The organism is Aeromonas sp. 25-248 (assembly GCF_053005425.1).
In genome coordinates, this window is record NZ_JBRKTB010000022.1 from 1 (window position 1) to 41,757 (window position 41,757).

Annotated in this window: 41 protein-coding genes; 21 read left to right on the plus strand and 20 right to left on the minus strand. The window is 61.3% G+C overall.

The window, feature by feature from the left end:
* Nucleotides 1-221 precede the first annotated feature (221 nt).
* On the plus strand, nucleotides 222-1,058 hold the full coding sequence (gene tcdA / locus ACVDHI_RS19930; protein WP_447212449.1) for a tRNA cyclic N6-threonylcarbamoyladenosine(37) synthase TcdA: 837 nt from the start codon (nucleotides 222-224) through the stop codon (nucleotides 1,056-1,058).
* 21 nt (nucleotides 1,059-1,079) lie between these two features.
* On the opposite strand, the gene ACVDHI_RS19935 is transcribed toward tcdA, so the two are convergent.
* A complete protein-coding gene (locus ACVDHI_RS19935) occupies nucleotides 1,080-1,514 on the minus strand; it encodes a SufE family protein (protein WP_041214128.1) in 435 nt (144 codons plus the stop codon).
* A gap of 13 nt (nucleotides 1,515-1,527) precedes the next feature.
* Entirely contained in the window at nucleotides 1,528-2,748 is a 1,221-nt protein-coding gene (locus ACVDHI_RS19940) for an aminotransferase class V-fold PLP-dependent enzyme (RefSeq protein WP_447212450.1), read from the minus strand.
* Nucleotides 2,749-2,900: 152 nt separating this feature from the next.
* Here ACVDHI_RS19940 and rep point away from each other — a divergent pair, with 152 nt between their 5' ends.
* On the plus strand, nucleotides 2,901-4,913 hold the full coding sequence (rep, locus tag ACVDHI_RS19945; protein ID WP_043155654.1) for a DNA helicase Rep: 2,013 nt from the start codon (nucleotides 2,901-2,903) through the stop codon (nucleotides 4,911-4,913).
* Here the strand turns inward: rep and ACVDHI_RS19950 are convergent.
* From ACVDHI_RS19950 to ACVDHI_RS19970, 5 genes are all read right to left on the minus strand, one after another.
* Nucleotides 4,900-7,203: a putative bifunctional diguanylate cyclase/phosphodiesterase gene (locus ACVDHI_RS19950; RefSeq protein WP_050498260.1), complete on the minus strand. Its 2,304-nt coding sequence runs from the start codon at nucleotides 7,201-7,203 to the stop codon at nucleotides 4,900-4,902. The two genes, rep and ACVDHI_RS19950, sit on opposite strands and share 14 nt — an antisense overlap.
* 84 nt (nucleotides 7,204-7,287) lie before the next feature.
* The gene (locus ACVDHI_RS19955) at nucleotides 7,288-7,740 is read right to left on the minus strand and encodes a c-type cytochrome (protein WP_039041132.1); all 453 of its coding nucleotides are present in this window, start codon (nucleotides 7,738-7,740) and stop codon (nucleotides 7,288-7,290) included.
* A gap of 219 nt (nucleotides 7,741-7,959) precedes the next feature.
* Nucleotides 7,960-8,985 (minus strand): L-threonine 3-dehydrogenase, encoded by a 1,026-nt coding sequence (tdh, locus tag ACVDHI_RS19960; RefSeq protein ID WP_010672427.1) that lies wholly within the window; start codon nucleotides 8,983-8,985, stop codon nucleotides 7,960-7,962.
* Between the two features lie 89 nt (nucleotides 8,986-9,074).
* A complete protein-coding gene (locus ACVDHI_RS19965; protein ID WP_039041133.1) occupies nucleotides 9,075-10,265 on the minus strand; it encodes a glycine C-acetyltransferase in 1,191 nt (396 codons plus the stop codon).
* Between the two features lie 183 nt (nucleotides 10,266-10,448).
* Nucleotides 10,449-11,093, minus strand: coding sequence for a TetR/AcrR family transcriptional regulator (locus ACVDHI_RS19970; protein WP_052815559.1), 645 nt, complete (start codon nucleotides 11,091-11,093; stop codon nucleotides 10,449-10,451).
* 154 nt (nucleotides 11,094-11,247) lie between these two features.
* Between ACVDHI_RS19970 and rfaD the strand changes: the two genes are divergently transcribed.
* From rfaD to ACVDHI_RS19995, 5 genes are read left to right on the plus strand one after another with little or no spacing between them, the layout of a single operon-like run.
* On the plus strand, nucleotides 11,248-12,207 hold the full coding sequence (gene rfaD, locus ACVDHI_RS19975) for an ADP-glyceromanno-heptose 6-epimerase (RefSeq protein WP_039041134.1): 960 nt from the start codon (nucleotides 11,248-11,250) through the stop codon (nucleotides 12,205-12,207).
* A 49-nt stretch (nucleotides 12,208-12,256) separates the two neighbouring features.
* Nucleotides 12,257-14,020, plus strand: coding sequence for a polysaccharide deacetylase family protein (locus ACVDHI_RS19980; protein WP_143238262.1), 1,764 nt, complete (start codon nucleotides 12,257-12,259; stop codon nucleotides 14,018-14,020).
* 22 nt (nucleotides 14,021-14,042) lie between these two features.
* The gene (locus ACVDHI_RS19985; RefSeq protein ID WP_323942744.1) at nucleotides 14,043-15,359 is read left to right on the plus strand and encodes an O-antigen ligase family protein; all 1,317 of its coding nucleotides are present in this window, start codon (nucleotides 14,043-14,045) and stop codon (nucleotides 15,357-15,359) included.
* Nucleotides 15,340-16,071 (plus strand): glycosyltransferase family 25 protein, encoded by a 732-nt coding sequence (locus ACVDHI_RS19990; RefSeq protein ID WP_042864640.1) that lies wholly within the window; start codon nucleotides 15,340-15,342, stop codon nucleotides 16,069-16,071. Before ACVDHI_RS19985 ends, ACVDHI_RS19990 begins: the two co-directional genes overlap by 20 nt.
* Nucleotides 16,068-16,763, plus strand: a complete 696-nt coding sequence (locus ACVDHI_RS19995; protein WP_039041138.1) for a glycosyltransferase family 32 protein — start codon at nucleotides 16,068-16,070, stop codon at nucleotides 16,761-16,763. The genes ACVDHI_RS19990 and ACVDHI_RS19995 overlap by 4 nt, the downstream gene beginning before the upstream one ends.
* A 21-nt stretch (nucleotides 16,764-16,784) precedes the next feature.
* Here the strand turns inward: ACVDHI_RS19995 and ACVDHI_RS20000 are convergent, their stop codons facing one another.
* The 4 genes from ACVDHI_RS20000 to ACVDHI_RS20015 all read right to left on the minus strand — a co-directional run bounded on the left by ACVDHI_RS20000 (nucleotide 16,785) and on the right by ACVDHI_RS20015 (nucleotide 20,130).
* Nucleotides 16,785-17,834 (minus strand): glycosyltransferase family 9 protein, encoded by a 1,050-nt coding sequence (locus tag ACVDHI_RS20000; protein ID WP_447212451.1) that lies wholly within the window; start codon nucleotides 17,832-17,834, stop codon nucleotides 16,785-16,787.
* 215 nt (nucleotides 17,835-18,049) lie between these two features.
* Nucleotides 18,050-19,306, minus strand: a complete 1,257-nt coding sequence (locus ACVDHI_RS20005; RefSeq protein ID WP_011704190.1) for a PTS ascorbate transporter subunit IIC — start codon at nucleotides 19,304-19,306, stop codon at nucleotides 18,050-18,052.
* A 60-nt stretch (nucleotides 19,307-19,366) separates the two neighbouring features.
* Nucleotides 19,367-19,654, minus strand: a complete 288-nt coding sequence (locus ACVDHI_RS20010) for a PTS sugar transporter subunit IIB (protein WP_026142047.1) — start codon at nucleotides 19,652-19,654, stop codon at nucleotides 19,367-19,369.
* Nucleotides 19,655-19,686: 32 nt separating this feature from the next.
* Nucleotides 19,687-20,130 (minus strand): PTS sugar transporter subunit IIA, encoded by a 444-nt coding sequence (locus tag ACVDHI_RS20015; protein WP_005307534.1) that lies wholly within the window; start codon nucleotides 20,128-20,130, stop codon nucleotides 19,687-19,689.
* A gap of 252 nt (nucleotides 20,131-20,382) precedes the next feature.
* Between ACVDHI_RS20015 and ACVDHI_RS20020 the strand changes: the two genes are divergently transcribed.
* The 3 genes from ACVDHI_RS20020 to ACVDHI_RS20030 all read left to right on the plus strand — a co-directional run bounded on the left by ACVDHI_RS20020 (nucleotide 20,383) and on the right by ACVDHI_RS20030 (nucleotide 22,300).
* A complete protein-coding gene (locus ACVDHI_RS20020) occupies nucleotides 20,383-21,405 on the plus strand; it encodes a LacI family DNA-binding transcriptional regulator (protein WP_041212112.1) in 1,023 nt (340 codons plus the stop codon).
* 265 nt (nucleotides 21,406-21,670) lie between these two features.
* Nucleotides 21,671-21,793 carry a hypothetical protein gene (locus tag ACVDHI_RS20025; protein ID WP_010672437.1) on the plus strand — a complete coding sequence of 41 codons (123 nt, stop codon included), beginning with the start codon at nucleotides 21,671-21,673 and terminating at the stop codon, nucleotides 21,791-21,793.
* Between the two features lie 162 nt (nucleotides 21,794-21,955).
* Nucleotides 21,956-22,300 (plus strand): DUF2799 domain-containing protein, encoded by a 345-nt coding sequence (locus tag ACVDHI_RS20030; protein ID WP_080560357.1) that lies wholly within the window; start codon nucleotides 21,956-21,958, stop codon nucleotides 22,298-22,300.
* A gap of 57 nt (nucleotides 22,301-22,357) precedes the next feature.
* On the opposite strand, the gene ACVDHI_RS20035 is transcribed toward ACVDHI_RS20030, so the two are convergent.
* Together ACVDHI_RS20035 and ACVDHI_RS20040 are read right to left on the minus strand one after the other, a co-directional pair.
* A complete protein-coding gene (locus ACVDHI_RS20035; RefSeq protein ID WP_010672439.1) occupies nucleotides 22,358-22,528 on the minus strand; it encodes a hypothetical protein in 171 nt (56 codons plus the stop codon).
* A 56-nt stretch (nucleotides 22,529-22,584) separates the two neighbouring features.
* Nucleotides 22,585-23,016, minus strand: a complete 432-nt coding sequence (locus tag ACVDHI_RS20040) for a flagellar basal body-associated FliL family protein (RefSeq protein ID WP_010672440.1) — start codon at nucleotides 23,014-23,016, stop codon at nucleotides 22,585-22,587.
* Nucleotides 23,017-23,161: 145 nt separating this feature from the next.
* On the opposite strand from ACVDHI_RS20040, the gene ACVDHI_RS20045 reads away from it, so the two are divergent.
* Together ACVDHI_RS20045 and ubiA are read left to right on the plus strand one after the other, a co-directional pair.
* The gene (locus ACVDHI_RS20045; protein ID WP_324063560.1) at nucleotides 23,162-23,713 is read left to right on the plus strand and encodes a chorismate--pyruvate lyase family protein; all 552 of its coding nucleotides are present in this window, start codon (nucleotides 23,162-23,164) and stop codon (nucleotides 23,711-23,713) included.
* Nucleotides 23,710-24,573 carry a 4-hydroxybenzoate octaprenyltransferase gene (gene ubiA / locus ACVDHI_RS20050; protein WP_010672442.1) on the plus strand — a complete coding sequence of 288 codons (864 nt, stop codon included), beginning with the start codon at nucleotides 23,710-23,712 and terminating at the stop codon, nucleotides 24,571-24,573. The genes ACVDHI_RS20045 and ubiA overlap by 4 nt, the downstream gene beginning before the upstream one ends.
* A 63-nt stretch (nucleotides 24,574-24,636) precedes the next feature.
* Here ubiA and plsB read toward each other — a convergent pair whose 3' ends face one another.
* Entirely contained in the window at nucleotides 24,637-27,060 is a 2,424-nt protein-coding gene (gene plsB / locus ACVDHI_RS20055) for a glycerol-3-phosphate 1-O-acyltransferase PlsB (RefSeq protein ID WP_010672443.1), read from the minus strand.
* A 204-nt stretch (nucleotides 27,061-27,264) separates the two neighbouring features.
* Between plsB and lexA the strand changes: the two genes are divergently transcribed.
* From lexA to ACVDHI_RS20075, 4 genes are all read left to right on the plus strand, one after another.
* Nucleotides 27,265-27,891, plus strand: a complete 627-nt coding sequence (gene lexA, locus ACVDHI_RS20060; protein WP_010672444.1) for a transcriptional repressor LexA — start codon at nucleotides 27,265-27,267, stop codon at nucleotides 27,889-27,891.
* A gap of 431 nt (nucleotides 27,892-28,322) precedes the next feature.
* Nucleotides 28,323-28,532, plus strand: a complete 210-nt coding sequence (locus ACVDHI_RS20065) for a hypothetical protein (RefSeq protein ID WP_080560358.1) — start codon at nucleotides 28,323-28,325, stop codon at nucleotides 28,530-28,532.
* A 189-nt stretch (nucleotides 28,533-28,721) separates the two neighbouring features.
* Nucleotides 28,722-29,348, plus strand: coding sequence for an SCO family protein (locus ACVDHI_RS20070; RefSeq protein ID WP_045522510.1), 627 nt, complete (start codon nucleotides 28,722-28,724; stop codon nucleotides 29,346-29,348).
* Nucleotides 29,349-29,362: 14 nt separating this feature from the next.
* Nucleotides 29,363-30,733 carry an MATE family efflux transporter gene (locus ACVDHI_RS20075; protein WP_447212452.1) on the plus strand — a complete coding sequence of 457 codons (1,371 nt, stop codon included), beginning with the start codon at nucleotides 29,363-29,365 and terminating at the stop codon, nucleotides 30,731-30,733.
* A 46-nt stretch (nucleotides 30,734-30,779) separates the two neighbouring features.
* Here the strand turns inward: ACVDHI_RS20075 and trmL are convergent, their stop codons facing one another.
* The 3 genes from trmL to ACVDHI_RS20090 all read right to left on the minus strand — a co-directional run bounded on the left by trmL (nucleotide 30,780) and on the right by ACVDHI_RS20090 (nucleotide 33,362).
* Nucleotides 30,780-31,244 carry a tRNA (uridine(34)/cytosine(34)/5-carboxymethylaminomethyluridine(34)-2'-O)-methyltransferase TrmL gene (gene trmL, locus ACVDHI_RS20080; RefSeq protein WP_039041146.1) on the minus strand — a complete coding sequence of 155 codons (465 nt, stop codon included), beginning with the start codon at nucleotides 31,242-31,244 and terminating at the stop codon, nucleotides 30,780-30,782.
* Nucleotides 31,245-31,314: 70 nt separating this feature from the next.
* Nucleotides 31,315-32,670, minus strand: coding sequence for an ATP-binding protein (locus ACVDHI_RS20085; RefSeq protein WP_039041147.1), 1,356 nt, complete (start codon nucleotides 32,668-32,670; stop codon nucleotides 31,315-31,317).
* Nucleotides 32,667-33,362: a response regulator gene (locus ACVDHI_RS20090; protein ID WP_010672450.1), complete on the minus strand. Its 696-nt coding sequence runs from the start codon at nucleotides 33,360-33,362 to the stop codon at nucleotides 32,667-32,669. Before ACVDHI_RS20090 ends, ACVDHI_RS20085 begins: the two co-directional genes overlap by 4 nt.
* An 87-nt stretch (nucleotides 33,363-33,449) precedes the next feature.
* On the opposite strand from ACVDHI_RS20090, the gene fieF reads away from it, so the two are divergent.
* From fieF to ACVDHI_RS20110, 4 genes are all read left to right on the plus strand, one after another.
* The gene (gene fieF, locus ACVDHI_RS20095) at nucleotides 33,450-34,361 is read left to right on the plus strand and encodes a cation efflux pump FieF (protein WP_043155671.1); all 912 of its coding nucleotides are present in this window, start codon (nucleotides 33,450-33,452) and stop codon (nucleotides 34,359-34,361) included.
* Between the two features lie 8 nt (nucleotides 34,362-34,369).
* On the plus strand, nucleotides 34,370-35,149 hold the full coding sequence (cysE, locus tag ACVDHI_RS20100; protein ID WP_010672452.1) for a serine O-acetyltransferase: 780 nt from the start codon (nucleotides 34,370-34,372) through the stop codon (nucleotides 35,147-35,149).
* A gap of 21 nt (nucleotides 35,150-35,170) precedes the next feature.
* Entirely contained in the window at nucleotides 35,171-36,451 is a 1,281-nt protein-coding gene (locus ACVDHI_RS20105) for a hypothetical protein (protein ID WP_010672453.1), read from the plus strand.
* Between the two features lie 221 nt (nucleotides 36,452-36,672).
* Nucleotides 36,673-36,882 carry a cell division protein ZapB gene (locus ACVDHI_RS20110; protein WP_010672454.1) on the plus strand — a complete coding sequence of 70 codons (210 nt, stop codon included), beginning with the start codon at nucleotides 36,673-36,675 and terminating at the stop codon, nucleotides 36,880-36,882.
* 72 nt (nucleotides 36,883-36,954) lie between these two features.
* Here the strand turns inward: ACVDHI_RS20110 and elbB are convergent, their stop codons facing one another.
* Nucleotides 36,955-37,605 carry an isoprenoid biosynthesis glyoxalase ElbB gene (gene elbB / locus ACVDHI_RS20115; protein ID WP_324063563.1) on the minus strand — a complete coding sequence of 217 codons (651 nt, stop codon included), beginning with the start codon at nucleotides 37,603-37,605 and terminating at the stop codon, nucleotides 36,955-36,957.
* Between the two features lie 401 nt (nucleotides 37,606-38,006).
* Here elbB and polA point away from each other — a divergent pair, with 401 nt between their 5' ends.
* Nucleotides 38,007-40,757, plus strand: a complete 2,751-nt coding sequence (polA, locus tag ACVDHI_RS20120; protein WP_324063566.1) for a DNA polymerase I — start codon at nucleotides 38,007-38,009, stop codon at nucleotides 40,755-40,757.
* Between the two features lie 91 nt (nucleotides 40,758-40,848).
* Here polA and ACVDHI_RS20125 read toward each other — a convergent pair whose 3' ends face one another.
* Both ACVDHI_RS20125 and ACVDHI_RS20130 read right to left on the minus strand, forming a co-directional pair.
* Complete coding sequence (locus tag ACVDHI_RS20125; protein ID WP_010672457.1) at nucleotides 40,849-41,388, minus strand: gamma carbonic anhydrase family protein; 540 nt, start codon at nucleotides 41,386-41,388, stop codon at nucleotides 40,849-40,851.
* A 153-nt stretch (nucleotides 41,389-41,541) separates the two neighbouring features.
* Nucleotides 41,542-41,757, minus strand: a 216-nt coding sequence (locus ACVDHI_RS20130; protein WP_447212453.1) for a hypothetical protein, incomplete at its 5' end; no start/stop codon positions are given.

Below are 41,757 nucleotides of genomic sequence, written 5' to 3' on the forward strand. Positions count from 1 at the left end.
GCGGTAGTTCAGTCGGTTAGAATACCGGCCTGTCACGCCGGGGGTCGCGGGTTCGAGTCCCGTCCGCTCCGCCACTACTTAAAAAGCCCAGTCTAACGACTGGGCTTTTTTTCGTTCCCGAGACCGCACCTATTTCCCCTCACATCAACACCGCCATCATCCGATCATCGCCCCTGAGAGAGGTTGCCGCTATAATGGCCGCCCTCAAGCAAGGTGGTGGTATGAAAGCAGAGTATCTACAGCGATTCGGGGGCATTGCCCGTCTTTATGGCCAGCGTGCCCTTGGCTCCTTCAGCCAGGCGAAAGTCTGCGTGGTCGGGATCGGTGGCGTCGGCTCCTGGGCGGCCGAGGCGCTGGCTCGGGCCGGCATCAACCAGATCACTCTGATCGACATGGATGATATCTGCATCACCAACACCAATCGCCAGATCCATGCCATGCAGGGCACGGTCGGCCGTCTCAAGACGGAGGTGATGGCCGAGCGCATCCGTGCCATCAACCCGGATTGCGAGGTGATCGAGGTGGATGACTTCGTCACCGCCGACAACCTGGGCGAGCATATCAAGCGGGAGTTTGACTATGTGGTGGATGCCATCGACTCGGTCAAGGCCAAGGTGGCGCTGATTGCCTTCTGCAAGCGCAACAAGATCCCGGTGATCGTGGCGGGCGGTGCCGGCGGGCAGATGGACCCGACCCAGATCACCGTGGCCGACCTGGCCAAGACCATTCAGGATCCGCTGGCCGCCAAGGTGCGCTCCGACCTGCGCCGACTGCACAACTTCAGCAAGAATCCGGCGCGCAAGTTCGGGGTGGAGTGTGTCTTCTCAACCGAGCAGCTGAGTTATCCGGATGGCAATGGCGGCACCTGCCAGGCCAAGGCGGCCAGCGACGGCAATATGAAGATGGATTGCGCCTCCGGCTTCGGTGCCGTGACGCCGGTGACGGCCACTTTTGGCTTGGTTGCCGCGTCCCGGGTATTGAAGAAGATTGCCGAGCGCGGGTCCCGTGCCGAGAAAGAGGCTGGAAATGAAGACACAGGGTCGATTGGTGAAGCATGATCGACCACTGAACAAGGTGGATTAGACGGCTTGCTGCCGGATAGCCAAGACGATTGCCCTGAGCCCGTTGCCTCGCGACGGGCTCAGGTGTTTCTCGAGCCCCAATTCACTGAAATAGGCATCCATATCAAAAGCCTGGATAGCGTCGGCACTCTGATGATTGAGTGCCGCCAGTACGATGACAATCAGACCGCGCACGATGCGGGCATCGGAATCGCAAGCAAAGTGCCAGTTACCATCCTCACCTTTCTCCCCTTTCAACCAAGCCTGGCTCTCACACCCCTTGAGGCGAAATGCCTCCTGCTGCCATTCGCCGGGCAGTGCAGGCAGCAGTTTGCCGAGCTGGATGATGAGTCTGTACTGGTTCTCCCAGCCGTTTGCTGCCGCAAACTGCTGACGGATGCTATTTGCATCGGGCTCAACGCCTATCCGGGTATAGGTTGCGAGGCTGTTCATTGGATTGTCTGCCTTAGAAGAAGTCACGGAGTTTGTGCAGGGCGGCCAGCAGGGCGTCGACATCGTCCCGATTGTTGTAGCAGGCCAGCGAGGCGCGCATCGTGCCGCCGACACCAAGCGATTCCATCAGCGGCATGGCGCAGTGATGGCCGACCCGCAGGGCTATGCCCTGCATGTCGAGCAGGGTGGCGGCATCTTGCGGGTGGATGTCGTCCAGCAGGAAAGAGACCGCGCCGGCGCGCTGACCGGGTTCGCCGACCAGACGCAGCCCTGGCACCTGTTGCAGTCCGGCAACCAGATAGTCGGTCAGCGCCGCTTCATGGCTGGCCAATGAATCCTTGTCCTGCTCCATCACAAAGCCGATGGCTGCGGCCAGGCCGATGGCGCCGGCAATATGGGGGGTGCCTGCCTCGAATTTGAAGGGCAGGGTGTTGAAGGTGGTGCCGCTGAAGCTGACCCTGTCTATCATCTCGCCGCCGGCCTGCCAGGGGGGCATCCGCTCCAATAGCTCAGTGCGGCCCCACAGCACGCCGATCCCGGTCGGGCCATAGAGCTTGTGGCCGGAGAAGGCGTAGAAGTCGCAGTCGATAGCCTGCACATCCACTACGAGATGGGCCACTGCCTGGGCGCCGTCTATGAGGCTCAGGGCACCGACCGCCTTGGCCGCTGCCACCATCTCTTTGACTGGATTGACGGTGCCAAGGGCATTGGAGACGTGAGCCACGCTCACCAGTCGGGTACGTGGTCCCAGCATGGCGTGATAGGCAGCCATGTCGAGATCGCCCCGCTCATCGAGGGGGACGACCCGGATCACGGCGCCGGTGCGTTGGGCGACCAGTTGCCACGGGACGATATTGGCGTGGTGCTCCAGGGTGCTGAGCACGACTTCATCCCCCGCCCTCAGCTCGCTCATCCCCCAGCTCTGGGCCACCAGATTGATCGCCTCCGTGGTGCCACGGGTCCATATCACTTCGTGGCTGCGAGGGGCATTGATAAAGCGGGCAGCCGTCTTGCGGGCATCTTCGAAGGCGCGTGTGGCCCGGCCGCTCAGGGCATGGGCGGCGCGGTGCACGTTGGCATTGTCGGCCCGATAGTAGTGATTGATCGCATCCAGCACGGCTTGCGGTTTCTGGGTGGTGGCGGCGTTGTCCAGATAGACCAGAGGGTGGCCGTTCACCTCCTGCGCCAAGGCTGGAAACTGGCCGCGCAGCCGGGCGTGCTGTTGCTGATTCATGCTCCCCTCATATCATCTGGAAAAGTCGGCCATGATCCGGAAAATAGCGGTCAAACACAAGGCGCAGTGGCGGGATATTGCCTGCGGTTTCGGCTGCCTGCGGGATCTCTGTTACAATGCCGCCCCTCATCATAAGCCAAGAGATCCGGCCCATGAAGCTCAACCCCAATCAGAACGAAGCGGTCAAGTATGTCTCCGGCCCTTGCCTGGTGCTGGCGGGTGCCGGATCGGGCAAGACCCGCGTCATCACCAACAAGATTGCCTATCTGGTACAGCAGTGCGGCTACAACGCACGCAACATAGCGGCGGTCACCTTTACCAACAAGGCGGCGCGGGAGATGAAGGAGCGGGTCGGTCAGACCCTGGGTCGCAAGGAGGCGCGGGGGCTGATGGTCTCCACCTTCCACACTCTGGGGCTTGAGATCATCCGCCGCGAGCACAAGAGCCTGAACCTCAAGGCGAACTTCTCCCTGTTTGATGACACCGATCAGCTGGCGCTGCTGAAGGAGCTGACCGAGGCGGAGCTCGACAACGACAAGGACAAGCTCTCGGCCCTCATCAGCCAGATCTCCAACTGGAAGAACGACCTCATCCTGCCTGCCCGGGCCATGCGCATCGCCCGCGGGCCGGAAGAGGTGCTGATGGCTCAGCTCTACGAGCGCTACCACCGCCAGATGGTGGCCTACAACGCGCTTGATTTCGACGACCTCATCGTGATGCCGACCCTGCTGCTCAAGAGCAACCAGGAGGTGCGCGAGCGCTGGCAAAACAAGATCCGCTACCTGCTGGTCGACGAATACCAGGACACCAACACCAGCCAGTACGAGCTGGTGAAGCAGATCGTCGGCGAGCGAGCCCGCTTCACCGTGGTGGGTGACGATGACCAGTCCATCTACTCCTGGCGCGGGGCCAAGCCGCAGAACCTGGTGCTGCTGAACGAAGACTTCCCCAATCTGCGACTCATCAAGCTGGAGCAGAACTACCGCTCCAAGCGGCGCATCCTCAAGTGCGCCAACATCCTGATCGCCAACAACCCCCACGTCTATGACAAGGCGCTCTTCTCCGAACTGGACGAGGGGGTGAAGCTCAAGGTGCTGTTTGCCAAGAACGAGGAGCACGAGGCGGAGCGTATCGCCGCCGAGCTGATGGGCCACAAGTTCATGAACCGCACCCGGTTCAAGGATTACGCCATCCTCTATCGGGGCAACCATCAGTCGCGCATTTTCGAGAAGGCGCTGATGACCAACCGCATACCCTACCGTATCTCGGGCGGTACCTCATTTTTCTCCCGCACCGAGATCAAGGACATCATGGCCTACCTCAAGCTGCTGGTTAACCCGGATGAGGACACCGCCTTCCTGCGGGTGGTCAATCTGCCGCGCCGCGAGATAGGCCCCACCACCCTCGAAAAACTGGGCCAGTACGCCAACCAGCGTGGCAAGAGCCTGTTTGCCGCCAGTTTCGAGCTGGGGCTGGAGCAACACCTCTCCGGACGCGGTTTATCCGCCCTGCAGGCCTTCACCAACTGGCTGGTACGGCTCGGCGATCAGGCGCTGCGCGGCAATCCGGTGGAGGCGGTGCGGGACATGATCAAGGAGATCCACTATGAGGAGTGGCTCTATGAGACCTCCCCCAGTCCGAAGGCGGCGGAGATGCGGATGCAAAACGTCTCCACCCTTTATCGCTGGATCAGCGAGATGCTGGAAGGGGATGAGCTGGAGGAGTCGATGACGCTGGCTCAGGTGGTTACCCGGCTCACCCTGCGGGACATGATGGAGCGCAACGAAGGGGAGGATGAGGCGGATCAGGTGCAGCTGATGACATTGCACGCCTCCAAGGGACTGGAGTTTCCCTATGTCTACATGGTGGGCATGGAGGAGGGGTTACTGCCGCACCAGACCAGCATCGACGAGGACAACGTGGAGGAGGAGCGACGCCTCGCCTACGTGGGGATTACCCGGGCCCAGACCGAGCTGACCTTTACCCTCTGCAAGGAGCGTCGCCAGTTTGGCGAGTCGGTGCGGCCGGAGCCGAGCCGCTTCCTGCTGGAGCTGCCCCAGGATGACCTGGAGTGGGAAAACCAGAAGAAGGTGACGGCAGAGGAACGCCAGCAGAAGGGGCAGGTTGGTGTCGCCAACCTGCGGGCCCTGTTCAAGAAGGATTGAGGCCGGAAGGCTTGGCCTCTCGGGCGGCCTGACCCAGCAGAGGGGGAATATCGGCTCCCGGCAGCGGGGGGGAGATGTGGCGCCCCTGCCCGAGGGCGCAGCCAAGCTCGATGAGCTTTTGCAACTGTTGCTGATTTTCGATCCCCTCGACCACCAGGGTGAAGTCGAGGTCCTGGCAGATGTCCCGCATGGCGCGGATCAGCGCCAGATCCTTGGGTGAGTTCAACATGCGATGGGTGAAGCTGTCGTCCACCTTGATGTAATCCACCGGGAAGTGAAACAGGGCGTTGAGAGAAGAGAAGCCGGTGCCGAAGTCATCCAGGCTGACCTGGATCCCTTTCGCCCTCAGTTCATGCAAGGCTGTGAGGGAGTCGGCACTCTGCCGGGAGAGCTCGCGTTCGTTGAACTCAAAGATGAAACATGCGGGGATGACACCCTCCTCCTCCATGATGGTGAGCAGTTGCATGATCTGCTCGTGGCTGGCCAGGTGCTTGCCGGAGAGGTTGATGGCTATCCTGAAACGACCGACCCCGGAGGCGGGTTGCCAAAGCTTCAGTTGCTGGCAGGTGCGCTTGAGGATCTGGCGGTCCAGATCCTGAATGAGGCCGCACTGTTCCGCCAGAGGAATGAAGTCGAATGCATCCTTGAGCTCCCCTTCCTCCGTTATCCAGCGCGCCATCACCTCCAGTCCGACCAGGCGGCTGTCACACAGCCTGATCACCGGCTGGAAGTAGGGCACAATCCGCCCTTCCCGCAAGGCTCTGAAGAGCCGCTCTTCCGGTGACCCCGCCTGTTCGGTACAGGCCTCCGAATACATGACGATGCGGCTGCGACCGTTGCGCTTGGCCTGGTACATGGCGAGGTCTGCCTGGTGCAGCAGTTCACTGACATCGGCCGTTTGCTCCGTCACGCTGGCGACCCCCAGACTGACGGTGATGGTCAGTTCGTTGCCCTGGAGCCGGAACGGATGGCCGATACGGCCAATCAGGCGATTGAGCACGGGGCTGATGTCCTCTTCCCGCTGGCTGTTGTCCAGATAGATGACGAATTCGTCCCCTCCGAGCCTCGCCACCATGTCATTTTGCCGGATACAGCCTTGCAGCCTGCTGCCCAGCTCCTGCAGCAACTGATCGCCAGCACTGTGGCCCAAGGCGTCATTGACCTGCTTGAAGTGATCCACATCGACGAAGATCAGGGTGAAGCCGGCTGTCTGGTAGCGGCGGTAGCGGGTCATGGCATGATGCAGGTGATTCATCAGCAGCGCCCGGTTTGGCAACTGGGTCAGCGGGTCGTGCAGGGCATTGAACTGGAGCCGCCGCTCCAGCTCCTGATGATGCTTGAGCCGTTTCTGCAACCTCAGGTTGGTTTGGCGCAGCTGTTGGAGGCGCTGGTTGATGGACTCCTCCGAGTTGAGCTCATCGAGTTGCTGTCGCACTCTTTTGAGCTCCAGCAACAGGGTCAGCTGATGGCGCAGGAAATCGAGGAACAGCCTGTCATCGGTTTCCAGAGGCCGGGTCATGTTGAGGATGAGGTGGGCAAAGTATTGCTGCTGCTGGCGCAGGGGCAGGCTGTACCAGTAAAGTCCCTCTTCATGGCGCTCTACGCTGTTGGTGCTGTGGCACATGGCCCGAATGATGTCATCGTCGTATGTCAGGTGTGGTGGATAGAGTCGCTCCAGTCGCTGGTTTTCCAGCCGGATCAGCAACATGTCGCTGACCGAGAGCATCTGGCGCAACACAGCTTCCAACTGGGCAAACAGGGCATGCTGAGGCAGGTTGTGAGCCAGGCGCATGACTCTGCCGATCTTCTCGATTTTCTCCTGCCACTGGGGATCCCGCTGCATGAGAGGGGAGGCCTGCCCCGCCAGCTGGGTACCGGTCTGGGTTTCGTGCAGGCGTTTGGCCAGGCACTCCAACAGCAACCTCAGGGTGGGTGCCTGATCCGGGGTGCTGCGTGCCAGCAACCACTGCACGTCGATATGCTCCACAGGCTGCACACACCAGCCCTGACCTTCATCGAGCCGGGTGAGCTGTTCGGTGAGGCGAGGTTCTTCCCGTCCCAATTGTTGCTTGAACACGTCGGGAAGCTGATAGGTGTAGCGCCAGTTCAGCCCCCCGTCGGCCAGCCCCAGCATGGCGAAATGTTGCAGAGGGCAGAGTGTGTCCAGCAGACCGACCAGTCGGGCGTAATCCTCGGGGGAGGCAATGCCGGGGGCGGGAAAATCCATGATGGAGGAGACGACCGCCAGCAAGGAGTGCGAGTCTGGCGGTGTGGTGGGCTGAACTGACATGCAACACTCCCGAAAAAACTTACCTTCAAGCGTAGTCGGAAGTGATGGGATTGAAAGGGCTGCAAGAGGAGCCCTTTCAATTACTTAGAGCTTGTCGATCATGTAGTGAATGGCGTTCTCGATCTCTTCGTCACTGCAGGTGGCGCAGGTCCCCCGCGGTGGCATCATGCCAGCCTTGCCGGTGAAGCCTTCGATGGCGTGTTTGCGCAAGGTGTCGAATCCCTGGGCGATGCGTGGCTCCCAGGCGGCCTTGTCACCTCGCTTGGGGGCGCCGGCGGCACCGGTATCATGGCAGGCGAAGCAGGCACCCTTGAACACGGTCTCGCCGTCACGGGGGCCGGAGGAGGCTGCCGCAGGCGCGGCCGCGGCGGTCGCAATACCTTCCAGATCCTTGGCGGTATAAACCTGGCCAACCGGGGCAATACGCTCGGCGATGGCCTCTGTCGACATGTCATCGGCGGCAAGGACGGCGCCGGACAGAGTGGCAGCCGCCATCCCGGCAGCCAGCAAATAGCTCAGTTTTTTCAACACGCTCATGTACTCCCAGCAGGCTCTTATTATCCCCAGAAAACGACGGGATTATAACCGAATAGTTACAGCCATTTAAACGCTTGTGTGTGAAGTGTTAAGCAATCTGCAAACAAAGTGGTAGAGCGGGAAGGGGTGATCCCACATAAAAAAACCCGGCATGCGCCGGGTTTCGTGAGGCTGAACAAAATAGGGCGCGCTGATTGCCCAGGCGCCCCTCGCGTGTCGTCAATCCCAGTTCAGGATCACCTTGCCGGACTTGCCCGAGCCCATGGCTTCGAAGCCCTGCTGGAAGTCGTCGATGTGGAAGTGATGGGTGATGATGGGGCTGAGATCCAGGCCAGACTGGATGAGGCTTGCCATCTTGTACCAGGTTTCGAACATTTCGCGGCCGTAGATCCCCTTGATGAAGAGTCCCTTGAAGATCACCTTGCCCCAGTCGATGGCCATGGTGGAGGGAGGAATGCCGAGCATGGCGATTTTGCCGCCGTGGTTCATCTTGTCGATCATGTCCTGGAAGGCGCTGGGCACCCCGGACATCTCCAGCCCCACATCGAATCCTTCGGTCATGCCGAGATCTTCCATGACATCGGAGAGCTTCTCCTTGGCCACGTTGACGGCACGGGTGGCGCCCATCTTGCGGGCCAGTTCCAGCCGGTATTCGTTGACGTCGGTGATCACCACGTGACGGGCGCCAACGTGACGGCAGACGGCAGCAGCCATGATGCCGATGGGGCCTGCGCCGGTGATGAGCACGTCTTCACCCACCAGGTCGAAGGAGAGGGCGGTGTGCACGGCGTTGCCGAACGGATCGAAGATGGCGGCCAGCTCATCGGGGATGTTGTCCGGCAGCTTGAAGGCGTTGAAGGCCGGGATCACCAGGTATTCGGCGAAGGATCCCGGGCGGTTCACACCCACACCAATGGTGTTGCGGCACAGGTGGGTGCGACCGGCACGGCAGTTGCGGCAGTGGCCGCAGGTGATGTGGCCTTCGCCGGAGACGCGATCGCCGATGGCGAAGCCGCGCACTTCCTGGCCGACGGCGACCACCTCTCCCACATACTCGTGCCCTACCACCATGGGGACGGGAATGGTCTTCTGGGCCCACTCGTCCCAGTTGTAGATGTGCATGTCGGTGCCGCAGATGGCGGTCTTGCGGATCTTGATGAGCAGATCGTTGTGGCCGAGCTCGGGAGCCGGGACATCGGTCATCCAGATGCCGACTTCGGATTTGAGTTTGGAGAGTGCTTTCATGACAGATTCCTCACGGCGCCATGCCGGGTACAGAGGGTAATAAAATGGGGCCCAACCTTGGCCCCCGTTTTAATCAGCCAGCCATGTGATCAAATCACACCGAGCTCGCGACCGATGCGAATGAAGGCATCGATCGCCTTGTCCAGTTGCTCCCGGGTATGGGCGGCGGACATCTGGGTCCGGATGCGCGCCTGACCCTTGGGTACCACGGGGAAGGAGAAGCCCACCACGTAGATACCGGCGGCCAGCATGCGGCTCGCCATCTCGGCGGCCAGTTTGGCATCCCCCAGCATGACCGGAATGATGGCGTGATCGGCGCCGGCCAGGGTAAAGCCGGCGGCGCTCATGCGCTCGCGGAAGTAGGCACTGTTCTCCTTGAGGCGGGCACGCAGGTCGTGACCCTCGGCCAGCATGTCGATCACCTTGATGGTGGCCGAGACGATGGAGGGTGCCAGGGAGTTGGAGAAGAGGTAGGGACGGGAGCGCTGACGCAACCAGTCGATCACCTCTTTCTTGCCGGAGGTGTAGCCACCGGACGCGCCACCCAGCGCCTTGCCCAGGGTGCCGGTGATGATGTCGACCCGTTCCATCACCTCGCAGTATTCGTGGGTACCGCGGCCGTTCTCCCCGATGAAGCCGACGGCGTGGGAGTCATCCACCATCACCAGCGCGTCGTACTTGTCGGCCAGATCGCAGATGGATTTGAGGTCGGCGATGACGCCATCCATGGAGAAGACGCCATCGGTGGCGATCAGTTTGAAGCGGGCGCCGTCGGCATCAGCCTGCTTGAGCTGGGCTTCCAGTTCGGCCATGTCGTTGTTGGCGTAGCGATAGCGCCTGGCCTTGCACAACCGCACCCCATCGATGATGGAGGCATGGTTGAGGGCGTCGGAGATGATGGCGTCTTCGGCACCGAACAGGGTCTCGAACAGACCGCCGTTGGCGTCGAAGCAGGAGGAGTAGAGGATGCTGTCTTCGGTGCCGAGGAAGGCGGACAGCTTCTGCTCCAGTTCCTTGTGCTGGTCCTGGGTACCACAGATGAAGCGCACGGAGGCCATGCCGAAGCCGTGGCTGTCGAGTCCCTGATGGGCGGCGGCAATCAGGTCGGGATGGTTGGCCAGCCCCAGGTAGTTGTTGGCACAGAAGTTCAGTACCTGCTCGCCGCCCACCGCAATCTGGGCCTGCTGGGCCGAGGTGATGATGCGCTCCTGCTTGTATAGCCCTTCCGCCTTGACCTGTTCGAGCTGTTCGGTCAGGTGACGATAGAATCCGTTAGACATCCTCGGTCCTCATTGCTGTATCGACTGTGTTATCAGGATCCCGGGCCGTGCAACCCGCACGGTTCGGCGTCGTCACGGTCGCGACGAAACGCCGACAGACCCTAGAATGGGCAACATTTTACTGTAATCCCTGCGTATAAATTCAAATTTTTATGCTGATAATCAACAATTGTGAAACAGATCTCACCCGGCTGGTTGGGCCAGTTGGAGATAATGTTGCTCCAGTTGATGTATCTGGGGGGCCACTTGTGGCTGCACGTAGGGGCGCAGCAAAAACAGCACCCGCAAGACCCCCTGGTAGAGCAGGGGCTTGGTGATGCGGGTGGCCGGGGCCTGGGCGATCTGGAACGGGATCCAGCAGGTGACGACCATCTTGATGGTCTGACCGAGATCCGGCAGGTCTTCATCGCTGACGGCGATGATACCGCCTTCGCGCAGGCTTCTGAGCAGCGTCTCCACGGTGGCTCGGAGCTGCTCCTGTGCCTTGAGGTATTTCTGCTGCAGCAGCTCGTCGCGACTCAGGATGTCCGGCAGGTTCGCGTAGAAGAAGCGGAACTGCCACATCAAATAGAAGATGGCATCCAGGTAGCCCATCAGATCCTCCAGCCGGATCTCGCTGCTGCGGATCGGGGTGAAGCTGTCGCTCAGGTGGCGGGCGTACTGATCGAAGATGGAGTGGATGATGTCTTCTTTGTTTCTGAAGTGGTAGTAAAGGTTGCCCGGGCTGATGCCAAGGTGTGCGGCAATGTGGTTGGTGGTGATGTTGCGCTCGCCCTGATCGTTGAACAGCTCGGTGGCGCTGTGGATGATCCTGTCTCTGGTCTTCATCGCTGGTCCCTCTGCCGGGCCCGAAGGGGAAAAGTCATCGAGGTCGAATCCCCTTGCGGCCCGTGATAAACTTTTCGGCAATTTCAAATTGGCCCACTATACACAGCTTTAACAGGCAGTCACACGGGGCCACAACGTACGCGAGGCAAACTCCATGATCGTAGTAACTGGCGGTGCTGGCTTTATCGGCAGCAATCTGGTCAAGCAGCTGAACGCTCAAGGACGGACCGATATCGTGGTCATTGATGACCTGACCGACGGCACCAAGTTCGTCAACCTGGTCGACCTCACCATCGCCGACTACATGGACAAGGACGAGTTCCAGGCGCGGATCGTCTCCGGTGACGAATTCGAGGAGTGGGATGACGGCATCGAGGTGATCTTCCACGAAGGCGCCTGCTCCGCGACCACCGAGTGGAACGGCAAGTTCATCATGGAGGTCAACTACGAGTACTCCAAGGATCTGTTCCACTACTGCATCGAGCGGGAAATCCCCTTCATCTATGCCTCTTCCGCCGCGACCTATGGTGGGCGCAACGACAACTTCATCGAAGACCCGAGGTTCGAGCAGCCCCTCAACGTCTACGGCTACTCCAAGCAGCTGTTCGATCAGTACGTGCGTCGCTGGATGCCGGAGATCAACTCCCAGGTGGTGGGTCTCAAGTACTTCAACGTCTATGGTCCCCGCGAGCAGCACAAGGGCTCCATGGCGTCCGTGGCCTTCCACCTCAATACCCAGGTGAAGCAGGGTGACAATCCCAAGCTGTTCGAGGGCTGTGACGGTTTCCCGGATGGCGGCCAGATGCGGGATTTCATCTACGTGGACGACGTCTGCAAGGTGAACCTCTGGTTCTGGCAGAATCCGCAGCACTCCGGCATCTTCAACTGCGGCACCGGCCGGGCTGAGCCGTTCCAGAACGTGGCGGAAGCCGTGATCAGGCATCACCAGAAAGGCGCCATCGAATACATTCCCTTCCCGGATCACCTCAAGGGTCGCTACCAGAGCTTCACCCAGGCGGATCTCACCAAGTTGCGCGGCGTCGGCTATGACGGCGAGTTCAAGACTGTGGCCGAAGGCGTGGCCGATTACATGGCCTGGTTGAACCGGGCTTGATCCCCCTCTGGCGGGTGGCTCTGGCCACCCGTCGATCGGATGCGCTTGCATGAACATATTGATGGCTCTCTCCCAGCTCGAAGTGACGGGCGCGGAGGTCTATGCCACCACGGTCGGCAACGAGCTGACCCGCCGTGGCCACCAGGTTTTCTACGTCTCTGACACCCTGACCAAACCGACTCTGGGGCCGGTCTTTCGGTTGCGCTTCAACAAGCGCAGCATCCTGCGCCGCTTCTGGCACGTCTTCTATCTCATCTATCTGATCCGCAAGCACAGGATCCAGCTTGTGCACGCCCATTCGCGCGCCTCGGGCTGGAGCAGCTACGTCGCCTGCAAGCTGACCGGCACCCCCATGATCACCACGGTGCACGGGCGCCAGCCGGTACACGCCTCTCGCAAGGCATTCCATGCGCTGGGTTATCGGGCGGTGGCGGTGTGCGAGGATATCGCCAGCCAGATCATCGACAACCTGGGGGTGGACCCGGCCATGGTGCAGGTGCTGCGCAACGGTATCGAGACCGACAAGTTCCAGCCCGTGCCGATACCGGACAACGACAAACCGGTGATCGCCATCATTGGTCGGCTGAGCGGTCCCAAGGGGGAGCTCTGCTACCGGTTGCTGGACGAGGTGCTGGATCTGGAAGCCTGCCGGGTGCGCGTCGTCAGCGGCACCCAGGTGCCGGCGCGTTTTGCCCGTTTTCAGGACAAGGTCGACTTCGTCGGCTATGTGGACGATGTGCCCGCCCTGATGGCGGGCTGCGATCTGGTGATCGGTGCCGGTCGGGTGGCGATGGAGGCGCTGCTGTGCGGTCGTCCGGCGTTTGCCATCGGCGAAGCCAGGGCCATCGGTCTGGTGACGGAGCAGAATCTGGACGAGGCCCTCGCCAGCAACTTCGGCGACATCGGCCCCAGGGATCTGGCCATCGACTTTGCCGGGCTGAAGGCGCAGATCCCTTCGGCGCTGGCCTCCAAGGTGGTGCCAGACCCAGTGCGCCAACGGATCCTGCAAGAGTATGATTTGCAAGGCGTCGTGACCGGGCTGGAATCCGTCTATCAGGACGCCGTGGTCGAGACCCTGCGCCGGGAGATGCCGGTCATCATGTATCACCGCTTCATCGAGCACGAGAGCGAAAAGGGAGTGCATGGCACCTGGCTCCCGGTCGCCATGTTCGAGAAGCACCTCAAGCTGATGAAGTGGCTGGGCTACGAGACGCTGACATTTGCCGACCTGGCGGAGAACGGGTTCATCCACCGGCTGCAATACGGCAAGAAGTACCTGATGATCACCGTGGACGACGGCTATCGGGACAACCTCACCCGCATGCTGCCGCTACTGGAAAAGTATGGCTACAAGGCGGTGGTCTATGTGGTGACCGGTGAGGATCACAATCGTTGGGATGTGGAGCACCCGACTCACCCCGATACCCCGGTGACCCTGATGACCCCGGACGAAATCAAGGCGCTGGTGGCCTCCGGTCATGTGGAGATCGGGGGCCATACCCTGACTCACCCCCGCCTGAGCACGCTCCCCCCAGAGGAGCAGGCCCACCAGATCCAGGCCAACAAGGCCTGGCTGGAGCAGTTGCTCGGCCATCCCCTGATCTCGTTTGCCTATCCTTACGGGGATCTGAACGACAGTGCAAAAGCCCAGGCCGTTGCCGCCGGTTATCGCTATGCTGTGGCCACCAACAGCGGCCCCAGAGCCATGCACCGGGATCCGTTCCAGATCCGCCGGATCGCCATCTTCCCCCGCACCGACATGTTTGGTCTGTGGCGCAAGATCCGTGGCAACTATGTCTTCCGAAAAACCTGACAGGGAATACACCTTGCTCCGTATGACAGATCATGACTCATCGACGAGTGACGATTTTCTCCGCATCTTTCACGGCCAGGCGTTCGGCAACTTCATCTTCCTGAATATTCTGGGTTACACCCTGTTCAAGGATTCGATTCAGCTGATCGCCGACGTCTGCCAGACCATCATAGTGTTGGCCACCCTGATGGCCTTCTATGTGGAAAGGGCCTTCTTTACAAGGAACAGGATCTTTCAACTGCTCTGTCTGGCCTTGGTGGTACAGTGCCTGAGCTGGGTCGCATCCAGACAGTTCGTGCCCGAGTATGCCCTCAAATACCCTTCTGTGAAGTCGATGGCATACCTCTTCTTCTTCCTTGGTCTCGCCTACTGGCTGAAGGGGAACCCGCGCCGCATCGTCATCACCCTGCTGACCTTCTGCCTCGGTGTCATTTTCACCTTTGCCTATCACTCCTCCTTCTTCTCCATCGTCGAGACAGGTCTTGATGGGGCCAGGGTAGATTTCAATTACCGCAATGCCCAGCACGGCTCCCTGATCGCGGGTGCCTGCTTCCTGTTTTTTGTGCTCTTGTTGCTTACCTCGAAATTCAGGAAGCTGTCGCTGGGCAATGCCGGGATCCTGCTCGGCATCCTGTTGTTCGGGGTCTTCTCCGTCATTCTGCAGTCTCGTCAGTCCTGGCTGGCGATCTCGGCTTCGCTGGCCATCCTCCCCTTGCTTGGGGGAGGATGGCCAAGGCGCAAGGTGGTGTTGACCTACGCCATCTTGCTGATGACCATGCTGGCGCTGTATCAGGTTTCGTTCATCCGGGAGCGGTTGCTGGCCGGCTTCGTGCATCAGGGGGATGTGCATGCCATCCTGACGGGTAACTGGAACGAGGTACGGGACTTCAGCATCGGGGTGCGATTGAAGACCTGGCTGGAGGCCATCCAGTGGTTCCTGGCTCACCCCTTCTTCGGGACAGGCTATGGCAGCCAGTCGTTGGTGATCACCCTCTCCAAGACGCTGCCTGACTACATTACCCGGGAGTTTCGTCACCTGCACAACTCCAACATGGAAACCCTGGTGTGCTGGGGGGCAGCCGGTTTCCTGGTGTTGTATGGCACACTTTTCTCGGTGCTCCGCCAGGTGCTGTGCTGTCCGGTTTCGTCCCGTTTCATCAAGATGCTGGCCATCTCCTTCATCCTCTATTGGCTCATCATCAACAACTTCGAATCATTCTTCTACATGCGTTCCGGGCAGTGGGTATTCAGCGTCTTCATGGGCGCCATCTACTCGACCGCATTGCATTGGGAACTGAACAGGCTTGGAAAGGAAGGTCATGAAAATTTACGTCATTAGTCTGGACAGGGCCGTCGAGCGGCGCAGTCGTGTCGAGTCTGTGCTCTCTGCCAGAGGCATCCCCTTCGAATTTTTCAGCGCAGTGAACGGTTTTGAGGGGCTGCCCGAGCGGCTGCAGGCCCTGCCGGATGATCAGCACAGGATCCGGTTTCGCAGCAGACCGCTGACGCCCGGGGAAAAGGGGTGCTATGCCAGCCACTATCTGCTGTGGGAGAAGTGTGTCGAGCTCGACGAGCCCATCCTCATCCTGGAAGACGATTTCCTGCCCACCCAGTATTTTGAAGAGGTGGTGGGTACCCTGCCGAAGATCCACGAACAGTACGAGTACGTGAAGGTGGAACCCCAGATCGGCACCGCCACGGCCCTGACTACAGTGGACAACATGCAGCTCATGTTCTGGCACAACAACTCGTGCTGGACCACGGGATACAGCATCTCTCCCCAGGGGGCCCGCCGGTTGCTGGCCCACAGCCAGCGGTGGCTCTGTTCGGTCGACAACTTCATCGGTGAGTCCTATCGCACCGGGCTCATCTGTACCGGCCTGATTCCCTATGCCATCTACAGTCCGCGGGACATGGGCAGCGACATTCAGAATCAGGTCGTGCTGAAGAAAGTTCCGCTGGGATTCAAGTTGACCCGTGAACTCTATCGCTTCTACCGCTTCGTCAGGATGGCCCTGTGGAACATGAAACAGGCGGGGGGCAAGGCATGAGTGCGACCAACAGAACCATTCACGCCATCTGGCTCGGCAGCCGCTTGCCTCCTCTGGCGCACGTGTGCATCGATGACTGGCGCAAGCAGGGTTACGACTACAAGCTCTGGCTGGACACGGATCCGCAGGTCAAACGCTGGATACAGGAGTGCACCTTTGCCCGGGAATGCTACCGGCGAGGCCTGCTGGCCTTCGTGACCGATTACCTGCGGCTCAAGATCCTCGCTCAGGAAGGGGGTCTGTACCTGGATACCGATGTCACCATCAACCAGGATCCCTTCCCGCTCTTCGAGTCCGTGGCCTTTGGCGTCGGCTACGAATCCGATCGGCTGATCGGCACCGCGGTCATCTACGCCAGACAAGATTCGGCCATGCTGTCCGAACTGGTGCGCTTCTATGAACAGGAGATCATGTCCTCTCCCATGTACATGGGGCCGGAGATCATGACACACCTGGTCTCGGAGAAGCTGGCATCATCAGGGGATACCGCCCTGATCGCCCCCGTGCACTATTTCTACAACTACCAGGGGGAGGCGATTCATTTCGAGCCGGCGGCAGAGCGCTACATGACCCACTGGTTCCAGCACAGCTGGAAACGCTCATCCGGTCTTGTGTTCCTGCGTGCCAAGGCCAAAGGCTGGTCAGGGTATCTCTATGAATGGCAGAAGGAGTTCTTCCGCCTGCGCAAATGATGGCGATATGGCATCACCGTGCTAGACAGTGGGCAGGGGAGCCGTGTCTCCATCTGCCTGCTTGCCGGTGACAGGAGTGACTTGACTCCAGAGCTCATCCAGCTGCATCTGTACCTCGCGCACTTCCTGCTGCGGATCCTGACGACCCGTGTCGACGAAGCGATAACGGGGATGAGAGACGGGATTGGCAATGGCGGAGTGTCCGAGGGGAGAGACGATGGTGAGCAGGGGGATATCCAGCGCCTGCGCCATATGGCGCGGGCCTGTGTCGTTGCCAACGAACAGCTGGCAATGGGCGAAGAGCCCCACCAGTTCCCGTACCGAGCGGGTCTGCACATGGTCAAACACGCTGGCCTGCAGCGCTTCTGGCAGCAGCGGCTTCAGCCCCCGGTTGTACTCCTCTTCCCCCGGTCCGCAATAGACCAAGATCTGGGCATTGTGCTCCTCGATGAGCCACTGGGCGACCTTGGCGAAGCAGTCGATGGGCCAGCGCTTGTAATGGCCGAGGGAGTTAACTCCCATGGCGATGAGTGGCCGGGTCGGGTCGACGCCAGCGGCCAGCAGGGTCTCGCGCCCCCGTTGTCTCTCCCTGTCGCTGAGCCAGAGATAGTAGTTGCGATCCTCCCTGGCGAGGCCGAGGGGCTTGAGCAGTGAAAACCGGTCGTCCACCAGGGTGCTGTTGCCCTGATGCTCGGTGTCATGGCGAAAGCGCACGATGCGGTTGTGGCCCAGGCGCCATGGGAAGGAGTCGAAGCCGATCCGCAGGCGGGCGCCGGAGAAGAGACAGGTGAGCAGGCCTATCATCTGGCCCTGGCTGTTGATCACCACATCGTAGCGTTCGCGGCGAATGCCCAGCAGCAAATCCTTCATATAGCGCCACTCGTTGCGGCGCGCCTTCTCGATGACGATCAATCGATCGATGTTGGGGTTTCCCTCTGCCATGCCCGCGCAGTAATCCATGACCAGATAGTGAACTTCCCCGGCAGGGTCGTGCTGCTTGAGGTTGTTGCACAGTGCGGTGGAGATCAGCACATCTCCTATCTGTTTGGTTTGTACTACCAGGTATTTCATGGAAAGGGCCTCGAGCGAGGTCGGGTTGAACGTCAGCGCATCAGCATATCGCACTCCCCTGTCAGATGCTGCCGCTATGGGGTGAAAATCCGATCCAACGCACTGTGTTTGCACATATTTTCGACGTTGTTCGGGCTGGTGGGGCCCGGCTGGCAGTGCGGGAAGATGAGTGGGGGCATGGCACCGCTGGCCATGCCCCCGATGAGCAAGAGTGATCAGCGTACGATGAGGCCGAGCAGGATCCCCACCACACCGAAGTCGGCATCGCTGAAGGTGGTGTTGGCAAAGCCCAGATCTCCCAGTACCGGCAGCAGGAACACCGGCAGGAAGGTGATCAGCAGGCCGTTGGCGAAGGCACCTAGTAGAGCGCCGCGACGGCCGCCGGTGGCATTGCCGAACACCCCGGCTGCCGCGCCGACGAAGAAGTGCGGCACCACGCCCGGAATGATGACGGTGAGCCCCAGCAGGTAGAGCAGCACCATGCCCACCAGACCGGCGGCGAAGCTCGACAGGAAGCCGATCAGCACCGCATTGGGGGCGTAGGGGAAGACGATGGGGCAGTCCAGCGCCGGCTTGGCGTTGGGCACCAGCTTGTCGGAGATCCCCTTGAAGGCCGGCACGATTTCGGCGATGACCATCCGTACCCCCTGCAGGATCACGTAGACCCCGGCGGCGAAGGTGATGGACTGCATCAGGGAGAACATGAACCAGTGCTTGCCCTTGGCGACGCTGGCGACGAACTCGGGCCCGGCGAAGGCGGAGGTGATAAGGAAGATGATGCCCATGGTGAAGGAGATGGCCACCGGGGTATCGCGCAGGAACAGCAGGCTCTTGGGCACCTGCACCTCTTCGCTGCTGTGGGCCTTGTTGCCGAACTTGGCACCGATCCAGCCGGCCAGCACGTAGGAGCAGGTGGAGAAGTGGCCGAGTGCCACATCGTCGGAGCCGGTGATCTGCTTCATGTAAGGGTGGGCGAGGGCCGGGAACAGCACCATGGTCACGCCGACCACCAGGCTGCCCACCGCGATGAGCGGGATGCCGCTCATGCCGCCGGCGGAGAGGATGGCCGCCACCATCATCGACATGAACAGGGTGTGGTGACCGGTCAGGAAGATGAACTTCCACGGGGTGAGCCGGGCGATCAGGATGTTCACCAGCATGGCGAAGAACATGATCATCGCCATCTCTTTGCCGAACGACTGCTGGGCGATGGAGACGATGGCCTCGTTGTTGGGGACCACCCCCTTGATGCCGAAGGCGTGCTGGAAGATGGTGGCGAAGTCGCCCAGCGAGTTCACCACCAGGGTGGCGCCGGCCCCCAGGATGACGAAGCCCATGATGGTCTTGACCGTGCCCTTGATGCACTCGGTCACAGGTTTCTTCTGGGCGATCAGGCCGATGAGGGCGATGAGGCCAACCAGCACGGCCGGCTCCGACAGCACGTCAAACATCAGAAAATTGAAAAATTCCATGGTCAGCTCCAAGCAGATGGAAGCGGCGGCTCACCAGCCGCCCAGACAGTCGCAAAGGGGTTAGAGTGCGCCCAGCTCGCGCAGGGCGATGGCGAGTTTTTCTTTCATGGCGGCCTTGTCGACCATGTTGTCCAGGGATACCAGCCGGCCGTCGACCCCCATGCTGACCAGCTGTTCGGCGATGTCGCGGGTGGCGACAAAGATCTCGGCGCGCTCGCTGCCGGCGGAGGCGAGATCCCGGTGATCCACCTCGGCCGTCACGGCCAGCTCCTTGAGAATGCTCTTGATGCTCATCTCCATCATCAGGCTGGTGCCCAGGCCGTGTCCGCATACAACCAGAATCTTCATGTTCTCTTCCTCTGTCGGGCGCAGGGCGCCACTCAATAACGCGCCAGGATGCGCAAGATGTCGTCTTTGCTGGTGGCTGCCATGATGGCCGCCACGTCTTCTTCATTCATGAACAGCTCGGCCAGCTGGGCGATGGTCTCCACGTGGGAGTTGCTGTCGCTGGCGGCCAGGGTGACCAGCAGCCGCACCGGGTCGTTGCCCTCGGAGCCGAAGTTGACCCCCTCCTTCAGCACGGTCAGCGCCAGTCCCAACCGGTTGACGCCGTCTTCCGGGCGGGCGTGGGGCATGGCCAGGCCCGGTCCCAGCACGTAGTAGGGGCCGAGCTCCTCGTGGGAGCGATAGAGCGCCGCCACATAGGAGGGCTCTATGGTGCCGTTGGCCAGCAGGGGGGCGGTGGCCAGCTCGATGGCGTGGCGCCAGTCGCGGGCGCCCGCTTCGATGGAAATGACCTCCTCGGTCAGCAATTGGGTCAGCATGGTAGTGTCCGGACTGGATAGGATGGCGCCAATCTAGCGATCTTGCCCTTTGATAACTGTGAGCTTGATCCCGAAAGTTAGCGCTACCAGATGGCGCTAACATTGATCTGTGATAGCGCTATCATTTCTCTCATGGAAGGGATTCATCCTGCCCCTTATCGGCCTCAAAGAAGGTAAAATCCGGTTTGAGCAAATAGTCAGTGCCCCGCTTTTGCCTTAAAGTGAATGCCCGTATGCCGAGGAAGGGAAAGGATGTCAGAAGCGAAAAAACGCCGCAGCACGGGTCGGGTGACCCTCAACGACGTGGCCCAGTTGGCTGGGGTGGGAGCCATGACGGTGTCGCGCGCCCTGCGCACCCCCGAGCTGGTGTCCGACAAGATGCGCGAGCGCATCGAGGCGGCGGTGGATGAACTCGGCTATATCCCGAACCGGGCGGCGGGGGCGCTGGCTTCCGCCACTTCCCAGACCATAGTGGTCATCGTCCCCAGCCTGGCGGAGCGCGCCTGCGGTGACATGATTGCCGGGCTGCAGCAGACCCTGCTCGCCGAGGGCTACCAGATCATGCTGGGGGATGCCCAGCACCTGAAGCAGCAGGAGGCCAGCCTGCTCAGCAATTTCCTGCAGCACAATCCGGCCGCTGTGGTGTTGTTTGGGGGGGATCCCGGGGAGGTCATCCGGCAGCGCCTGCAGGCGGCCCGCTTGCCGGTGGTGGAGGTGGGAGCCATGGCGCGCCATCCCATCGACATGAACGTCGGGGTCTCCAACTTCGATGCCGGTTATCAGCTGACCCGCCACCTCATCGAGCGCGGTCATCGCAACATCGGCTTTCTCTGTGCCCGCCAGGAGCAGTGGATGCTGCAGCAGCGCATGCAGGGCTGGCAGAAGGCGCTGCTGGACAACTACCTCTCCCCGGACGCCATCATCAATACCTCTGAGCTGCCGAGTTTTAGCACGGGGGCGGCCATGCTGGGGGAGTTTCTGCTGCGCTGGCCCGAACTGGATGCGCTGATCTGCGTCAACGACGAGCTGGCGGCCGGGGTGCTGTTCGAATGCCAGCGCCGCCATCTGAGCGTGCCGGGCAAGCTCGCCATCGCCGGTTTCGACGATCTGGATGTGGCGCGCGCCTGTCATCCTGCGCTGACTTCGGTCAGGATCCCCTATCACCAGATGGGCAGGGAGGCGGCGGAGCTGATCCTGCGCCAGCTGGCGGGCGAGGAGGTGGCCGGCATGAGCCTCGCCCTGGATTTTCAATTGCAAAAGCGCCAGAGCACCTGACGAGCGATGCCACGACAGGTCGAGGCAAGCATGTTCAAGGCGTTGTGACCGAAGACCCGCTTGGTGCACCGTCGCCCTGCGCGGGAACTGCCAGCGGACGTGTTCGCCCGGTCTGTCACCGGGTTGACGCAGAGCGTGGATGCCACCGGAGCCATGACTCCAGGTGGCTGGCTGCACCCTGGTCAAGCTCTGATCGGAACCACTGGCGAGCCCCATTATTCTGGATAGACTTTGTAGGCCGGTGCACTATCCAAGGAGAATGAGCATGGGTACGCAGACGCCTGATTTCGATCTCGATGATGACTGGGAGCCGGAATCCTGGGAAGACGAGCTGGAGGAGCTGGATGACGAGAGCTGGCAGGACTATGACCCTCTCGACGATCAGTGACTCCCTGTAACGCCTGAGGGCGGGCCTGGTGCCCGCCCGATTTTTTGTGTGGCGAGGGGGGCAGCCCTTGGTGAGAACGGGGCGGGCTGGTTAGAATGAACTGCTCAAATGACGCTGTACAAGGCAGGCAGCGGCTCAACAACGATTCCAACGACGCCAAGGATGAATATGCGCTCACTCGTCATCATGTTTTGTGCCGCCCTGCTCGGGGGCTGTGTTTCCAACTCCGACGACCCTTGCGAGAAGGTGTGGAGCGACGTGGGAGAGGCGGACGGCAAGCTCGGTTTTGCTGGCGATAGGGTGGCTTTTCACCAGACCCAGTGCGGGGAAAAAGTGGACGTTGCCCTTTGGGAGCTGGGTCGCCAGAAGGGGCTGGCCTGGTATTGCCGACCCGAGCATCTCTATCTGGCAGGACGGTCGGGAGAGGAGTATCGTGGCGTCTGTCCCAACGACGTGCAGGCCCGTCGCCTGTTTGAACAGGGTCGCCATGGCTGGACTGATCAATAAATCAGCCTTCCTCTCTCTTCTGAAATCTTGCGTGAATCTCTTCGTGAGAAGAGGGACCTACCCTTCCTTATGTTTCAGCCGCAGCGGCTGGCACAGGTAATCCTTGTCATTGGCGCTGCGGGCACACTTGCCACACACGAATTTGGGTTTGCGCACAATCTTGCGCAGCGTCTTGAGATCGGCGGGGATCTCGTGACGGCGCCACTCACACAGCGTCTTGTGACCCATGACGTCCTCGACAGTGAATGCAACGGGTGAGAGGGGCAGGACCCCTCCCGGTGTGGTTACTGGTACAGGTATTTGGTGAAGATGAGCTCGCGGACCGCCTTCTTGCCCGTCTCCTTGACCAGCAGTTCGTTGACCTTGGCCTCACACTCCTTGCGCAGCTCTTCCCGGTTCACCAGGGACTTGATCTGTGCGCCCGTCTTGCTGCCAATCAGCCGGATGATGGCGTCGCGGATCAGGGGGTCGTGCTGCTCCAGCAACTTGAGGTCGGCAGCGTCCGTGGCCATCAGCTCTACCGTCACCCGTACATAGCCGAGGGTTTTGCCGTCGCCAAGGTAGTTGGTGATGATGTCCGGATCCAGTGCGTGATAGGCGAATCCCGGCTGGACGGCGGAGGAGGCGGGATCGGTGGCCTCTTCCTCATTGGCGAAGGCCTGTGTATTCAAGAGGGTACACCCCAGGGACAGCAGCAGAATTCTGAAGATCTTCATCTGGATGGCTCGGCAGCGACGGATGCCCCATTTTTGATGCTGCCATCGGGGCCGTCAAGCACGGATGTTCTTACAATTCGCCATTGATTTACGGATAATAAACCGGTTTTTAACCTGACAACGGAAATCTCCGGATGGTGAAGCTGTGAAGTCCGAGTTGACTGTTCCCCTCGTCCAGATCGTCCCGTGGCGGGCGCCTGCAGAGTGCGAACCGCCCGAGGCGCTGCGTCCCTGGTTGCTGGAGGCCGATTCCATGACCCGGCGCCTGCGTCGTTACAATCATCACCTCTCGGTGCAACTGCTCGGCAATCGCGCCGTGTCGCTGACGGTGGACGAGCAGGCGCTGGTGGCGGTGTCGGCCCCCGCGGGCATGTGCCGTGAGGTGATCCTGCACGGTGATGGCGGGCCTGCCATCCTGGGTTGGACCCTGTTTGCCGAAGCGGCCTTGCAGGGGGGCGGTTTGCAGGATCTGGGAGAGCAGCCGCTGGGAGAGCGCATTTTCGGTGATGCACCGGCGCGGCGGGATCACCTGCAACTGGCCTGTTTCGAGATAGCGAGCAATCCCTGGTGTCCGGCCGCCACCGTCTGGGGGCGTCGTTCCCGCCTGTTTCTGGGGCAATGGCCACTGCTGGTCCATGAACTTTTCCTGCCCTCGCTATCGTCTCATTCGTTGCCATCGGATAAGGAGCTGGAGTGAAGCTGTTAACCAAGGAGCGGGGACTGGCCTATGCGCAGTTGGCCCGCATCGACAAGCCCATCGGTACCCTGCTGCTGCTGTGGCCGACCCTGTGGGCGCTCTGTCTGGCGGCTGGTGGCCTGCCTGACCCCTGGATCCTGACCGTGTTCGTGGTGGGCGTCTTCCTGATGCGCTCCGCCGGCTGTGTCATCAATGACTATGCGGATCGCAACTTCGACGGTCATGTGAAACGCACCGCTGGACGACCGCTGCCCATGGGGCGGGTCGCCGAGCGGGAAGTGCTGGTGCTGTTCGCCGTGCTGGCGCTTCTCTCGTTCGCCCTGGTGCTGACGTTGAACCCGCTCACCATCAGCCTGTCCTTTGCCGGTCTGCTGTTGGCGGTCTGCTACCCCTTCATGAAGCGCTTCATCCCCATCCCCCAGCTGGTGCTCGGCATGGCCTTCTCCTGGTCCATTCCCATGGCCTACGCGGCCCAGGCCAATGCCCTGCCGCCGGAAGCCTGGCTGTTGTTTCTTGCGAACCTGCTGTGGACCATCGCCTATGACACCGAGTACGCCATGGTGGACAGGGATGACGACCTCAAGCTCGGCCTGAAATCGAGCGCCATCCTGTTCGGCCGCCACGACAAGCGGATCATCGGCGCGCTGCAACTGGCGACCCTGCTGATCCTGCTGGGGGTCGGGCAGCTGATGGGGCTGGGATCCGGTTATTACTGGGGGCTGCTGGGGGCGGCGGCGCTGTTCGTCTACCAGCAGCGACTGATCCGGGAGCGGCAGCGGGAAGCCTGCTTCCAGGCGTTTCTCAACAACAACTACGTGGGGGCGCTGGTGCTGCTCGGGGTGATGGTTCACTACCTCTAACCCGCCCCCTTCCTTGATGAAAAAAGGCCGCATGATGCGGCCTTTTTGTTGGGTGTCGACGCCTCAGAGCCGGTTGCCCGCCTGGATGGTGCGGCGGATCTTGTTGCTGAGCAGCGGCACTATGTTGTCGGCCAATGCCTGGAAGCGGCCGAGATCCGGTTTGCAGCCCGGATCCAGATAACCTTCGCTGCGCAGGGTGTGGATCAGGGTGCTGAACAGCTTCTGGTCGAAGAACTCGGGGGCGTTGATGCCGTGCAGGGTGCCGAGGCGCTCCGCCATCATCAGGCCGTCCGCTTCCAGCTGCTCCGCCTCGATGTGGGGCTGGGCCAGCATGCGGGTCAGCACGATGGCGTAGCGCTGCAGGGTCTCCTGGATGCTTTCGGCCAAGAGCAGCAGGCGCATCTGGTTGCCGGGGTTGACCCAGTAGCCGCCGTCGCGTGCCTCGACCAGTTGCTGGCGCAACAGCTCGGCCAGCAGGGCATCGATCAGTTCAGGCAGCTCGTCCTCTTCATAACGCAGGAAGAGTTCGGTCTTGAGCAGGGGGTAGATGTCGACACAACGGGCGACGATCTCGCTGCGGGAGATCCCCTCGCACCGCTCGATCAGGGCCGCCACCAGGGAGGGCATGGCGAACAGGTGCAGTATGTTGTTGCGGTAGTAGGTGAGCAGGATCGCCTGATAGCGGTCCAGGCTGATGATCTGGCCCAGCTTGTCCTCGCTCACCTCGAACTTGTTGAGCTCCATCGCCTGCTCCAGCAGGGTCCTGGCGTCCTCGTCCGGCATGGTGCTGTGCGGGCTGTAGGGCACCTGCTTGAGCAGGTCCAGATAGGTGTTGAGCTGGGCCTGGAGTTCGTCCCGGGTCAAGGCGTGGCGCTCGGCGGCCAGCAGGGCCAGGGCACTCAGGGTCAGGCCGTTGACGGCGGCGGCATCGTTGATACGGGTCATCAGCAGCTCGGCCAGCTGATTGACGGTGGAGGCCATCCACTCGGGACGCTCCTCCCGGCCGATGCTCTCCTTCCAGGTGGGCACATGTTCGCCGAGGTAGCTGTTGAGGGTCAGCGGCTCACCGAAATTGACGAAGCCACGGCCATAGTTGCGCAGCTTGCGCAGGATGCCGAGCACCTGCAGGAAGCTTTCCTTCTCCTTGCGGCTCCCCTTGAGTTCGTTGTGGTAGGTGTTCACCTCCATCACGTGCTCGTAGCCGAGGTAGACGGGGACCAGGGTCACCGGCCTGTCCAGCCCGCGCATCATGGCCTGCAGGGTCATGGCCAGCATGCCGGTCTTGGGGGGCAGCAGGCGACCCGTACGCGAACGCCCACCCTCGGTGAAGAACTCTACCGAGTAGCCCTTGGCGAACAGCAGGTTGAGGTACTCCCGGAATACCGTGCTGTAGAGCGGATTGCCCTTGAAGGTGCGGCGGATGAAGAAGGCGCCGCCGTGGCGGAAGATGGGGCCTGCCGGCCAGAAGTTGAGGTTGATGCCCGCCGCGATGTGGGGCGGCACCATGCCCTGGTGGTAGATGACGTAGGAGAGCAGCAGGTAATCCATGTGGCTGCGATGGCAGGGGACGTAGACGATCTCGTGCCCTTCCTGGGCCAGCTGACGCACCTGCTCTGCTCCGTTGACCGAGAGGCCGCGATAGAGCTTGTTCCACAGCCAGCCGAGGAAACTCTCCCCGAGGCGGATCAACCGATAGGAGAAATTGGAGGCGATCTCGTCCATGTAGCCGTGGGCACGCTTTTGCGCCTTCTCCAGGCTGATCCCTTCCCGTCTGGCCTCCTCCTCGATGGCCTGCTGGATCACGCTCGAATCCAGCAGTTGCTTGAACAGCAGGTTGCGGTTCGGCAGCTTGGGCCCGGTGGCGGCCAGCTGCTGGCGGCTGAAGTGGGTACGGGCCACCCGCGCCAGCTTGTGGGCGATGGCCTCGTCGGTGCCGTGCTTGTCCGCCATGTAGCGCAGGGAGAGGGGCGGGGAGAAGCGCACCAGGTTCTCGCGCCCTTTCAGGATCACGATCAGCGCCTTCTTCAGGCGGTTTGGCGCCAGGCTGCTGATGATGTTCCAGCCGGAGGCCTCCTCGCCTTCCCGGCCCGGGGCGCGGCCCCAGAACAGGGTGACGGGTACTACCTGGATGTCCAGCGCCGGATCCTGCTTGTGCAGGTCCAGCAGCTGGTGGAACTCCTGCAGGAAGGGGAGTGGCTTGTTGCGCGTGCCGAACAGGGGAGGCGGACGATCCAGACAGACGTAGCGTGGCAGCAGTTGACCGTTCAGCTCCAGCGGCGTGAAGGGGCCGGGCAGGCCGAGATCCTCGCAGCACTGTTGCAGGGTCATCAGGTCGGTGATCGAGCTGGTCTTCAGGGCATAGACGATGGGTCTGGCCGGATCCAGCTTGAGCTCGGTGATGGGATTTTCCGGCAGGCTCTTGTGATTGACCAAGCCGCTGACCGGCCATTGCAGGATGGCTCTGGAAATCTTCTGTCCAAGGGACATGTGCGTCTGCTCTCCAAAAAAATGCGGCGTGAGCATAGCAAATCACCGACAGCTTGTCGCCGAGAGGTACGATGAGTCGGCACTTCAGAGCGGGGGGAGGGACAAATGTGCGTCGGGTCGCGACAAATGCCAGTTGCGCCTTGCCTTGGCCCCAGCACTGTATATACTGCCAGTGTGCTGTATAAAAAGACAGGTGCCCATGCTATGAAACCCCTTACCCCTCGCCAGGCTGAAGTACTCGAGCTCATCAAGGCGAACATGAACGAGACCGGCATGCCGCCGACTCGCGCCGAGATTGCCCAGAAGCTTGGCTTCAAGTCGGCCAACGCGGCCGAAGAACATCTGAAGGCCCTGGCCAAAAAAGGGGTCATCGAGATCATGCCGGGCACGTCCCGCGGCATTCGTCTGCTGCTCGAAGAAGAGGACGTGCAGCCTGAAGAAAACGGCCTGCCACTGATCGGCAAGGTGGCGGCCGGGGAACCCATCCTGGCTCAGGAACACATCGAGAGCCACTACCAGGTGGATCCCGCCCTGTTCCACCCGCGGGCAGACTTCCTGCTGCGGGTGCAGGGCATGAGCATGAAGAACATCGGCATCATGGACGGGGACCTGCTGGCGGTACACAAGACCCAGGAGGTACGCAACGGCCAGGTCGTTGTGGCACGGCTCGACGAGGACGTCACCGTCAAGCGCTTCCAGCGCAAGGGCAGCCAGGTGTGGCTGCTGCCGGAAAACGAAGAGCTCTCCCCCATCGAGGTGGATCTCGCCAGTCAGCACCTCACCATAGAGGGCCTGGCGGTCGGCGTGATCCGCAACGCCGACTGGATGTAAGCATCCGATGCGATGAAGAGGCCTCCTGCGGGAGGCCTCTTCATTTTCATCTGCCGATGGCATCTCCCTCCCCACCTTTTCGCTTCTCCTTCCTGTGCACATAGTCTCGCCGCACGACATGCATTTCGGATATATCCTTTGATAAGGCCCCTGTCATGGTCGGTGATCAGGGAAGGGGGAGTCGCACCGGGCAGTACGCCATGGCAGGGATGCATGATCGCCGGGTCGGTGCGCAGAAGGGAGAGTCACCTCAGACTGGGGACTCGTACAGTCAGTACGCTGCCGTGGTTGGTTCGTCGTTGGGGACAAAGAGACCCGTCAGCGTGACCTGTTGAGCAAGGAGGACAGGTATGGCTTCAAGCTCGCCGTGGGATCCGGTGCCGGCCGCAGCGCCCGCATCTTCCATCACCCGATTCATCAAGGGCAGTCGGATGACATGGTTCTATGCGCTCTGGGTCTATCACAAGGGAGATGGTTGGACCATCTGGCTTGGGTGCCCCAAAGACAAGATTGTCCGCCTGGTTCGTCTGTTTCGCCGTCATCACGACATCGGATTGCCGGATGAGCCCTGGACTGCCCCCGTCATCCCGCTGCGCGTCCCCCTGAGACGTGCCCAGCCGCAGCACAGGCTGCGGCCCTGATCCCTCTCCTGTACAAACAAGAGCCCCGCCAGAGCGGGGCTCTTGTTTTGGCGCCGATGCGGCTTATCCATGGCACAGACGCTTTCCCGCCGGGATGCAAGACTAGCCATCGGCGGGGGCAGGCGGGTTACAATGACCCCTACCGGTTTTGCCCCCTGGGCTTCTAACATAAGCAAGGCTTTGTTTTATATGGTTAAACCACGCTTTTACCTGCTGCTGTTGCTGTTCATCGGCGCCATTGCGGCGGCTTATTACTGGAGTCAGCCCGCGGTGCCGGAACAGGCCGATTACTACCCGGCGGGGCGAGACATCAACCCGTTTACCCTCACGGATGCGGATGCACAGCCCTTTACCCCTGCCAACCTGACGGGACACTGGAGCTTTCTGTTCATCGGCTACACCTACTGCCCGGATGTCTGTCCGACCACGCTGGCGGATCTGCGCAGCGTCTATCCGGCGTTGAAGAAGATAGCCCCCACTAGCCAGGTGGTATTCATCTCGGCGGATCCCCAGCGGGATGACAGCGCCCGCCTGAAAAGCTATACCGCCTTCTTCGAGCCCGAGTTCAAGGCGGCGACAGCACCTCACAGTGCCCTCTTTCCTCTGGTCCGCAATCTGGGGCTGGTCTATTCCATCGTGGAAGGGGATCGCAAGGACTACCTGATCGACCACTCCGCCTCCATCGTGCTGATCAACCCCGAGGGGAAGCTGGTGGCCACCTTCCGACCCAAAGTGGCACCGGGTGAGGTGCCCCACGTGGACATGCAGGCCATGGTGGCCGACTTCGCGCGCATTGTGCGGCTGGCTGGCGAGTGATCCCGGCGCGCACCATGCTGATTCCCGCCTGGCTGAAGGATCCTCGCCGCCACAGAGCCGTCTTCGCCCTGGCCCTGCCCATGGTGTTCTCCAACGTCACCACGCCCTTGCTGGGGTTGGTGGACACCTGGGTGATCGGTCATCTTGGCCAGGCCTGGTTTCTGGGGGGCGTGTCGGTCGGTGCGACCTTCATCAATCTGCTGTTCTGGCTGCTTGGCTTCCTGCGCATGTCCACCACAGGGCTGACTGCCCAGGCTCAGGGTGCAGCCCATGCCGAAGGGCAGCTCGACACCCTGGCGCGGGCCCTGGGCTTGGCGATCGGACTGGGCATGGTGCTGTTGCTCCTGTTGTTGCCGTTCCTGCCTGCCATCATCGCCCTCGGCGGCGGCTCTTCCGAGGTACAGACCTATGCCGGTCAATATGTGTCGGTGCGGGTCTGGAGCGCCCCGGCGGCCTTGTGCAATCTGGTCATCATGGGGTGGTTGCTGGGCATGCAGGATGCACGCAGTCCCATGCTGCTGCTGATCCTGGGCAATCTCGTCAACATGGTGCTGGATGCCTGGTTCGTGCTGGGATTGGGCTGGCAGGTGAAAGGGGTGGCCGCAGCTTCCCTGCTGGCGGATTACAGCACGCTCGGGGTGGGGTTCTGGCTGGTGAGCCGGCATCTGCGCCGACTTGATCCCGGGGGGTGGCACAACGCCTGGCAGCGCTGGCGCCAGTGGCCGGCCCTGCTGCGGCTGCTCGCCCTGAACCGGGATATTTTCATCCGCTCCCTGTGCCTGCAACTCTGCTTCGTGTTCATGACTCTGCAGGGGGCCAGGCTGGGGGATGTGGCGGTGGCCGCCAATGCGGTGCTGCTCAATTTCCTGATGCTGATTTCCTACGGGCTGGATGGATTTGCCTATGCGGTGGAAGCCATGGTAGGGCGCGCCATCGGGAGGCGCGATCGGCTGCTGCTGCGAGAGGCCATCGTCCTCAATCTGGGCTGGGCGCTGCTGATCGCCCTGGCATTCACCCTCTCGTTTGCCCTGGGGGGCCACTGGCTCATCAGCCACATTACCGACATACCGGCGGTGATCGCCGAGGCGCAACGTCAGCTCCCCTGGCTGGTGGCCATGCCGCTGCTGGCGGTCTGGTGCTTCCTGCTGGACGGGGTCTTTATCGGCGCCACCCGGGCCCGGGAGATGCGCAACAGCATGTTGGTGGCGGTGTTTGCCGGCTTCTTTCCCATCTGGTGGTTCTGCCAGGGATGGGGTGTGGCGGCCCTGTGGGCCGCCATGAGTGCCCTGATGGCCGGTCGTGGCCTGACGCTGGGCTGGCTCTGCTGGCGACTGGAGCGGGGTGGACGGCTGCTGGCGGGGCAGGGGACGGCGCAGTCAGTCTGAATCCTGGCCGCCTTGCCAATATCGTCAGCGGTCAGAGCGAGCCTGATCAGAGCGAGCCTGAATAGTCGAACTGTCGCCAGCTCTCGTAGACGAACACCGCGACGGCGTTGGCCAGATTCATGCTGCGGCTCTGGGGCAGCATGGGAATGCGCAGCCGCTGCTCGAATGGCAGGCTCTCGATGATCTCCATGGGCAGGCCTCGGCTCTCGGGCCCGAACAGCAGGGCGTCACCGGGGGCAAACCGGGCCGCCGAGTGGGCGGTGCGTCCCTTGGTGGTGCAGGCAAAGACCCGTTGGGGGGCGACGGCCGCCAGAAACGCCTCATAGTCAGGCCAGCGCTTGACGTCGGCAAACTCGTGATAGTCGAGCCCGGCCCGCTTGACCCGTTTGTCATCCCACTCGAACCCCAGGGGCTCTATCAGGTGCAGCCGGTAGCCGGTATTGGCGCAGAGGCGAATGATGTTGCCGGTGTTGGGGGGGATTTCCGGTTGGTAGAGCACGATATCGAGCATGGAAGGATCCTGGGCTGGTGCGAAACGGGCGCCAGCATACCCAGCACCCGTGCCGATGAAAAGGGGGAGGTCAGGGCATGGGCAGGCGGATGGTGATGACCAGTCCGGTCGGCTGATTGCTGCTGGCCCGGATGGTCCCCCCATGACGCTGGATCGCCTCGGCGGCGATGGCAAGGCCGAGACCAGTGCCCCCGGTCTTGGCGTTGCGGGCATCGTCCACCCGAAAGAAGGGCAGGAACAACCGGGGCTGCTGCTCCACCGGCACGCCAGGGCCGTCATCCCGTATGGTCATCACCCATTCCCGTCCCTCCCGGTACCAGTCCACCTTGATGAACTCGCGGGCATACTTGAGGGCGTTGCGCAGGGGATTTTCCAGGGCGCGGGCCAACAGTTCCGGCCACATGGTGAGGGATTCGGCGGGCAAGGAAGGGAGCCTGAGCTGTTTGCCGTTCTGGTTTGCCTCGAACATGGCGTCATCCAGGATGGGCTCCAGCAGCTCCGCCAGGGGCAGCGTCACCGGCGCCTCCACATGTTGCTGCACCCGCGACAGATCCAGCAGATCCCCTATCAGCTTGTCGAGCCGGGCTATCTCCCCTTCGATGCGCGCCAGCTCGGCGCTGTCCCCCTGCTTGCGGCGGATCAGCGCCTGTGCGAGCTGGATGCGGGTCAGGGGGCTGCGCAGCTCGTGGGAGATGTCGGAGAGCAGCTGCTTCTGCTTTTGGATCATGTCCTTGAGGGTATCGACCATGCGACTGACATGTTCGGCCAGCTGGCCTATCTCGTCGCGCCGCCCCAGGTTGGGGATCTGTATTTCCAGGTTGCCCTGGGCGAGTTGGGAGACCGACTGCTGCAACTGCAGTATGGGGCGGGTCAGGCGCCAGGCGAGCAACAGACAGAGCGGGGTGCTGACCAGCATGGCGATGCCCAGGATCTGGATGGGGTGATCCAGGATCTGGATGAAGAGGAACAGGTAGGAGTTTTCGACGTTCAGACCGAAATAGACGTGATAGGTCTGGCCGTGATGGACCATCTGGAAGGGGCCGGCGATGGCGCGCTGGTGTTCGCTGCCCAGCATGGGCTTGGCCGGGTTGTCCGAGTCGAGCATGAAACGGATCACGAACTTGCTTAGCCGGGTGCTGGACTGCATCTGCCCCTTGGCATCGCGTAGATAGATGTTGTCCACCGGCAAGAGGCCCGCGGCATCGATGGCCTTGGCCAGATCGAAATCCTGCTCGGGATCCGCGCCCCGTTGCAGCGCCGCCAGGTTGTTGTTGAGACGGGTGATCTCGTGGGCCGGCAGCGGGATGATGTTGCGGGGGTCCAGGGTGGGGAGGATCACCACCGCGGCCACGACCAGCAGCAGGATGAACCAGAACCAGAGGAAGATCTGGGTGGAAAGGCCGTTGAAGGTGCGGGCCGATTTCATGCCTGCTCCAGCCACAGGTAGCCTCGTCCCCGCACCGTCTTGAAGCGGGGCTGGCCGTCAGCCCGCTCCGGCAGCTTCTTGCGCAGGTTGCTCAGGTGCATGTCGATGGCCCGATCGAAGGGTTCGAGCTTCTTGCCCAGCACCTGCTCGGAGAGCAGGCCCTTGCTGACGATCTGGCCCGGATTGCGCAGCAGGCACTCCAGCAGGCCGAACTCGGTGGCGGTGAGCTCCAGCAACTGATCGTCGCAGCGAGCCTGTTGCAGGCCGGGCTGCAGCACCAGATCCATGAAGCGCACCTCTTCCGAGCTGCCGCCGCGCTGGGGAGCCTGGCTCTGGGTTCGACGCAGGATGGCGCGCACCCGGGCCAGCAGCTCCCTGTCGTCGAACGGCTTGGCGAGATAGTCGTCGGCACCGGCCTCCAGCCCGTTGACCCGATCCTGGCTGTCGCCACGGGCGGTCAGCATCAACACCGGGGTGTCGTGGGTCTTGCGCAGCCGGGTCAGCATCGCGAAACCGTTGAGTCTGGGCATCATGACGTCCAGCAGCACCAGGTCGAATGCCTGTTCTGCCAGTCGCTGCAATCCCTCTTCCCCATCCTCGGCGACGGTGACCTCAAACCCCTCCAGGGTCAGGATTTCGGTGAGCAGCTGGGTCAGCTCGAGATCGTCGTCGACCAGGAGTATTTTGTTCATCTGGGAGTCACTCTGTTGATTTTGCACGCCAAACTGACGTCCGGGTCAGGGTATAATAAGTTTTTACGCGTCGGAGGAAAGCCGGTTTTGAGCCACCAACACTATTCCCGCTGGGTCACCCTGGCCAGCATGGCCGCTGTGACCACCGCCACCCTGCTCATCCTGGGCAAACTGATCGCCTGGCTGATGACGGATTCATCCAGCCTGCTGGCATCCCTGACCGATTCCTTCATGGACATCAGCGCCTCTCTCATCAATCTGCTGGCCATCCGTTATGCGCTGGCCCCTGCCGACGAAGAGCATCGCTTCGGCCACGGCAAGGCGGAGTCCCTGGCGGGTCTGGTGCAGTCGGCCTTCATCTCGGGGTCCGCCCTGCTGCTGGTGATGCACGGCATCTCGTCGATGCTGAATCAGGTGCCCGTGGTACGCCTGGAGGCGGGGATCTGGGTCAGCGTCGGCTCCATCGTGCTGACCCTGCTGCTGGTGAGCTTCCAGGGCTTTGTCATCCGCAAGACCAACAGTGTGGCCATCAAGGCCGACATGCTGCACTACCGTTCCGACCTGCTGCTCAATGGCGGCGTGCTGGTGGCACTGGTGCTGGCGGGGCAGGGGTGGTACTGGGCCGACGGCCTGTTTGCCATTCTGATCGGTCTGTTCCTGGTGTGGGGGGCTGTCCATATCGGCTACGAATCGGTGCAGGCCCTGCTCGATCGTCAGTTGCCAGAGGAGGAACAAGCGAGAATAATGGCCCTCTGCTGCGCCGTAGAGGGGGTGCATGGCGTACATGACCTGCGTACCCGCCAATCCGGGCCGACCCGTTTCGTGCAGTTGCATCTGGAACTCGATGATCAACTGCCTCTGGTCAGGGCCCATCAGATAGCCGACGAGGCTGAACTGGCCGTCCGCCAGGCCTTCGAGCGGATGGATGTGATCATTCACATGGACCCCATCTCGGTGCTGACAAAAGAACGACAAAGCACTCACCCTGAACAACAGTAGGCTGCAACATGGATGATCTGGTTGCCAGAACCTGGCAAAAAATTCAGCAGGAAGCGCAGAGCATGGCGGCCCAGGAGCCCATGCTGGCCAGCTTCTTTCATTCCACCATTCTCAATCACCGGGATTTGCGCTCGGCGCTGAGCTTCCAGCTCGCCAACAAGCTCGACAGCACCACCATGCCTGCCATCGCCTTGCGGGAAGTGATCGAGCTGGCCCTGCGCAGCGAGCCCGAGCTGCTGGCCGCAGTGGCCGCCGACATCTGCGCGGTGCAGGATCGCGACCCGGCGGTCGACCTCTTCTCCACCCCGCTGCTCTACCTCAAGGGATTCCATGCTCTTCAGGGGTATCGGGTGGCCAACTGGTTGTGGCGTCAGGGACGCCGTGCCCTGGCGCTCTATCTGCAAAACCAGATCTCCGTGGTGTTCGGCGTGGATGTACACCCGGCCGCCCGCATCGGCAAGGGCATCATGTTTGACCATGCCACCGGTATCGTGGTCGGCGAAACCGCCGTCATCGAGAACGACGTCTCCATCCTTCAGAGTGTGACTCTGGGGGGGACCGGCAAGGAGAGTGGCGATCGTCACCCCAAAATCCGGGAAGGGGTGATGATAGGGGCGGGGGCCAAGGTGCTCGGCAACATCGAGGTGGGCGTCGGCGCCAAGATCGGTGCCGGCAGCGTGGTGATCAACCCGGTGCCGCCTCACACCACGGTCGCTGGCGTGCCCGCCAGGATTGTGGGCCGCCCCGAGTGCGACAAACCTTCCCTGGACATGGATCAGTGCCTCTGATCCCCTGACCGAGGCCGTTGTATGGTCAAGCGCTGGTCAGGCTTTCTGATCCTTGGGATGTGGCTGCTCAACCTGCTGCACCTTTATCTGGACTTCTCCCCCTGGCCCGCCGCCATCGCGGCCTGGGCCGCCTCCCTGCTCACCTGGCCCTGGCTGGTGGGTGCCGCACGGCGCCAGGCGCTAGCCCTCTACGGCGCGGCGCTCCTGCTGCTGCTCTTTTCCTGGTGGCGAGGGGCCAGCCTCAGCCCCGGTGACTGGCTCTTGCCGAACATCAACATGCTGACCATGTTTGCCGCAGTGAGCACCCTCAATCTGGCTACCTCCGGCCTCTTGACCGGCACCGCCTCCTGGTCCGGTCGCAAGGGGCTGTGGAGCACCATGGCCAGCCTCAATCTGCTGGGGGCCGTCATCAATCTTTCGGTGCTCTTCATCATCGGCGATCGGCTGGAGCGCAACGGGACGCTGGAGCGGCGTCAGGTCATGGTGCTGAGCCGGATCTTCTGTGCGGCTGCGTTTTGGTCCCCCTTCTTCGTCGCCATGGCGGTGGCCCTCACCTATGCACCGGGTCTGCAACTGGGCAGCATACTGCCTTTTGGCATACTGGCGGCCTTGCTGGCCATGGGGCTGACGGCCTGGCAGGTAGAGCGACTCGGCGTGGAGACCTTTGAAGGTTATCCGCTGCGGCTCCAGACCCTGGGGCTACCGGTGACCCTGGCACTGCTGGTGCTGGTGATCCACCGTTTCTGGCCCGGACTCAGCATTCTGGCGGTGATCGCCCTGGTGGCGCCCTTGCTGGCCTTGCTGTTCATGCCGCAAGCGGGGCGAGGGGCTGCTCTCAAGCGCCAGGTGGTGGAGCGCTTCCCGGCCATCGGTGGCCAGCTTGTGCTGTTTCTGGGGGCCGGCCTGCTGGCGGCTGGCATCAACAGCGCGCTGTCAGTACTGGATTTTGGCAGTGGCCACGGCCTGCCGCTGTTCAACCACTTCGGCTGGCTGGAAGCCTGCCTGACCCTGCTGCTGATCTTCCTGGTGGCCATAGTGGGCGTGCATCCTCTCATCAGCATCTCGGGGGTGGCGCCGCTGCTCTGGCCGCTGGCACCGGATCCCAGCCTGCTTGGCATGTGCTTCCTCATGGGGTGGGGGCTGGCGACCGGGACGAGCCCGCTTTCCGGCTCCAATCTGGCGCTGGCGTCCCGCTACAACCTGAGCGCCGGGCTGCTGCTGCGCTGGAACCTGCTCTACGGCCTGTTGATGTACGCCGTGGCCTGTCTGATGATGGGGGGCTTCATCGCCTTGCATGGCTGATGGCGGCATCGGCAGGAGGGCGGGTTGTGCCACGGCGGACGCCCGGGATCGAGGTTCCTGCTGCCTGCGAGAAAAACCGACGCATATTTAAGCAATACCGGGCCGCAGGGCGCATTTTGCAACGTGCTGGCTTGTTTGTGCCGAGCGCATCAGGGTATGCTGGCTCCACGCGCTTGAATCGCCCTCTGTGGGGCATCGCAATTGAACATACAGGTATGCATATGTCACTAGAAGTCCTTGAGCAACTCGAATCCAAAGTACAATCCGCCGTCGACAACATCTCCTTGCTGAAGATGGAGCTGGACGAGCTGAAAGAGCAGAACAGCAAGCTGCAAGACGAAAACCACCAACTGCGCAACGAGCACGTTGCCTGGCAAGAGCGTCTGCGTGCCCTGCTGGGCAAGATGGACCAGATGGGCGATGCCATCTGATCCCGTCTGGACTGACCGGAATGAAAGCGGGCCGCTCCTTGAGCGGCCCGCTTGTTTTGGTCTGCCGGGCAATCAGAGTGCCAGCAGCTGTTTGACGGTCTTCTCGATGCCGTCCGCCGCCTCCACAATATTGTTGGCCAGCATGTAGGCAGGAGTGGAGATGACCTTGCGCTCCTGATCCACCACGAATTCGCGCACCGGGCAGTCGAGATGACTGCCACCCATGGCTTCGATGGCGTTGGCGGCGCCCTCGTCGTTGCCAATGGTGGCCAGGGTGCCTGCCCCATAGATGAGCGGGATCATGGCCGGTGCGATGCAGATGTAGGCGGCCGGTTTGCCTGCTCTGGCAAAGCTCTGGCAGGCCTTCAGCACATCCGGCTGGATGCGGCACTCTGCGCCCTTGATGGCGAAGTCACACAGGTTCTTGGCGGCGCCGAAGCCGCCCGGCACCAGCAGGGCGTCGAAGTCGGCTGCATCCAGTTCAGCTACATCCCTGATCTGGCCGCGGCAGATGCGGGCCGCCTCGACCAGCACGTTGCGGCTCTCTCCCTCGTTGACCTCGCCGGTCAGGTGATTGATGACATGAAGCTGAGGGACATTGGGGGCGAAGCATTGAACGGATGCTCCCTGACGGGCCAGCGCCAGCAGGCTGATGACGGCCTCGTGGATTTCGGCGCCGTCAAACACGCCACAACCACTCAAGATCACGGCCACTTTTTTCATGACAGACTCCTCGTTGTTGAAAATGTGAGCCAGGGTAGATTGTTGTACTTTTGTATGGTTATCGTTCGACCTCCGCTGGTCAAGTCATCTCCCTGTGCTAGGATTGTTTCGTTCTGGATCCTGCCTTAGTACCCCCCTTGAATTTTTTTCCACATTGATCGAGATCATGATGCGTGTGTCATGTTGAGTTTTTATGATCTCAACGTAATGTTTTAAAAGACATTTTTTGTTTTAATCCACAGCTTTGTCACGGCCGTGATGCAATGGTGCCATTTTTGAGCACAGAGTTATCCACAGAAATGTGCCCCACCGGCGCGCCGGGGTGATGGTGGGAGTCCCCTTGGTGTGGTGCGGGCCCTGTGGCATCCTAGCGGCTGTTTATTCTTGGCAGGACGATTTTCATGGCCTCTAGCAATCCTCTTATTCTGGTCGACGGCTCTTCATATCTTTACCGCGCCTTCTTTGCCTCGCAGCAGGCCGATCTGCGCACCTCGACCGGCTTGCCTAGCGGCGCCGTCCGTGTCATGGCCAACATGATGCGCAGCCTTCGCAAGCAGTACCCCGACTGCCACGTGGCCGTGGTGTTCGACGCCAAGGGCAAGACCTTCCGTGACGACATCTATCCCGAATACAAGGCAACACGCGCCAGCATGCCGGACGATCTGCGCAGCCAGGTCGCTCCTATCCACCAGATGATCAAGGCAATGGGTTTCCCCTTCCTGATGGTCGAAGGGGTGGAGGCCGACGACGTGATCGGCACCCTGGCCCGTCAGGCGACCGAGAAACAGCTGCCTGTGCTCATCAGCACCGGCGACAAGGACATGGCGCAGCTGGTCTCCGACCATGTCACCCTGATCGACACCATGAAGGATGTGAAGACCGATCGGGAAGGGGTGATCGAGAAGTTCGGCGTACCGCCCGAGCTCATCATCGATTACCTGGCGCTGATGGGGGACAAGGTGGACAACATTCCCGGCATGACCGGTGTCGGCGAGAAGACCGCACTGGCCCTGTTGCAGGGGATAGGCAGCATCGACGAGATTGCCGCCAACCTCGACAAGGTGGCGGCGCTCGGCTTCCGCGGCTCCAAGGCGTTTGCCGACAAGTTCCGCGAGCAGGAAGAGCAGGTGCGCCTTTCCTATGTGCTGGCGACCATCAAGACCGACGTGGTCCTGGAGCAGAGTCTGGAAGAGCTGCAGCTTGGCCCCATCGACAAGGAGGCCCTGCTGGCGGTCTATCGCGAGTACGAGCTGCGCAACCTGATCAAAGAACTGGAGTCTGGTGGCGAGGAGAGCGAAGCCGCAGGTGATGAGGAAGGCGCCGCCCCGGTAGCCGCCATCGAAACCGACTATCGCTGCATTCTGGATGAGGCCGAATTCGATGAGTGGTTGGCACGGTTGCAGGCGGCGCCGCTGTTTTCCTTCGACACCGAGACCACCAGTCTCGACTATATGGACGCGCGGGTCGTTGGCGTCTCCTTTGCCATCGAGCCGGGCAAGGCGGCCTATGTGCCCTTCGGCCACGACTATCTGGGGGCGCCGGTGCAGCTGACCGAGGCCGTGGTACTCGGCAAGCTCAAACCGCTGCTGGAAGATCCGGCCCGTCTCAAGGTGGGGCAGAACCTCAAGTACGACCGCAACGTACTGCTCAACCACGGCATCGAGCTGCAGGGTATCGCCTACGACACCATGCTCGAATCCTATGTGCTCAACTCCACCGCCAGCCGCCACGACATGGATTCGCTGGCCCGCAGGTATCTGAACGCCGAAACCATCTCGTTCGAAGAGATCGCCGGCAAGGGGGTCAAGCAGCTCACCTTCAACCAGATTGAACTGGAGCAGGCGGCCCCTTACGCGGCGGAAGATGCCGACATCACCCTGCGTCTGCATCAGGCGCTGTGGGGCAAGCTCTCTGCCGAACCGGGACTTGCCAAGGTATTCAGCGAGATCGAATTGCCGCTGCTGCCGGTGCTGGCGCGGATGGAGCGACTCGGTACCACCATCGAACCCAAGCTGCTGCATCAGCAGAGCCAGGAGATCGAAGTGCGTCTGGCAGAGCTGGAGAAGCAGGCCCACGAGCTGGCCGGGCAGGAGTTCAATCTCTCCTCGCCCAAGCAGCTGGGTGAAATCCTCTTCACCAAGCTGGGGCTGCCGATCATCAAAAAGACCCCCAAGGGAGCGCCATCCACTGCGGAAGAGGTGCTGGCCGAGCTGGCGGAGACCTATGATCTGCCGCGTCTGCTGATGGAGCACCGTGGCCTGGCCAAGCTCAAGTCCACCTACACCGACAAGCTGCCGCTGATGATCAAGCCGCAGACCGGGCGGGTGCACACCTCCTATCACCAGGCGGTGGCGGCGACCGGTCGACTCTCGTCCACCGATCCCAACCTGCAGAACATTCCGGTGCGCAACGAACAGGGGCGCCGTATTCGGCAGGCCTTCATTCCGTGCGCCGGTTACAAGCTGGTGGCGGCGGATTACTCCCAGATCGAGCTGCGCATCATGGCCCACCTCTCCGGTGACAAGGGGTTGCTGACCGCCTTCGCCGAGGGCAAGGACATCCACAAGGCGACCGCCGCCGAGGTGTTCGGGGTCGCGCTCGATGCGGTGACTAGCGACATGCGCCGCAGCGCCAAGGCGATTAACTTCGGCCTTATCTACGGCATGAGTGCCTTTGGTCTGGCCAAGCAGTTGGGTATCGGCCGTGCCGAGGCGCAGAAGTACATGGATCTCTACTTCGAGCGCTACCCGGGGGTGCTGGAGTACATGGAGCGCACCCGTCAGCAGGCGGAAGCCCAGGGTTATGTCGAAACCCTGTTTGGCCGTCGTTTATATCTGCCGGATATCAAGTCCCGCAACGCCGGTCTGCGCAAGGCAGCCGAACGTGCCGCCATCAACGCGCCCATGCAGGGTACCGCTGCCGACATCATCAAGCGCGCCATGATCAACGTGGATGGCTGGATCCGCGGGATTGAAGACGAGTCGATCCGCATGCTGATGCAGGTACACGATGAACTGGTGTTCGAGATCCGCGAAGAGAAGCTGGAGGAGTACATCGCCATCATCAAGGAGAAGATGTCTGCCGCAGCCGAACTGGATGTGCCGCTTCTGGTTGAAGCGGGTACCGGTGACAACTGGGATCAGGCCCACTGATTTCTGGTCAGCCGTTCTGCACGGCTATATAGCTATAATAAGAAGCGAAGCCCGGCATTATGCCGGGCTTCCTGTTTGTGGTGGCGGGGTATCAGGCTTCTTGCAGATACTCGTCCTTGAGCAGTACATAGTTGTCGGCCGAGGTCTTCAGGAAGGCGATCTCGGCCGGCTTGAGAGGGCGCGCCTGCTTGATGGGATTACCCATATAAAGAAAGCCGGCCTCTAACCGTTTGCCCGGTGGCACCAGACTACCGGCACCGATCATCACATCATCTTCGACCACGACCCCGTCCAGCAGGATGGCACCCATGCCGACCAGCACCCGGTTGCCTATGGTGCAACCGTGCAGCATGGCTTTATGACCGACCGTGACATCCTCGCCGATCAGCAACGGATAGCCGCCGGGGTTGCTGGCACTCTTGCGGGTCAGGTGCAGCACTGTGCCGTCCTGCACATTGCTGCGGGCACCGATGCGGATATGGTTGACGTCCCCTCTGGCGGCCACCATGGGCCAGATGCTGGCATCGTCACCCAGCTGGATATCCCCCACCAGGGTGGCACAGGGATCCACATATACCCGTTTGCCCAGTTGCGGGCATTTTCCCTTGTAAGGTCTCAGTCGCAAGTCCATCTTGGCCTCCTTGTTTTCGGCCATTCTAGCAAGATGACACCGGTTTCTGTGGATAAGTTTGTATAAAAGCTGTGCCTGGATATGAATAACTAAAAAAGTGCCGATTTTTGCAATTTTATTGCAGAGGAGGGGTTGCCAGAACGAATTCGCTCCCTATAATGCGCCTCCATCGACAGGGCAAGCGGCAACGCAAACAAGCCGGTCGGCAGCCTCGAAAAGCCTCGTAAAATAAGGCTTGACTCGAGAAGGCGGTTGAGTAGAATGCCACTCCCGCAGCAGCCAAAAGCTGTGTCGCTCTTTAACAATTTGAATCAAGCAATCTGTGTGGGCACTCACAGCATCGAGCATCAAAAACAATTTTTGATTTTC

Coding starts and splice junctions, on each gene's coding strand:
- cysE (WP_010672452.1), top strand. CDS start 34,370: ATGGATGATCTGGTTGCCAGAACCTGGCAAAAAATTCAGCAGGAAGCG.
- ACVDHI_RS20025 (WP_010672437.1), top strand. CDS start 21,671: ATGGGTACGCAGACGCCTGATTTCGATCTCGATGATGACTGGGAGCCG.
- ACVDHI_RS20070 (WP_045522510.1), top strand. CDS start 28,722: ATGGTTAAACCACGCTTTTACCTGCTGCTGTTGCTGTTCATCGGCGCC.
- elbB (WP_324063563.1), bottom strand. CDS start 37,605: ATGAAAAAAGTGGCCGTGATCTTGAGTGGTTGTGGCGTGTTTGACGGC.
- ACVDHI_RS19985 (WP_323942744.1), top strand. CDS start 14,043: ATGACAGATCATGACTCATCGACGAGTGACGATTTTCTCCGCATCTTT.
- ACVDHI_RS20005 (WP_011704190.1), bottom strand. CDS start 19,306: ATGGAATTTTTCAATTTTCTGATGTTTGACGTGCTGTCGGAGCCGGCC.
- ACVDHI_RS20075 (WP_447212452.1), top strand. CDS start 29,363: ATGCTGATTCCCGCCTGGCTGAAGGATCCTCGCCGCCACAGAGCCGTC.
- ACVDHI_RS19950 (WP_050498260.1), bottom strand. CDS start 7,203: ATGTCAGTTCAGCCCACCACACCGCCAGACTCGCACTCCTTGCTGGCG.
- ACVDHI_RS19940 (WP_447212450.1), bottom strand. CDS start 2,748: ATGAATCAGCAACAGCACGCCCGGCTGCGCGGCCAGTTTCCAGCCTTG.
- ACVDHI_RS19935 (WP_041214128.1), bottom strand. CDS start 1,514: ATGAACAGCCTCGCAACCTATACCCGGATAGGCGTTGAGCCCGATGCA.
- ACVDHI_RS19990 (WP_042864640.1), top strand. CDS start 15,340: ATGAAAATTTACGTCATTAGTCTGGACAGGGCCGTCGAGCGGCGCAGT.
- ACVDHI_RS20065 (WP_080560358.1), top strand. CDS start 28,323: ATGACATGGTTCTATGCGCTCTGGGTCTATCACAAGGGAGATGGTTGG.
- tdh (WP_010672427.1), bottom strand. CDS start 8,985: ATGAAAGCACTCTCCAAACTCAAATCCGAAGTCGGCATCTGGATGACC.
- polA (WP_324063566.1), top strand. CDS start 38,007: ATGGCCTCTAGCAATCCTCTTATTCTGGTCGACGGCTCTTCATATCTT.
- ACVDHI_RS19965 (WP_039041133.1), bottom strand. CDS start 10,265: ATGTCTAACGGATTCTATCGTCACCTGACCGAACAGCTCGAACAGGTC.
- ACVDHI_RS20040 (WP_010672440.1), bottom strand. CDS start 23,016: ATGAAGATCTTCAGAATTCTGCTGCTGTCCCTGGGGTGTACCCTCTTG.
- ACVDHI_RS19995 (WP_039041138.1), top strand. CDS start 16,068: ATGAGTGCGACCAACAGAACCATTCACGCCATCTGGCTCGGCAGCCGC.
- ACVDHI_RS20085 (WP_039041147.1), bottom strand. CDS start 32,670: ATGAAATCGGCCCGCACCTTCAACGGCCTTTCCACCCAGATCTTCCTC.
- ACVDHI_RS20125 (WP_010672457.1), bottom strand. CDS start 41,388: ATGGACTTGCGACTGAGACCTTACAAGGGAAAATGCCCGCAACTGGGC.
- trmL (WP_039041146.1), bottom strand. CDS start 31,244: ATGCTCGATATCGTGCTCTACCAACCGGAAATCCCCCCCAACACCGGC.
- lexA (WP_010672444.1), top strand. CDS start 27,265: ATGAAACCCCTTACCCCTCGCCAGGCTGAAGTACTCGAGCTCATCAAG.
- ACVDHI_RS20030 (WP_080560357.1), top strand. CDS start 21,956: ATGAATATGCGCTCACTCGTCATCATGTTTTGTGCCGCCCTGCTCGGG.
- ACVDHI_RS20000 (WP_447212451.1), bottom strand. CDS start 17,834: ATGAAATACCTGGTAGTACAAACCAAACAGATAGGAGATGTGCTGATC.
- ACVDHI_RS20020 (WP_041212112.1), top strand. CDS start 20,383: ATGTCAGAAGCGAAAAAACGCCGCAGCACGGGTCGGGTGACCCTCAAC.
- ACVDHI_RS20110 (WP_010672454.1), top strand. CDS start 36,673: ATGTCACTAGAAGTCCTTGAGCAACTCGAATCCAAAGTACAATCCGCC.
- tcdA (WP_447212449.1), top strand. CDS start 222: ATGAAAGCAGAGTATCTACAGCGATTCGGGGGCATTGCCCGTCTTTAT.
- rfaD (WP_039041134.1), top strand. CDS start 11,248: ATGATCGTAGTAACTGGCGGTGCTGGCTTTATCGGCAGCAATCTGGTC.
- plsB (WP_010672443.1), bottom strand. CDS start 27,060: ATGTCCCTTGGACAGAAGATTTCCAGAGCCATCCTGCAATGGCCGGTC.
- ACVDHI_RS20105 (WP_010672453.1), top strand. CDS start 35,171: ATGGTCAAGCGCTGGTCAGGCTTTCTGATCCTTGGGATGTGGCTGCTC.
- ACVDHI_RS19970 (WP_052815559.1), bottom strand. CDS start 11,093: ATGAAGACCAGAGACAGGATCATCCACAGCGCCACCGAGCTGTTCAAC.
- ACVDHI_RS20090 (WP_010672450.1), bottom strand. CDS start 33,362: ATGAACAAAATACTCCTGGTCGACGACGATCTCGAGCTGACCCAGCTG.
- ACVDHI_RS19955 (WP_039041132.1), bottom strand. CDS start 7,740: ATGAGCGTGTTGAAAAAACTGAGCTATTTGCTGGCTGCCGGGATGGCG.
- ACVDHI_RS20015 (WP_005307534.1), bottom strand. CDS start 20,130: ATGCTGACCCAATTGCTGACCGAGGAGGTCATTTCCATCGAAGCGGGC.
- ACVDHI_RS19980 (WP_143238262.1), top strand. CDS start 12,257: ATGAACATATTGATGGCTCTCTCCCAGCTCGAAGTGACGGGCGCGGAG.
- rep (WP_043155654.1), top strand. CDS start 2,901: ATGAAGCTCAACCCCAATCAGAACGAAGCGGTCAAGTATGTCTCCGGC.
- ACVDHI_RS20010 (WP_026142047.1), bottom strand. CDS start 19,654: ATGAAGATTCTGGTTGTATGCGGACACGGCCTGGGCACCAGCCTGATG.
- ACVDHI_RS20035 (WP_010672439.1), bottom strand. CDS start 22,528: ATGGGTCACAAGACGCTGTGTGAGTGGCGCCGTCACGAGATCCCCGCC.